This is a genomic window from Enterobacter asburiae, from assembly GCF_008080435.1.
Lineage (GTDB): Bacteria > Pseudomonadota > Gammaproteobacteria > Enterobacterales > Enterobacteriaceae > Enterobacter > Enterobacter asburiae_C.
Genome location: NZ_VRKN01000010.1, coordinates 1 through 57,226, shown reverse-complemented (window position 1 = coordinate 57,226; position 57,226 = coordinate 1). Strand labels below are relative to the sequence as shown.

At 56.7% G+C, this 57,226-nt stretch carries 51 protein-coding genes and 1 rRNA gene (1 of these 52 cut by a window edge); 15 read left to right on the top strand and 37 right to left on the bottom strand.

What is annotated here, in order from left to right:
- Positions 1-935, bottom strand: the 5' portion of a protein-coding gene (gene ggt / locus FU672_RS17810) for a gamma-glutamyltransferase (protein ID WP_148244292.1). Its footprint begins 808 nt before the window's first position; 935 of the gene's 1,743 nt are visible here — the first part of the coding sequence; the start codon lies at positions 933-935; its stop codon lies beyond the left edge, outside the window.
- A 126-nt stretch (positions 936-1,061) separates the two neighbouring features.
- Between ggt and FU672_RS17805 the strand changes: the two genes are divergently transcribed.
- Positions 1,062-1,439, top strand: a complete 378-nt coding sequence (locus tag FU672_RS17805) for a DUF2756 family protein (protein WP_061716143.1) — start codon at positions 1,062-1,064, stop codon at positions 1,437-1,439.
- Here FU672_RS17805 and ugpQ read toward each other — a convergent pair.
- The 10 genes from ugpQ to livK all read right to left on the bottom strand — a co-directional run bounded on the left by ugpQ (position 1,423) and on the right by livK (position 11,524).
- Positions 1,423-2,169: a glycerophosphodiester phosphodiesterase gene (gene ugpQ / locus FU672_RS17800; RefSeq protein WP_148244242.1), complete on the bottom strand. Its 747-nt coding sequence runs from the start codon at positions 2,167-2,169 to the stop codon at positions 1,423-1,425. The genes FU672_RS17805 and ugpQ overlap by 17 nt on opposite strands.
- Positions 2,166-3,236 carry a sn-glycerol-3-phosphate import ATP-binding protein UgpC gene (locus tag FU672_RS17795; RefSeq protein WP_148244241.1) on the bottom strand — a complete coding sequence of 357 codons (1,071 nt, stop codon included), beginning with the start codon at positions 3,234-3,236 and terminating at the stop codon, positions 2,166-2,168. The genes ugpQ and FU672_RS17795 overlap by 4 nt, the downstream gene beginning before the upstream one ends.
- 1 nt (position 3,237) lies before the next feature.
- Positions 3,238-4,083: a sn-glycerol-3-phosphate ABC transporter permease UgpE gene (gene ugpE, locus FU672_RS17790; protein WP_148244240.1), complete on the bottom strand. Its 846-nt coding sequence runs from the start codon at positions 4,081-4,083 to the stop codon at positions 3,238-3,240.
- Positions 4,080-4,967 carry a sn-glycerol-3-phosphate ABC transporter permease UgpA gene (gene ugpA / locus FU672_RS17785; RefSeq protein WP_148244239.1) on the bottom strand — a complete coding sequence of 296 codons (888 nt, stop codon included), beginning with the start codon at positions 4,965-4,967 and terminating at the stop codon, positions 4,080-4,082. The genes ugpE and ugpA overlap by 4 nt, the downstream gene beginning before the upstream one ends.
- A gap of 134 nt (positions 4,968-5,101) precedes the next feature.
- Positions 5,102-6,418: a sn-glycerol-3-phosphate ABC transporter substrate-binding protein UgpB gene (gene ugpB, locus FU672_RS17780; RefSeq protein ID WP_148244238.1), complete on the bottom strand. Its 1,317-nt coding sequence runs from the start codon at positions 6,416-6,418 to the stop codon at positions 5,102-5,104.
- Between the two features lie 273 nt (positions 6,419-6,691).
- The gene (livF, locus tag FU672_RS17775; protein WP_008500102.1) at positions 6,692-7,405 is read right to left on the bottom strand and encodes a high-affinity branched-chain amino acid ABC transporter ATP-binding protein LivF; all 714 of its coding nucleotides are present in this window, start codon (positions 7,403-7,405) and stop codon (positions 6,692-6,694) included.
- A gap of 1 nt (position 7,406) precedes the next feature.
- Positions 7,407-8,171, bottom strand: a complete 765-nt coding sequence (gene livG, locus FU672_RS17770) for a high-affinity branched-chain amino acid ABC transporter ATP-binding protein LivG (protein WP_023334148.1) — start codon at positions 8,169-8,171, stop codon at positions 7,407-7,409.
- Positions 8,168-9,445: a high-affinity branched-chain amino acid ABC transporter permease LivM gene (locus tag FU672_RS17765; RefSeq protein ID WP_148244237.1), complete on the bottom strand. Its 1,278-nt coding sequence runs from the start codon at positions 9,443-9,445 to the stop codon at positions 8,168-8,170. The genes livG and FU672_RS17765 overlap by 4 nt, the downstream gene beginning before the upstream one ends.
- A complete protein-coding gene (gene livH / locus FU672_RS17760) occupies positions 9,442-10,368 on the bottom strand; it encodes a high-affinity branched-chain amino acid ABC transporter permease LivH (RefSeq protein ID WP_013099131.1) in 927 nt (308 codons plus the stop codon). The genes FU672_RS17765 and livH overlap by 4 nt, the downstream gene beginning before the upstream one ends.
- A gap of 46 nt (positions 10,369-10,414) precedes the next feature.
- Entirely contained in the window at positions 10,415-11,524 is a 1,110-nt protein-coding gene (gene livK / locus FU672_RS17755) for a high-affinity branched-chain amino acid ABC transporter substrate-binding protein LivK (protein WP_029741814.1), read from the bottom strand.
- A 424-nt stretch (positions 11,525-11,948) separates the two neighbouring features.
- Here livK and panM point away from each other — a divergent pair, with 424 nt between their 5' ends.
- Positions 11,949-12,338 carry an aspartate 1-decarboxylase autocleavage activator PanM gene (gene panM / locus FU672_RS17745; RefSeq protein ID WP_024906695.1) on the top strand — a complete coding sequence of 130 codons (390 nt, stop codon included), beginning with the start codon at positions 11,949-11,951 and terminating at the stop codon, positions 12,336-12,338.
- Positions 12,339-12,440: 102 nt separating this feature from the next.
- Here panM and livJ read toward each other — a convergent pair whose 3' ends face one another.
- The 6 genes from livJ to ftsY form a co-directional block, all read right to left on the bottom strand.
- Positions 12,441-13,541: a branched chain amino acid ABC transporter substrate-binding protein LivJ gene (gene livJ / locus FU672_RS17740; RefSeq protein WP_072163886.1), complete on the bottom strand. Its 1,101-nt coding sequence runs from the start codon at positions 13,539-13,541 to the stop codon at positions 12,441-12,443.
- Between the two features lie 197 nt (positions 13,542-13,738).
- Entirely contained in the window at positions 13,739-15,004 is a 1,266-nt protein-coding gene (locus FU672_RS17735; RefSeq protein ID WP_148244236.1) for a 4-aminobutyrate--2-oxoglutarate transaminase, read from the bottom strand.
- Between the two features lie 136 nt (positions 15,005-15,140).
- Complete coding sequence (rpoH, locus tag FU672_RS17730) at positions 15,141-15,998, bottom strand: RNA polymerase sigma factor RpoH (protein WP_148244235.1); 858 nt, start codon at positions 15,996-15,998, stop codon at positions 15,141-15,143.
- A gap of 251 nt (positions 15,999-16,249) precedes the next feature.
- On the bottom strand, positions 16,250-17,305 hold the full coding sequence (ftsX, locus tag FU672_RS17725) for a permease-like cell division protein FtsX (protein ID WP_028017960.1): 1,056 nt from the start codon (positions 17,303-17,305) through the stop codon (positions 16,250-16,252).
- Positions 17,292-17,963, bottom strand: a complete 672-nt coding sequence (ftsE, locus tag FU672_RS17720) for a cell division ATP-binding protein FtsE (protein ID WP_023310016.1) — start codon at positions 17,961-17,963, stop codon at positions 17,292-17,294. Before ftsE ends, ftsX begins: the two co-directional genes overlap by 14 nt.
- Positions 17,964-17,965: 2 nt before the next feature.
- Complete coding sequence (ftsY, locus tag FU672_RS17715; RefSeq protein WP_148244234.1) at positions 17,966-19,426, bottom strand: signal recognition particle-docking protein FtsY; 1,461 nt, start codon at positions 19,424-19,426, stop codon at positions 17,966-17,968.
- Between the two features lie 127 nt (positions 19,427-19,553).
- On the opposite strand from ftsY, the gene rsmD reads away from it, so the two are divergent.
- Positions 19,554-20,156: a 16S rRNA (guanine(966)-N(2))-methyltransferase gene (gene rsmD, locus FU672_RS17710; RefSeq protein ID WP_148244233.1), complete on the top strand. Its 603-nt coding sequence runs from the start codon at positions 19,554-19,556 to the stop codon at positions 20,154-20,156.
- Entirely contained in the window at positions 20,140-20,421 is a 282-nt protein-coding gene (locus FU672_RS17705; RefSeq protein ID WP_148244232.1) for a DUF1145 family protein, read from the top strand. Before rsmD ends, FU672_RS17705 begins: the two co-directional genes overlap by 17 nt.
- An 82-nt stretch (positions 20,422-20,503) precedes the next feature.
- On the opposite strand, the gene FU672_RS17700 is transcribed toward FU672_RS17705, so the two are convergent.
- A complete protein-coding gene (locus FU672_RS17700) occupies positions 20,504-20,863 on the bottom strand; it encodes a DUF2500 domain-containing protein (protein WP_148244231.1) in 360 nt (119 codons plus the stop codon).
- Positions 20,864-20,992: 129 nt separating this feature from the next.
- Here FU672_RS17700 and FU672_RS17695 point away from each other — a divergent pair, with 129 nt between their 5' ends.
- Complete coding sequence (locus tag FU672_RS17695; protein WP_148244230.1) at positions 20,993-21,619, top strand: lysoplasmalogenase; 627 nt, start codon at positions 20,993-20,995, stop codon at positions 21,617-21,619.
- A 76-nt stretch (positions 21,620-21,695) separates the two neighbouring features.
- Positions 21,696-23,867, top strand: a complete 2,172-nt coding sequence (zntA, locus tag FU672_RS17690) for a Zn(II)/Cd(II)/Pb(II) translocating P-type ATPase ZntA (RefSeq protein WP_148244229.1) — start codon at positions 21,696-21,698, stop codon at positions 23,865-23,867.
- Between the two features lie 88 nt (positions 23,868-23,955).
- On the opposite strand, the gene ubiA is transcribed toward zntA, so the two are convergent.
- The 5 genes from ubiA to malK form a co-directional block, all read right to left on the bottom strand.
- Positions 23,956-24,825 carry a 4-hydroxybenzoate octaprenyltransferase gene (gene ubiA / locus FU672_RS17685; RefSeq protein ID WP_148244228.1) on the bottom strand — a complete coding sequence of 290 codons (870 nt, stop codon included), beginning with the start codon at positions 24,823-24,825 and terminating at the stop codon, positions 23,956-23,958.
- Between the two features lie 12 nt (positions 24,826-24,837).
- On the bottom strand, positions 24,838-25,335 hold the full coding sequence (ubiC, locus tag FU672_RS17680; protein WP_023334136.1) for a chorismate lyase: 498 nt from the start codon (positions 25,333-25,335) through the stop codon (positions 24,838-24,840).
- Positions 25,336-25,515: 180 nt separating this feature from the next.
- Positions 25,516-26,457, bottom strand: coding sequence for a maltose operon protein MalM (malM, locus tag FU672_RS17675; RefSeq protein ID WP_148244227.1), 942 nt, complete (start codon positions 26,455-26,457; stop codon positions 25,516-25,518).
- A 113-nt stretch (positions 26,458-26,570) separates the two neighbouring features.
- A complete protein-coding gene (locus tag FU672_RS17670; protein WP_148244226.1) occupies positions 26,571-27,893 on the bottom strand; it encodes a maltoporin in 1,323 nt (440 codons plus the stop codon).
- A 71-nt stretch (positions 27,894-27,964) separates the two neighbouring features.
- Entirely contained in the window at positions 27,965-29,074 is a 1,110-nt protein-coding gene (malK, locus tag FU672_RS17665; protein ID WP_148244225.1) for a maltose/maltodextrin ABC transporter ATP-binding protein MalK, read from the bottom strand.
- 370 nt (positions 29,075-29,444) lie between these two features.
- Here malK and malE point away from each other — a divergent pair, with 370 nt between their 5' ends.
- The 3 genes from malE (at position 29,445) to malG (ending at position 33,206) form a co-directional block, all read left to right on the top strand.
- On the top strand, positions 29,445-30,635 hold the full coding sequence (gene malE / locus FU672_RS17660) for a maltose/maltodextrin ABC transporter substrate-binding protein MalE (protein ID WP_032645104.1): 1,191 nt from the start codon (positions 29,445-29,447) through the stop codon (positions 30,633-30,635).
- 121 nt (positions 30,636-30,756) lie between these two features.
- The gene (malF, locus tag FU672_RS17655; protein ID WP_047345627.1) at positions 30,757-32,301 is read left to right on the top strand and encodes a maltose ABC transporter permease MalF; all 1,545 of its coding nucleotides are present in this window, start codon (positions 30,757-30,759) and stop codon (positions 32,299-32,301) included.
- 14 nt (positions 32,302-32,315) lie between these two features.
- The gene (malG, locus tag FU672_RS17650; protein WP_023310002.1) at positions 32,316-33,206 is read left to right on the top strand and encodes a maltose ABC transporter permease MalG; all 891 of its coding nucleotides are present in this window, start codon (positions 32,316-32,318) and stop codon (positions 33,204-33,206) included.
- A gap of 96 nt (positions 33,207-33,302) precedes the next feature.
- Here the strand turns inward: malG and psiE are convergent, their stop codons facing one another.
- From psiE to pgi, 6 genes are all read right to left on the bottom strand, one after another.
- Positions 33,303-33,713, bottom strand: coding sequence for a phosphate-starvation-inducible protein PsiE (gene psiE, locus FU672_RS17645; protein ID WP_000202963.1), 411 nt, complete (start codon positions 33,711-33,713; stop codon positions 33,303-33,305).
- Between the two features lie 162 nt (positions 33,714-33,875).
- Complete coding sequence (locus tag FU672_RS17640; RefSeq protein ID WP_148244224.1) at positions 33,876-35,972, bottom strand: YjbH domain-containing protein; 2,097 nt, start codon at positions 35,970-35,972, stop codon at positions 33,876-33,878.
- A complete protein-coding gene (locus FU672_RS17635) occupies positions 35,972-36,709 on the bottom strand; it encodes a capsule biosynthesis GfcC family protein (protein ID WP_148244223.1) in 738 nt (245 codons plus the stop codon). The genes FU672_RS17640 and FU672_RS17635 overlap by 1 nt, the downstream gene beginning before the upstream one ends.
- Complete coding sequence (locus FU672_RS17630) at positions 36,706-37,344, bottom strand: YjbF family lipoprotein (protein ID WP_148244222.1); 639 nt, start codon at positions 37,342-37,344, stop codon at positions 36,706-36,708. Before FU672_RS17630 ends, FU672_RS17635 begins: the two co-directional genes overlap by 4 nt.
- Positions 37,345-37,407: 63 nt before the next feature.
- Entirely contained in the window at positions 37,408-37,650 is a 243-nt protein-coding gene (yjbE, locus tag FU672_RS17625; RefSeq protein ID WP_008503423.1) for an exopolysaccharide production protein YjbE, read from the bottom strand.
- 367 nt (positions 37,651-38,017) lie between these two features.
- Positions 38,018-39,667, bottom strand: coding sequence for a glucose-6-phosphate isomerase (gene pgi, locus FU672_RS17620; protein WP_148244221.1), 1,650 nt, complete (start codon positions 39,665-39,667; stop codon positions 38,018-38,020).
- A gap of 374 nt (positions 39,668-40,041) precedes the next feature.
- Between pgi and lysC the strand changes: the two genes are divergently transcribed.
- The 3 genes from lysC to FU672_RS17605 all read left to right on the top strand — a co-directional run bounded on the left by lysC (position 40,042) and on the right by FU672_RS17605 (position 42,743).
- A complete protein-coding gene (gene lysC, locus FU672_RS17615; RefSeq protein WP_108418104.1) occupies positions 40,042-41,391 on the top strand; it encodes a lysine-sensitive aspartokinase 3 in 1,350 nt (449 codons plus the stop codon).
- 93 nt (positions 41,392-41,484) lie between these two features.
- Positions 41,485-42,429 (top strand): ketopantoate/pantoate/pantothenate transporter PanS, encoded by a 945-nt coding sequence (panS, locus tag FU672_RS17610; RefSeq protein WP_148244220.1) that lies wholly within the window; start codon positions 41,485-41,487, stop codon positions 42,427-42,429.
- A 41-nt stretch (positions 42,430-42,470) separates the two neighbouring features.
- Complete coding sequence (locus tag FU672_RS17605) at positions 42,471-42,743, top strand: YjbD family protein (RefSeq protein WP_023309994.1); 273 nt, start codon at positions 42,471-42,473, stop codon at positions 42,741-42,743.
- On the opposite strand, the gene rluF is transcribed toward FU672_RS17605, so the two are convergent.
- The gene (gene rluF, locus FU672_RS17600) at positions 42,744-43,616 is read right to left on the bottom strand and encodes a 23S rRNA pseudouridine(2604) synthase RluF (RefSeq protein WP_148244219.1); all 873 of its coding nucleotides are present in this window, start codon (positions 43,614-43,616) and stop codon (positions 42,744-42,746) included.
- A 196-nt stretch (positions 43,617-43,812) separates the two neighbouring features.
- Between rluF and FU672_RS17595 the strand changes: the two genes are divergently transcribed.
- Together FU672_RS17595 and FU672_RS17590 are read left to right on the top strand one after the other, a co-directional pair.
- Positions 43,813-44,115 (top strand): type II toxin-antitoxin system RelE/ParE family toxin, encoded by a 303-nt coding sequence (locus FU672_RS17595; RefSeq protein WP_148244218.1) that lies wholly within the window; start codon positions 43,813-43,815, stop codon positions 44,113-44,115.
- 6 nt (positions 44,116-44,121) lie between these two features.
- Complete coding sequence (locus FU672_RS17590; protein WP_033144375.1) at positions 44,122-44,409, top strand: addiction module antidote protein; 288 nt, start codon at positions 44,122-44,124, stop codon at positions 44,407-44,409.
- Here FU672_RS17590 and FU672_RS17585 read toward each other — a convergent pair.
- Positions 44,406-46,037, bottom strand: coding sequence for a Na/Pi cotransporter family protein (locus FU672_RS17585; protein WP_148244217.1), 1,632 nt, complete (start codon positions 46,035-46,037; stop codon positions 44,406-44,408). The genes FU672_RS17590 and FU672_RS17585 overlap by 4 nt on opposite strands.
- A gap of 116 nt (positions 46,038-46,153) precedes the next feature.
- Complete coding sequence (gene metH / locus FU672_RS17580) at positions 46,154-49,837, bottom strand: methionine synthase (RefSeq protein ID WP_148244216.1); 3,684 nt, start codon at positions 49,835-49,837, stop codon at positions 46,154-46,156.
- 193 nt (positions 49,838-50,030) lie between these two features.
- Between metH and iclR the strand changes: the two genes are divergently transcribed.
- Positions 50,031-50,858 carry a glyoxylate bypass operon transcriptional repressor IclR gene (gene iclR / locus FU672_RS17575; protein WP_072250767.1) on the top strand — a complete coding sequence of 276 codons (828 nt, stop codon included), beginning with the start codon at positions 50,031-50,033 and terminating at the stop codon, positions 50,856-50,858.
- 37 nt (positions 50,859-50,895) lie between these two features.
- On the opposite strand, the gene aceK is transcribed toward iclR, so the two are convergent.
- The 5 genes from aceK to rrf form a co-directional block, all read right to left on the bottom strand.
- Positions 50,896-52,632, bottom strand: coding sequence for a bifunctional isocitrate dehydrogenase kinase/phosphatase (aceK, locus tag FU672_RS17570; protein WP_148244215.1), 1,737 nt, complete (start codon positions 52,630-52,632; stop codon positions 50,896-50,898).
- Positions 52,633-52,680: 48 nt separating this feature from the next.
- Entirely contained in the window at positions 52,681-53,985 is a 1,305-nt protein-coding gene (aceA, locus tag FU672_RS17565) for an isocitrate lyase (RefSeq protein WP_023334117.1), read from the bottom strand.
- Positions 53,986-54,016: 31 nt separating this feature from the next.
- The gene (aceB, locus tag FU672_RS17560; protein WP_148244214.1) at positions 54,017-55,618 is read right to left on the bottom strand and encodes a malate synthase A; all 1,602 of its coding nucleotides are present in this window, start codon (positions 55,616-55,618) and stop codon (positions 54,017-54,019) included.
- Between the two features lie 270 nt (positions 55,619-55,888).
- A complete protein-coding gene (metA, locus tag FU672_RS17555) occupies positions 55,889-56,818 on the bottom strand; it encodes a homoserine O-acetyltransferase MetA (RefSeq protein WP_024906663.1) in 930 nt (309 codons plus the stop codon).
- Positions 56,819-56,993: 175 nt separating this feature from the next.
- A 5S ribosomal RNA gene (gene rrf, locus FU672_RS17550) occupies positions 56,994-57,109 on the bottom strand.
- Positions 57,110-57,226 lie beyond the last annotated feature (117 nt).

Below are 57,226 nucleotides of genomic sequence, written 5' to 3'. Positions count from 1 at the left end.
ATATCAAAGTTTTCAAGAATGTTGAGGATCTGCACGATGTGGATCCCGCCGGAGGACGGTGGCGGCATGGAAAAGACCTCGTACCCGCGATAGGTGCCGCTAATCGGCTCGCGCTCCACCGCCTTGTATTCCGCCAAATCCGCTTTGGTGATAAGCCCGCCGTTCTTTTGCATCTCTTCCGCAATCTGGTCGGCAATAACCCCTTTGTAGAAGGCGTCCGGACCGTGCTCCGCAATCAGCTCCAGGCTTTTGGCGAGGTTCTTCTGCACCAGCTTATCGCCCTTCTTCAGCGGCTCACCGTCTTTCCAGAAGATCGCTTTGCTGTTTTCATGATTCGGAATGACTTCGCTGCCGTAGGTCTTGAGATCGTCCGCCAGCGCATCGTTTACCACAAAGCCATCCCGCGCCAGCTTGATGGCAGGCTGCACCACTTTATTCAGCGGCAGGGTGCCGTATTTTTCCAGCGCCAGCGAGAAGCCCGCGACGGTGCCCGGCGTGCCGGAGGCGAGATGGGAGGTCAGGGATTTTTTGCTGTCAGGGTTACCCTGATCGTCGAGGAACATATCGCGGGACGCCTGAGCAGGCGCCATCTCGCGGAAGTCGATGGCCGTCGTTTTGCCATCTTTGGTGCGCAGCATCATAAAGCCACCACCACCCAGGTTACCCGCCTGCGGATGCGTCACCGCCAGCGCATAGCCGACGGCGACCGCTGCATCCACCGCGTTACCGCCCTGTTTGAGAATATCGACGCCCACTTTTGTTGCCAGCGCATCCACTGACGCCACCATGCCATGGGTTGCCCGCACGGGATGAAAAACATCTTCCTCCACGCCGTAAGAGACCGGAGGCGCCGCTGGCGGGTTCGCCGCCACGCTAAATGTACCGCCTGCCATCAGCGCGGCGATGGCGACCCAGCGCAAAAACGTTGGTTTCATCATTATTGTTCTCCAGGTGAAGGGATCCATATTCCCCGCTTAAGCCTGGTTCACAACTCCTAAAAAATCATCGTCATGGTGAAATCAGGGTAAACTTAAGAGAGACCTCAAAAGGAGGAAATGACAATGAAACGCTTGATGATTCTTACGGCGCTGATCCCGTTTGCCGCGCTCGCACAGCCACTCAACACCATGAACAACCCGAACCAGCAGGGTTATGTTATCCCGAGCCAGCAGCGTATGCAGACCGAGATGATGAGCCAGCAACAGCAGCAGAAAGGGATGCTTAATCAGCAGCTTAAAACGCAGACCCAAATGCAGCAGCAAAGCCTGCAAAATCAGATGAACGCCAACACCCAGCGCGTGCAGCAGGGGCAGGTCCGTGAGCAGCCGCTGCCGAATAAAAACGGCGGGATGTTAGGGGGGATGACATCGTCAGGCAGCGGACAGCAGCATATGCTGCCGCCGCAGTCGAATGGCAGTATGCTTAATCCGCAGAACTAAAATCCGGGCCGATCAGGTCGATCGCATCGGTACAGATGCTGTCCACGCCCCAGCGCAGCAGTTCGGCTGCACGCTGGGGTTTGTTAACGGTGTAGACCAGAATATGCAGACCCGCGTCTTTCAGCATCTTTACCCGCACCTCATCCAGCAGCTTGTGATTGAGATGGATAGAGACACACGCTAAGCGAGTCGTCAGCTCGCGCCAGTCCTCGCGCCACTCGTCAAGCAGCAGCCCGCGCGGCAGCTCAGGCACGGCTGCCTGTGCCGCTTCCAGAGCATCGATCTCAAACGAGGAGAGCAGCGGCGCGGTCATCCCTTCCCACAGCTCGCGCGCGGCCAGCGCAATCACTTTGCCCGTCAGCGGCCCGGTGCCGGTGGTCGGTTTGATTTCAATATTGGCCATCATGCCATGCTGGCGACAGCGATCGGCCACTTCCGCCAGCAGCGGCAGCGGTTCACCTTTGAATTCTCCGCTGTACCAGCTTCCGGCGTCCACTTTCAGCAGATCGCGCCACGGCAGTTCACCCGCCACGCCCCAGCCGTTGCTGGTACGTTCGAGGTTGTCGTCGTGCAGCAGGAAAATTTCGCCGTCTTTCGACAGCTTGGCGTCGAACTCGATCATCGTGTGACCGTAATACGCGCCGGTGTCGATAGCCGCCAGGGTGTTTTCCGGCGCCAGCTTACCGCCGCCCCGGTGGGCGACGACGTGGGGATAAGGCCAGTTGCTCATACTCGTTGTCCTGTTTCACCGTCAAATAAGTGCAGGTGATTTTCCGGCAGGTGCAGCCACAGCGTGCTGCCGGCTTTAGGGCGCTCCTGATGAGCCAGGCGCACCACCATTTTTTGCTCGCCCCAGCGCCCGTGCGCCAGGTTATCTGCACCCAACATCTCCAGCGTGTCCATCACCAGCGGCACGCCGCCGTCCGCCTGAGAGGTTAAACCGATATGCTCGGGGCGGATACCGAGCGTCATTTTACGCCCGGCGTAGCCACGATAGTACCAGTTGATCGGCAATGCCATCCCGCTTTCCAGTTCAAAATGCGTGCCCGCGCTGCTGATACGCCCTTCCAGCAGGTTCATTGCCGGGCTGCCGATAAAGCTCGCCACAAAGCGGCTGGCCGGTTTCTCGTACACTTCTACCGGAGTGCCAATCTGTTCGGCGATGCCCTTGTTCATCACCATCACACGCTGGGCGAGGGTCATGGCTTCGACCTGATCGTGCGTCACGTACAAGGAGGTGGTTTTCAGACGACGGTGCAGTTGCTGCAGCTCAAGGCGCATCTGCACGCGCAGCTTGGCGTCGAGGTTAGAGAGCGGCTCGTCGAACAGGAATACCGCCGGGTCGCGCACGATGGCGCGCCCCATCGCCACGCGCTGGCGCTGCCCACCGGACAGCTCGCGCGGGCGGCGCTTGAGCAGGCCGTCCAGCTCCAGAATGCGTGCCGCTTCTTTCACACGCTCCTCGATATGGCCTTTGCCCATGCCGCGAATTTTCAGCCCCCAGGCCATGTTCTCCTCCACGCTCATGTGCGGATAGAGAGCGTAGTTCTGGAACACCATCGCGATGCCGCGATCTTTTGGCTCCATCTCGGTAACACGCTGGCGGTCAATCCAGATATCCCCGGAGGTCACGCGCTCCAGCCCCGCCACCATGCGCAGCAGCGTGGATTTGCCGCAGCCGGACGGGCCGACCATCACGATGAACTCGCCGTCCGCCACGTCGAGCGTTAACGGCTGAATAACCTGGGTTTTACCATCCCAGCTTTTGGTGACTGCCTGTAATTTTAAACCTGCCATCTTATTTCTCGCTATCGACCAGGCCACGGACAAACGCACGCTGCATGGCTAAAACAATGACTACGGGTGGGATAAGGGTGAGCAGCATCGCCGCCATTACCTGGTTCCAGAGGGTAGTGCCTTCGCCAGTGGCGATCATGCCTTTGATGCCCGCCACGGCGGTGCCGAGATTGACGTCCTGAATAATCAGCAGCGGCCACAGATACTGGTTCCAGCCGTAGATAAAGGTGATCACAAACAGCGCCGCAAGGTTGGTTTTCGACAGCGGCAGCACGATGTCGCGGAAGAAGCGCATCGGCGACGCGCCGTCGATGCGCGCGGCTTCGATCAGCTCGTCCGGCAGGGTCATAAAGAACTGGCGGAACAGGAAGGTGGCGGTCGCCGAGGCCATCAGCGGCAGGGTTAACCCCGCATAGCTGTCGAGCATCTTCAGGTTGGCGATCACTTCTACCGTCGGGAAGATACGTACTTCCACCGGCAGCATCAGGGTGATGAAGATCATCCAGAAGAAGAGGTTGCGCAGCGGAAAGCGGAACCAGACGATGGCGAAAGCCGAGAGCATCGACACCGTGATTTTGCCGACCGTAATGCCAAACGCCATGATGAAGCTGTTGAGCATCATCAACCAGAACGGTGCGCTGTTAGCGCCCACGCCCTGGGTCCAGATGGTCTTCATGTTCTCGAAAAGGTGCCCGCCGGGGATCAGCGTCATCGGCGTGTCGAACACCGCTTTAGTGTCCAGCGTGGCGGCGACAAATGCCACGTACAGCGGGAAGAGGATGACGATGATCCCTAAAATCAGCATGGTATGGCTGAAAATCGTCAGCCCGGGACGGTTCTCAATCATTGGTAGCGCACCTTACTTTCGACATAGCGGAACTGCACCACCGTGAGGATGATGACGAGGAACATCAGCACGACAGACTGCGCGGCAGAGGCAGAAAGATCCAGACCGGCGAAGCCTTCGCGGTAGATCTTATAGATAAGCGTCGTTGTCGCCTGCACCGGGCCGCCTGCGGTCGCCGCATCGATCACCGGGAAGGTGTCGAAGAAGGCATAAACCAGGTTCACCACCAGCAGGAAGAAACTCACCGGGGCGATCAGCGGTAGCGAAAGCTTAAAGAAACGGCGGATCGGGCCTGCGCCATCAATCGCCGCCGCTTCCACCAGCGAGCGAGGAATGGACTGCAGCGCGGCAAAGAAGAACAGGAAGTTGTAGCTGATCTGCTTCCACACCGAGGCGAACACCACCAGGAACATCGCCTGGCCGCTGTTCTGGGCGTGGTTCCAGTCGTAACCCAGTTCTGCCAGGAAGTGGGTAATCAGCCCGCGGCCAGGGTTAAACAGGAAGATCCACAATACGGCCGCCACGGCGGGGGCCACGGCGTAAGGCAGCAGCATCAGCGTCTGATAAATACGGCTGCCGCGCACTACGTAATCCACCAGCGCGGCGAAGAACAACGACGCCACCAGACCGCTGACGGTCACCAGCGCGCTGAACTTCATCGTCGTCCAGAAGGAATCCAGGTAGTAGCTGTCATGGAACAGCGCGGTAAAGTTGTCCAGGCCAACAAACTGGCTTGACAGCCCGAACGGATCGACGCTTTGTACCGAGTACCACAGCGCTTCACCCGCAGGCCAGATAAAGAAGATAACGGTGATGACCAGCTGCGGCGCGACCAGAAGATAGGGCAGCCAGCGGGAACGGAACACCGGACGGGATGATGACATTGAGATTTGGTTCCTGAACAATGCCGGGTGGCGATTTCGGTTTTCTCCCTCTCCCTGTGGGAGAGGGTTGGGGTGAGGGCATCAGACCGCATTAATTCGTAGGCCCGGATCGCTACTCGTCACCGGGCATTTTTTTACGATTTCGTCGACTGCTCAAAGCGGCGCAGCAGCTGATTTCCGCGCTCTACCGCAGAGTCCAGCGCCTGCTGTGGCGTTTTCTTACCGGTCCACACGCTTTCCAGCTCTTCATCCACGATGGTGCGGATCTGCGGCATATTGCCCAGACGCAGGCCTTTGGTGAACGGCAACGGCGGCTTGTTCAGCATCTGGCGCGTCGCGATGTCCGCCCCTGGGTTCTTGCTGTAGAAGCCCTGCTCGCGGGTCAGGTCATACGCGGCTTTGGTGATCGGCAGGTAGCCGGTCTTCTGGTGCCATTCGGCGGCGTTTTCAGGCTTCGCCAGGAAGTCGAGGAACTCGGCCACCCCTTTGTAGGTGCCCTTGTCTTTACCCTGCATCACCCACAGGCTCGCCCCGCCGATAATGGCGTTCTGCGGCGCACCCTTCACGTCAGCGTCATACGGCATCATGCCCACGCCGTAGTTGAATTTGGCGTAGTGACGGATATCCGCCAGCGAGCCGGACGAGGCGGTGGTAATGGCGCAGTCGCCGTTGTAGAACTTCTCGGTGGATTCGTCTTTACGCCCGAAGTAGCTGAAATCGCCCTTCTTGTTGAGTTCTTCCAGCAGCGCGATGTGCTTCACCTGCTCCGGCTTGTTGAACTCCAGTACCGCATCGGTGCCGTCGAAGCCGTTGTTTTTGGTGGCAACCGGCAGACCGTGCCAGGCGCTGAAGTTTTCAATCTGGATCCAGCCCTGCCAGCCGCTGGCGTAGCCGCACTTCATGCCTGCGGCTTTCAGTTTCGCGGTGTACTCCGCCAGGTCCTGCCAGGTTTTTGGTGGTTGTTCCGGGTCTAAACCGGCTTTCTTGAAGGCGTCTTTGTTGTAGTACAGCACCGGCGTAGAGCTGTTAAACGGCTGAGACAGCAGATGGCCGGTTTTGGAATCCGTGTAGTAACCCGCTACGGTCGGCACGAACTGCGATTCGTCGAAGGTAATGCCCGCGTCTTTGAACACTTCATAGACCGGCTTGATGGCTTTGGAGGCCATCATGGTGGCGGTACCCACTTCATAAACCTGTAACAGCGCTGGCGCGTTACCGGTACGGAAGGCGGCGATGCCCGCGCTCAGGCTCTGTTCGTAGTTGCCTTTGTACACCGGCACAATTTTGTAATCCGGATGGGTGTCGTTGAAACGCTGCGCCAGGGAGTCAACTTCTTTACCCAACTCCCCTTCCATGGAATGCCAGAACGGAATAGTGGTGACAGCCATTGCGTTCGTCGCAAAAGCCAGACCCAGTGCCAGACCCAAAGCTGTGTGTCGTAACGATGTCATTGTCATCTCTCTTATTGTGCCGGATGCGCGATATCACGCGTTTTATGCTCGCGAGGTAACATGACATGCTCGAATGACAGAAAAATAACTGTTTGCTTACAGATAGGTGACAGCCAGGCGTCAGGGGGATGATGGTTGTGTGAAGGGGGGTTGGGTGTGTTGGATTGGGTGCGGTCTGGTGCCCTCACCCCGACCCTCTCCCACAGGGAGAGGGAGAAAAGCGATCGATTCCCTCTCCCTGCGGGAGAGGGTTAGGGTGAGGGGGAAACGCGATTAACCGCCTAAATACGCGCTCCGCACCGCCTCGTTCGCCAGCAGCGCGTCGCCGGTATCCTCCAGCACCACGCGGCCGTTCTCCAGCACGTAGCCACGGTCGGCCAGCTTCAGCGCCTGGTTGGCGTTCTGCTCGACGAGGAAGATGGTCATCCCCTCTTTACGCAACTGTTCGATGGTGTCGAAGATCTGCTGAATGATGATCGGCGCCAGACCGAGCGACGGTTCGTCCAGCAGCAGCAGACGCGGCTGGCTCATCAGCGCGCGGCCAATCGCCAGCATCTGCTGCTCACCGCCGGACATGGTACCCGCACGCTGGATGCGGCGCTCCCACAGACGCGGGAAGAGTTCATATACCCACTTGATGCGGGTCTGGTATTCATCGCGGTGGGCAAAGAAGCCGCCCATCGCCAGGTTCTCTTCCACCGTCATGCGGGAGAAGACGCGGCGCCCTTCCGGAACAATCGCCACCGCCTCGCGCATGATTCTGGCGGTCTGCCAGTCGGTAATGTCTTTGCCATCGAACACAATCCGCCCGCTGGTGGCGCGCGGGTCGCCGCACAAGGTGCCGAGCAGCGTGGTTTTGCCCGCGCCGTTAGCACCAATCAGGGTCACGATTTCACCCTGATTGATATGCAGGCTGACGTCGTGCAGCGCCTGGATCTTGCCGTAGTGCGCATTGACCTTGTCGAACGTTAACATCGCTTTTTCCATCTTATGCCTCACCAAGGTATGCGCGGATCACGTCCGGGTTGTTGCGGATCTCTTCCGGCGTGCCGTTTGCCAGCGGCGTGCCCTGGTTTACCACGTAGATACGGTCAGAAATGCCCATCACCAGCTTCATATCGTGTTCGATCAGCAGGATGGTGGTGTCGTGACTATCGCGCAGCTCGGCAATCAGCTCGTCCAGCTCTTTAGTCTCTTTCGGGTTGAGCCCTGCCGCCGGTTCGTCGAGCATCAGGATTTCCGGCTGCGTCACCATGCAGCGCACAATCTCCAGACGACGCTGATCGCCGTAGGCCAGGTTGCTCGCCTGACGGTTGGCGTGCTGCAGCAGGCCAATTCGGTCGAGCCAGGTAGCGGCGCGGTCAAGCGCTTCATCCTGCGCGCGGCGGAAGGCCGGGGTTTTCAGCAGGCCGGAGAACAGCCCGGTTTTCAACTGCTGATGCTGTGCCACCAGCAGATTCTCAATCACCGTCATCTCGCGGAACAGGCGCACGTGCTGGAAGGTACGCACCACGCCCATACGGGCAATCTGCTGGCCCGGCAGCCCTTCCAGGTGCTGGTCGCGCAGCATGATGGTGCCACCCGTCGGCTTGTAGAAGCCGGTCAGACAGTTAAAGACCGTGGTCTTTCCCGCGCCGTTCGGGCCAATCAGGGAGACAATCTCTTTCTTGTGCAGATCCAGATTCACGTTATTGACCGCCAGCAGGCCGCCAAAACGCATCATCAGACCGTTAACGGATAATAAAGGCTTCATGCCTGCTCTCCTTTCGCCTGAGTGCGTTTCAGCTTCAGCTGTGGACGGGTCATCGGCAGCAGACCCTGCGGACGCCAGATCATCATCAGCACCATCAAACCACCCAGCATCAGCATGCTGTATTCGTTAAAGTCGCGCATCAGTTCACGCGAGACCACCAGCAGGATGGCCGCGAGGATAACGGCGAACTGCGAGCCCATCCCGCCCAGCACCACAATCGCCAGCACAAAGGCGGATTCGGCAAAGGTGAACGATTCCGGGCTGACGAAGCCCTGACGCGCGGCAAACAGCGTTCCGGCGAAACCGGCAAACGCGGCGCTGATGGTGAACGCGGTCAGCTTGATGCGGGTCGGGTTCAGGCCCAGGGAGCGGCAGGCGATCTCATCTTCACGCAGCGCTTCCCACGCGCGGCCCAGCGGCATGCGTAGCAGACGGTTAATCACGAACAGGGTAATCACCACCAGCAGCAGCGCCACCAGATAGAGCCAAATCACGCGGTCGGACGGGTCATACTTCACGCCGAAGAAGTTACTGAAGGTGTCCCAGCCGCCTTCGCGGGCGGTACGGCTGAACTCCAGGCCGAAAAAGGTCGGTTTCGGGATCTGGCTAATGCCGTTCGGGCCGCCGGTCACTTCGGTGTTGTTCAGCAGCAGGATACGGACAATTTCGCCGAAGCCCAAGGTCACAATCGCCAGGTAGTCACCGCGCAGGCGCAGCACCGGGAAGCCAAGCAGGAAGCCCGCCGCGGCAGAGACCAGCCCCGCCAGCGGCAGGCAGGTCCAGAAGCCGAGACCGTAATAGTGGTTCAGCAGCGCGAAGGTATAGGCGCCGATGGCGTAGAAGCCGCCGTAACCCAACACGAGCAGTCCTGACAGACCCACCACCACGTTCAGACCGAGACCCAGAATTACGTAGATCATGGTCAGGGTGGCGATATCCACAGTGCCACGAGACACCACAAACGGCCACGCCACGGCAGCTACCAGCAGCGCCACGAGGAACAGCTTTTGCTTAACGGTTGAGCCGTCGATTGCCGGCAGCACGAATTTCGGCCCGGAGACGTTTTTCAGCGTCTTCTGGAACAGCGGACGCAGCAGCTGGAACAGGAATACCACGGCAGTGCCGATAAACACCCACTGCCAGCGGATGTCGGGGGCGGTATCCACCACCAGCTTCGTGCCGTCCAGACCTAACTGGACGCCCATAAAGACACCCGCCAGCACGAAGAACATGGCGGCAGAGAGCAGCGCCATTGCAAAATGCATCGGTTTCATACTTTCTCTACCTCCGGACGGCCCAGAATACCGGTAGGCATCACCAGCAGAACCAGAATCAGCAGGGCAAACGACACCACATCTTTATATTCGGTGCTCAGGTACGCCGAGGAGAGCGCTTCGGCTACGCCCAGGATCAGGCCGCCGATCATCGCGCCCGGAATACTGCCGATACCGCCCAGTACCGCCGCGGTGAAGGCTTTCATCCCGGCCATAAAGCCGATGTACGGGTTGATTACGCCGTAGAACTGGCCGAGCAGGACACCCGCCACCGCCGCCATCGCGGCGCCAATCACGAAGGTCAGGGCAATGACGCGGTCGGTGTTGATGCCGAGCAGGCTCGCCATCTTCAGGTCTTCTGCACACGCGCGGCAGGCGCGTCCCATACGCGAGTAGCGGATGAACAGCGTCAGGGCGAGCATTGCAATAAAGGTCACGACCCAGATCACCAGCTGCATGGTGGTGATAGAGGCCGAGAAGTTTTCGCTGGCCCCTACAATCCACTGGCCGTTAAACAGGCTTGGCAGCGCCACGTCGCGCGAACCTTCGGTCAGGCTGACGTAGTTTTGCAGGAAGATCGACATCCCGATCGCGGAAATCAGCGCAATCAGACGCTTGGAGCTGCGCACCGGCCGGTAGGCCACGCGTTCGATGCTCCAGCCGTAGGCGCTGGCAATCACAATCGCGCCAACAAAGCCGGCGGCGACCAGCAGCCAGCTGCTGTCGATGCCCATCATCATCAGCGCGGCGATAATCATAAAGGAGACGTAACTACCGATCATGTACACCTCGCCGTGGGCGAAGTTGATCATGCCGATAATGCCGTAAACCATCGTGTAGCCGATGGCGATCAGCGCGTAGGTGCTTCCCAGCGTGACGCCGTTAAACATCTGCTGCAGGAAATAGAGAAACTGCTCGGACATATGCAAACCTTTTTATACCCGCCCGTCAGTCCGGGCGGTGGGATAATTATTTTGCGGCCGAGGACGAACCGTCGGCGTGCCACTTAAAGACACCAAACTCAAATCCCTTCAGATCGCCTTTCTCATCCCAGTTCAGCGGCCCAATCACGGTGTTCGCCCCGTGTGCTTTTAAATCTTTCACCAGATCCAGCGGTTCTTTGCTGCCGGAGCGATCCAGCGCGGTGGCCAGAGACTGCACGGCCGCATAGGTGATCCAGACGTACGGACCACTCGGATCTTTCTTCTGCGCCTTGAGCGCATCCACGATAGCCTTGTTGGCCGGATCCTGGTCATAGCGTTTTGGCATCGTCACCAGCATGCCTTCGGCAGAATCCCCCGCGATGTTTGACAGGGAGGCATTGCCCACGCCCTCTGGCCCCATAAACTGGGTTTTCAGACCAGTCGCGCGCGCCTGGCGCAGCATCTGGCCCATCTCCGGGTAGTAGCCGCCGTAGTAAACGAAGTCGATATTCTCTTTTTGCAGACGGGCGATCAGCGCGGAGAAATCTTTCTCACCGGCGGTAATGCCGTCGAAGAAGACGATGTTAGCGCCGCCTTTTTTCAGGCCGTCCTGCACGGAGCGCGCCAGGCCTTCGCCGTACTGCTGTTTGTCATGAATAATGGCAATGCGCTGTGGCTTAACGGTGTCGAGGATGTATTTGGCGGCGGTGGGCCCCTGCGAGGAGTCCAGACCGGCGGTACGCATGATGTGCTGATAGCCGCGCTGGGTCAGCTCCGGGTTGGTGGCGCCAGGGGTGATCATCAGAATACCTTCGTCTTCGTAGATATCAGACGCAGGCTGGGTGGAGGATGAGCACAGGTGGCCGATCACATACTGGATACCGTCGTTGACGATTTTGTTGGCGACCGCGACGGCCTGTTTCGGATCGCAGGCGTCGTCATATTCCACGCCCACCAGCTTGTCGCCCTTGATGCCACCCTTAGCGTTGATGTCTTTGATGGCCTGGCGCGCGCCGTTGAACTCCATGTCACCCCACTGGGCAACCGGGCCGGACATCGCCCCCACTACCGCAACTTTAATGTCGTCTGCCATAGCGGCATGCGAGATCGACAGTGCGACCATCCCCGCGATTAACGTCTTCGCGTTCCTTTTCATCTCTGAATCCCCATTCGTGATGTCGTGTTTATATTTTGTTTTATTATGGTTAAAAAGCATTCTGTACTTTTAATGAACAACGCTATTTTTACCAGTGCCTTTAATGGTTTAGCGCAGGTTTTTGTCAAAAACCAGACTAAAATCTCTATTTTTCAGGCGATTAAGCAAAGATAATATTCTGAAATCAGGCAGAGATAAACAAATAAAAGTGCAGTTTGCAGCATAAAATAACGGTACAAAGCGCCGAATAAATCACTACCGCTCAGGTTAAAATTCTGCTTATTTTTCGATCCATGTGTTTTCAAACTGCCCATCGCGTTGCCAAAAAACTAATCACCTGGTTAATGAGAATAAAAAGAGGAAGCCGCTGAGTGAATAAATTGAGTACACTGCCCCTACTCAATCTGATTTGGACAAGTAGCTAATGAAACTGACTATCGTGCGTCTGGTGACCTTTAGCGACCAGGATCATATCGACCTGGGCAAGATCTGGCCGGAATATTCCCCTTCGTCACTTCGCGTTGATGAGACCCACCGCATTTATGCCGCGCGTTTTAACGAGCGCCTGCTGGCTGCGGTTCGCGTAACCCTGAGCGGTACGGAAGGGGCGCTGGACTCGCTGCGCGTACGTGACGTCACCCGTCGTCGCGGGGTGGGGCAGTATTTAATTGAAGAAGTGATCCGTGAAAACCCGAGCGTAACCTCATGGTGGATGGCTGACGTGGGCGTGGAAGACCGCGGCGTGATGGCGGCGTTTATGCAGGCGTTAGGGTTTACGGCGCAGGAGAGCGGGTGGGAGAAGCGTTTGGGGTGATGCCCTCACCCCGGCCCTCTCCCACAGGGAGAGGGAGAACACCGAGCGATCCCCTCTCCCTGTGGGAGAGGGTTAGGGTGAGGGCATCAGGCCGCACCAGTACTATTTTGCGTCAGTAGCAGTCCCGTTAGCATGCCAGTCAAACACGCCGAACTCGAAGCCTTTCAGATCGCCCTTCGCGTCCCAGGAGAGTGGCCCCATGACGGTCTCGACGGTATTCGCTTTCAGCCAGGTGGCAATTTCAGCCGGATCGGCTGACTGGTTCAGGCCCGCCTGCAGAGACTGCAGCGCCGCGTAGGTGGTCCAGACGAACGCGCCGCTTGGATCCTGTTTCTTCGCCTTGATGGCATCTACGATAGGTTTGTTCGCAGGGACCTGGTCGTAGTTCTTCGGTTTGGTCACCAGCAGGCCTTCGGCTGATTCACCCGCAATGTTAGACAGGGACACGTTCGCCACGCCTTCCGGGCCCATAAACTGGGTTTTCAGGCCCGCAGCGCGCGCCTGGCGCAGGATCTGACCCATTTCCGGATGGTAGCCACCGTAGTAAACGAAATCAATATTCTCTTTCTTCAGACGCGCTACCAGGGTGGAGAAGTCTTTCTCACCGGCAGTGATCCCGTCGAAGAACACCACGTCGGCATTCGCTTTCTTGAGGTTGTCCTGTACTGAACGCGCCAGACCTTCACCGTACTGCTGCTTGTCATGAACGATGGCAATGCGCTTCGGCTTCACTTTTTCAACGATGTATTTCGCCGCGGTTGGGCCCTGGTCAGAGTCCAGACCGGTGGTACGCAGGGTCAGCTTGTAACCACGCGCGGTCAGCTCTGGTGCAGTCGCCGCCGGGGTGATCATCAGAATACCTTCGTCTTCGTAGATGTCAGACGCTGGCTGAGTAGAGGAAGAGCACAGGTGGCCGATAACGTATTTGATCCCGTCGTTCACCACTTTGTTCGCGACCGCGACCGCTTGTTTCGGGTCACAGGCATCATCATATTTTACGATCTGCAGTTTTTCGCCTTTGATACCGCCCTTAGCATTAATGTCTGCAACCGCCTGCTCAGCGCCCGTAAATTCCTGGTCGCCGTACTGTGCTACCGGACCGGACATTGCGCCAACAACAGCCACCTTGATGTCTGCCTGTGCCATGGTGCTGAATGCCAACGCGATACATCCTGCCAGTAACGCTTTACCCTTCATGTTCATCCTGAGATTCCCCATTATTATGGTTATTACGATTGTTGTGATGTTGTTGTGCAGCGCTTTATGTCAGTTATAGGTGTGCTGTCCGCGCTTTTTCAGCATACTCTGCTAAAACATACCCGATTTTTATGATTTTGGAATAGCTAATTTGAAATGAATATATGATAGGCCCGGCAGGGATTTTCGCCGGGCATATGGCTTTAACGTGTCAGCGACGCGAAGATAATGTCCAGCGCTTTACGGAACTGCACTTCAGGGATAGTGAGCGGATAGAGGAAACGAATGACGTTGCCGTAGACGCCGCAGCTCAGAAGAAGCAGCCCTTCCTGCAACGCGCGCTCCTGCACCTGGCGGGTAAATTCCGGCGAAGGCTGACCCGTTTGCGGATCGTTAAACTCCACCGCCACCATCGAGCCTTGCGCGCGAATGTCAGCGATATACGGGCAGTGTTCCTTCGCTTTGTTCAGCACTTCCACCAGGTGATGGCCAAGATGCGCCGAGCGCGTGCAGAGATCCTCTTCATCAATCACGTCGAGCACGGCATGCGCCGCCGCAATCGCCAGCGGGTTCCCGGCGTAGGTACCGCCCAGCCCGCCCGGTGCAGGGGCGTCCATGACCTCTGCCCGGCCCGACACCGCTGAGAGCGGCATCCCGCCCGCCAGGCTTTTCGCCATGGTGATCAGATCGGGCTTCACGCAGTGGTGTTCCATCGAGAACAGCTTGCCGGTACGGGCGAAGCCGCTTTGCACCTCGTCGGCAATCAGCAAAATACCGTGGGTGTCGCACAGGGCGCGCAACGCCTGCATAAAATCAGCTGGCGCAATGTTGAAACCGCCCTCCCCCTGAACCGGTTCGAGAATAATCGCCGCGACCTGGTCGGGTGCGATATCCGCTTTAAAGAGACGTTCCAGGCTTTTCAACGCTTCCGACGTGCTGACGCCGTGCAGTTCATTCGGATACTGCGCGTGATACACCGAACCGGGGAACGGGCCAAAGCCGAGCTTGTACGGCGCAACTTTCCCGGTCAGGGCCATGGTCATAAAGGTACGGCCGTGGAACGCGCCGCCGAAGGTGATAAGGCCGGGACGTCTGGTGTATGCCCGGGCAATTTTGACCGCGTTTTCGACCGCTTCTGCCCCCGTGGAGAAGAACGCCGTTTTAGCCGGACCGTCAACAGGTACGCGCTGGTTGATGCGCTCGGCAAGCGCGACATAGCCCTCATACGGCACAATCTGGTACGCCGTATGGGTAAACGCGTGGAGTTGTTTTTCGATGGCGGAAATGACTTTTGGATGGCGATGGCCGGTATTCAGCACCGCGATCCCGGCGGCGAAGTCGATGTACTCGTTGCCTTCCACGTCCCACACCGTGGCGTTTTCAGCTTTATCGGCATAGAAGTTACACATCACGCCGATGCCGCGCGGCGTCGCCTGTAAACGCCGGTCGTTTAGTTCGTTATTTTTCACCCTGTCCCCCTGAGAAAGTTGCCTGCTTAGCGCATCAGTAAGTGTTTGCCAGGGGGAGGGAATTCGCCAGAGCGGGCGCTAAAAAAACAAAACCCCCGAATTTGCATTCGAGGGTTCTCGGCATACTTCGCGGAAATTACGCTTCGATAGCGGCGCGAAGTTTTTTCATGGCGTTCTTTTCAAGCTGACGGACACGTTCCGCAGAAACGCCGTAGCGGTCGGCCAGCTCCTGCAGCGTGGACTTGTTGTCTTCGTCCAGCCAGCGGGCGCGGATAATATCCTGGCTACGTTCGTCGAGGCCTTCCATCGCATGGGTAAGCTTGTTCGCGGCCTGATCTTCCCAGTTATCCTCTTCGATGCCATCAGCAAAGTTCGAGGTTTTATCCTGCAGATACAGAACCGGTGCCATCGGCTGGCTGTCAGAGGCGTCGTCGTCGGAGGACATATCAAAGGTCATGTCCTGCGCGGCCATACGGGATTCCATCTCACGCACGTCTTTGCTGGTCACGCCCAGCTCGCGCGCCACCATTTCCACTTCATCCTGATTGAACCAGCCCAGACGCTGCTTGGCTTTACGCAGGTTGAAGAACAGTTTGCGTTGCGCTTTTGTCGTGGCGACTTTCACGATACGCCAGTTGCGCAGCACGTATTCATGAATTTCTGCTTTGATCCAGTGTACGGCGAAGGAGACCAGTCGCACACCCACTTCCGGGTTGAAGCGACGTACAGCCTTCATCAGACCGATGTTACCTTCCTGAATCAAGTCCGCCTGCGGCAGGCCGTAGCCCGCATAATTACGAGCAACGTGAACAACAAAGCGCAGGTGAGACAGGATCAGCTTCTTCGCTGCTTCCAGATCGCCCTGGTAATGCAGCTTTTCAGCAAGCTCCTTTTCTTCCTCGGCCGTTAACATCGGCCAGGTGTTCGCAGCCCGGATGTAAGATTCCAGGTTACCAACAGGGGCTAAAGCTAAAGTTTGCATTTCTTTGGTCATTCATTCCTCTCAATGTTTCTTCTGGTCCAGGTCGTCCCCGTCAGGCAACAACCATGCCAAAGCGTTTGAGCAACGAGATTAGCATTCACTCTTTTATCAGACAGTGATTTTATCCACAAGTTCCAGGTGCAACGGTGAATAAATTACGCACAAAATGTGACATGGAAATGATAACAGGGGAAGCGACAACAGGGACGCTTTCCCTGCAGAGCGAACATCTCAGTGCAGGGAAAGATTATATCACGCTTTTATTAGTCGGGAGTAAAGTGACGTAAATGTTGAACGGTTGCCAGCCAGGCTGCCACCCACCCAATCATCGAGCAAACCAGTAGCAGTAACAGGCACTCATCGAACCCTAAGCCACTGATATCAAACTTCGTTCCGAAAACCTGCGCCACTTCAGTCACAGCAGATGAAAGCCGCATCACCAAAATTTCTGACAATATCAGTGAAAGAAATGCGCCGGAAAAACCGAGCAGTGCGCCACCGTAAAGGAACGGTCGGAGGATGAAACCATCCGTCGCACCAATCAGTTTCTGCACATTGATGGTATCGCGACGGGCAAAGATGCTCAGGCGTACGCTGTTACCAATGACGAGGAAGACCGCCGCCACCATCAGCACGCCAATCATCGCCGCGACGCGTCCTACCAGCCCGGTCAGGGCAGAGAGACGCGCAAACCAGCTGTCATCCATGCGCACTTCATCAATGCCCTTAATGCGCGTGATGCGATCGCGCAGGGTGTTAAGCGAATCGGTCCCCTGGAAATCCAGCTTCGGGATCACCACCGCCACGGCGGGCAGCGGGTTCTCTTCGAGCATATCCAGTGCACCGCCAAAGCCAGACCAGTTACGGAACTCGCCCAGCGCGTCTTCACGTGAGAGATAGTTGACCTTCTCCACGCCCTGCTCGGCCTGGATTTGCCCAACCACCTGCGCCGCGGCGTTATCGTCGAGCGCTTTATCCAGATAGACCGTGATCTGCGGGGACGGATAATACTGTGAGGCCGCCTGGTTGACGTTTTTATAGACCATATAGCAGACGCTTGGCAGCGTCAGGGAGATGGCGATCACCATCACCGTCAGGAACGTCGCCAGCGGTTTGCTTTTCAGGTCCTGCAGCGCGCCGTGGAAAGCGTAGCGCACCTGCTCGTTAAACACGTTGGTTTTTCGGGAGGCCGGTTTTGGCGCGGCCTTCTGGCGCTTCGGCGCATTACGATTGCCGTCACCACCGCCCTGCGACTTACGGAAACGGTCAAACCGGTTTCCGAACTGCCGAATCTGGTTTATTGCATCACGCTTGTTCACCGTGGCCTCCGTGCAAATGCCCGTCGCTTAGGGTCAGCATGCGGTACGAACGACGGGAAATGAGCCCGATGTCGTGCGTCGCCATCAATACCGTGACCCCTACGCGGTTGAATTCCTCAAACAGACGCAAAATCCCTTCGGAGAGGGCATCGTCCAGGTTACCGGTCGGTTCATCCGCCAGCAGCACCGCAGGCTTGTTCACCACCGCGCGGGCGATGCCCACACGCTGCTGTTCACCGCCGGAGAGCTGGATCGGGAAGTTCTTCGCTTTGTCCAGCAGCCCGACCTTATCCAGCGCCGCAGAGACGCGACGGCGGATATCGTCATAGCTGGCACCGGCAATAATCAGCGGAATGGCCACGTTATCGAAAACGGTGCGATCCATCAGCAGGTGGTGATCCTGGAAAATCATGCCGATCTGACGACGCAGGAACGGCACTTCGCGGTTTTTCAGGCGGCTGATCTCATGGCCGCCGAAAAAGATTTTCCCGGCGCTTGGCCGCTCGATCCCACAGATAAGCTTGAGCAGGGTACTTTTCCCCGCGCCGGAATGGCCGGTCAGGAATGCCATCTCGCCCGGCTGCAGGTGGAATGTCACCCCCTGCAGCGCTTGTCTCCCACCGAGATAGGCCTTGCTGACGTGTTCAAAGCGAATCATTGTTAGTCCTCTCGGGCAAATAATGCCTCAATAAAGTCGTCCGCCTTAAACGGACGCAAATCCTCAATACGCTCGCCCACACCGATGTAACGGATAGGAATACCAAACTGATCGGCCACGGAGAAGATCACCCCGCCTTTGGCGGTGCCGTCCAGTTTGGTCAGCGCAATCCCCGTCAGTCCTACCGCTTCATTGAACAGCTTCGCCTGACTGATGGCGTTCTGTCCGGTGCTGGCATCAATGGTCAGCATAATTTCATGCGGTGCGTCTTCGTCCAGCTTCTTCATGACGCGAACGATTTTCTTCAACTCTTCCATCAGGTGCGATTTGTTCTGCAAACGCCCTGCAGTATCGGCAATCAGCACGTCCACGTTGCGCGCCTTCGCCGCCTGGATGGCGTCGAAGATCACGGACGCGGAATCCGCGCCGGTATGCTGGGCAATCACCGGGATGTTATTGCGCTGGCCCCAAACCTGCAGCTGCTCAACCGCTGCCGCACGGAAGGTATCGCCCGCCGCCAGCATCACCGATTTACCCTGCTGCTCGAACTGGCGCGCCAGCTTGCCGATGGTGGTAGTTTTACCCACGCCGTTCACGCCAACCATCAGAATAACAAATGGCGTTTTGCCTTCAATATTAAGCGGTTCCTCAACTTTTGCGAGAATTTCACCCATCTCGTCTTTCAGCAGACCGTACAGCGCTTCGGCGTCGCGCAGCTGTTTGCGGCTCGCCCCTTCGGTCAGATTGGCGATGATCTTACGGGTGGTTTCCACGCCAACGTCCGCAATCAGCAATTGTTCTTCCAGCTCTTCAAACAGATCGTCGTCGATCTTCTTGCCGCGGAACAGACTGATAAATCCGGAACCTAAGTTTTCTTTGGTTTTGAGCAGACTGCGTTTCAGACGCGCGAAGAAACCTTCTTTGGTCGGTTTTTCCTGCTCCTGAACGATCTCTTCTTCCGGCTGTTCTTCCACCGGCACAACAATGACCGCTTCTTCAGCGGCTTGTGCCGCCAGCGCCTGAGCTTCCAGCTCTTCGTCAGTCAGCTCTGGCTCGAGTGCCGTCTCTTCTTCCACCGCCTCAACAATTTCAACGGTTTCCGCTTCGGCCTGCCACTCTTCGGCAGAAACCTCTTCGGCTTTCACCTCTTCCGGCAACGGCAGCTCTTCGTGTTCGATAACGGCCTGCGGCACTTCGGCAACGGCGTCGATGACAACCGGTTCTGGCTTCTCGCTCTCCTGAACCTGTTCCGTAACCTCAACCACTTCTTCTGCAAAGGATTCAATCTCTTCTTTGCTGTGCGCCGTTTCTTCCGCTTCGACTACCGCGGCGGTTTCTACAGGCGTTTCAGGCTGTGACTGCTCTTCAACGGCTTGTTGCTCTTCGGTTTTCTGTTCTGTTTCTTGCTCTTTTTCACCGAAGCCCAGCCAGGAAAAGAAGCCACGTTTTTTTTGTTTTGCCATCTGCGACTACACTCCTCGCGGCGCTATATACATGGAAGCTAAAAAAATGATGAAATAGTCTAACACTTTACTTAATTGACATCACCGCCCGCAATCGCAGGCCAATTGTTAACAGAGCTTTCCTGAGATGAAGAAACCCAACCGCGCCCCGGCCGGTCAAATTCGTATTATCGGCGGTCAGTGGCGAGGCCGGAAATTACCGGTGCCGGACAGCCCCGGTTTACGCCCTACTACCGACCGCGTGCGCGAGACGCTGTTTAACTGGCTGGCCCCGTCAATGGTAGACGCCCACTGCCTGGACTGTTTCGCCGGAAGCGGCGCGCTCGGGCTGGAAGCGCTGTCGCGCTATGCTGCCAGCGCCACGCTGCTGGAGATGGAGCGCGGTGTGGCGCAGACGCTGCAGCAAAATCTGGCGACGCTGAAGGCGGGCAACGCCAACGTCGTGAACACCAACACGCTGAGTTTTCTTGCGCAGAAAGGCACGCCGCATAACGTGGTGTTTGTCGACCCGCCGTTCCGCAAGGGGCTGCTGGAGGAGACGTTATCCCTGCTGGAGCAAAACGGCTGGCTGGCGGATGACGCGCTAATTTACGTTGAAAGCGAAGTGGAAAACGGTTTACCACCGGTTCCCACTCACTGGGATCTGCACCGTGAAAAAGTCGCAGGTCAGGTTGCTTATCGTCTGTATCACCGTCAGGCACAAGGAGGATCCGATGCCGGTACTGATTAACCTGGGACGTTTGCTGATGCTGGGCGTCTGGGCGTTCTTGATTCTGAATCTGGTGCACCCGTTCCCGCGCCCAATGAACATTTTCGTTAACGTGGCGCTGATTTTCACCTCGTTCATGCACGCCCTGCAGATGGTGATGCTGAAAAACGGCCTGCCGAAAGACGACCCGCAGATGACGGGCTGGCAGCAGCTGCGCGTCTTTATTTTCGGCGTGTTTGAACTGCTGGTGTGGATGAAGAAGTTTAAGGCGCAGGTGAAGAAGTAAGGTGCGTTTAGTCGCCCGGTGGCGCTTCGCTTACCGGGCCTACGAAACCCCGTAGGCCGGGCAAACGCAGTGCCGCCCGGCATTACCGCTCCGGTACAAACCCTTCAAATCTCGATCCTTTATAGCTCAGGGTTCCTTTCTCCCCCACCGTCAGCTGATGATACTGCTGCGCCTCCAGGCGGAAGGTCATCTCCAGCCCGCCGGTTTCCGGCTTAAAGCTCGCCTCATAGCGCATTGCTGTGCCCGCAGGCGTCACCTGCTGCTGGCGCGAGCGGCGGTCGTTCAGCGGTTTCTCACGCTTGTTCGTCACCACCACGCGCTTTTGCATCAGCGGCGCGGCATCGTTATCCGCCTTCTCGCGGCGCTGCTGCACGAAACGGAACGAGGCGGCAATGACGATAATCGCCACCACGATAATGAAAAACAGCGGCATCTTGCTCATTCGACAATCCCATCAGATTTTGCGGAATTCAGGATACCTTGCCTTCCCCGCCATTGCCAAACGCCCGCCCGCGTCACTACACTGGATCAGAAACTGATTATTCAGACTTAACAGATACAGGGAGTTAATATGCTTTGGTCATTTATCGCTGTCTGTTTTTCCGCATGGCTTTATGTCGATGCGTCGTACCGCGGTCCCACCTGGCAGCGCTGGTTGTTTAAACCGGTCACGCTGTTGCTCCTGTTGCTGCTGGCCTGGCAAGCGCCGATGTTTAACGCCGTCAGCTATCTGGTGCTCGCCGGGCTGTGTGCATCTCTGATTGGCGACGCCTTGACCCTGCTGCCGCGCCAGCGCCTGCTGTATGCCGTAGGGGCATTTTTCCTGTCGCATCTGCTGTATACCATCTACTTTGCCAGCCAGATGACGCTCTCCTTCTTCTGGCCGCTGCCGCTGGTCCTGCTGGTGATTGGCGCACTGCTGATTGCGGTGATCTGGTCACGTCTGGAAGAGATGCGTTTGCCGGTCTGTACCTTTATCGCCATGACCCTGGTGATGGTGTGGCTGGCGGGCGAGCTGTGGTTCTTCCGTCCGACCGCTCCGGCGATGTCCGCATTCTTCGGTGCGGCGCTGCTGTTCATCGGGAATATCGTCTGGCTGGGCAGCCACTATCGCCGCCGCTTCCGCGCGGATAACGCGATTGCCGCCGCCTGCTATTTTGCCGGGCACTTCCTGATCGTGCGTTCGCTGTATATTTAAATAAACCTTGACTCTGGAGTCGACTCCAGAGTGTATGCTGCGGTTAATGAGAAAATTATCATTACCGGAGACTGCCATGTCGACTCCAGAAATACCAAAAAAAGCCCCTCAATTCTCGGCTCTTAAGCTCAGTCCGGTTCCGTCGAAAGACGACTGCTGCTGCGAAGGCGTGTGTGAAACGCCAACTCAACCCCTTCCTGAAAGCGGTAACCGCTACAGCTGGGTCGTCAACGGTATGGACTGCGCGGCCTGCGCCCGCAAAGTGGAAAACGCGGTCAAACAAGTGTCGGGCGTCAGCCACGTTCAGGTGCTGTTCGCCACCGAAAAGCTGCTGGTTAGCGCCGATAATGACGTCAGCAAACAGGTTGAAGCCGCCGTCAGCAAGGCGGGCTATACCCTGCGTAGCGAAACGGCGCCCGTTGAAAAAGCCTCCTCCCTGAAAGAAAACCTGCCGCTCATTACCCTCATCATCATGATGGCCCTGAGTTGGGGGCTGGAACAGATTAACCATCCGTTCGGCAATCTGGCGTTTATCGCCACCACCCTGGTCGGGCTGTTCCCGATTGCCCGTCAGGCGCTGCGCCTGATGAAAAGCGGCAGCTGGTTTGCCATCGAAACGCTGATGAGCGTGGCGGCGATCGGCGCGCTGTTCATTGGCGCGACGGCAGAAGCGGCGATGGTGCTGCTGCTGTTCTTAATCGGCGAGCGTCTTGAGGGCTGGGCCGCGAGCCGGGCGCGTAAAGGGGTCAGCGCGCTGATGGCGCTGAAGCCGGAAACCGCCACTCGCGTGATAAACGGTACTCGTGAAACGGTCGCCATCAATACGCTGCGCCCGGGCGACGTGATTGAAGTGGCCGCTGGGGGGCGTCTGCCTGCCGACGGCGCGCTGCTTACCGCCACCGCAAGCTTTGATGAAAGCGCCCTGACCGGGGAATCCATTCCGGTAGAGTGCGCCGCGGGTGAAAAAGTGCCTGCTGGCGCCACCAGCGTCGACCGTCTGGTGCAACTCACCGTGCTTTCCGAGCCGGGCGACAGCGCCATCGACCGTATCCTGAAGCTGATTGAAGAGGCAGAAGAGCGCCGCGCGCCGGTCGAACGCTTTATCGATCGCTTCAGCCGGATTTATACCCCTGCCATCATGCTGGTTGCCCTGCTGGTCACCGTCGTCCCACCGCTGTTTTTCGGCGCGCCATGGGAGGGCTGGATTTATAAAGGGCTGACGCTGCTGCTGATTGGCTGTCCGTGCGCGCTGGTGATTTCCACCCCGGCGGCGATTACCTCAGGTCTGGCGGCTGCGGCACGTCGCGGGGCGCTGATTAAGGGCGGCGCGGCACTGGAACAACTGAGCCAGGTCCAGCATATCGCCTTCGATAAAACCGGTACGTTAACCGTCGGCAAGCCACAGGTGACCGGCGTGTATCCGCAGGAAAGCAGTGAAGATGAGCTGCTTACACTGGCCGCCGCCGTTGAACGGGGGTCCACTCACCCGCTGGCGCAGGCGATTGTGCGTGAAGCGCAGTCGCGCGGGCTGAACATCCCTCCGGCAACCGCCCAGCGGGCGCTGGTCGGGTCAGGGATTGAGGCCACCGTAGACGGTAAAAAGGTACTGATTGTCGCGGCTGGCAAGTCCTCTAACCCAGAGATTGAGGCGTTAGAACAGACCGGACAAACCGTCGTGACCGTCATGCAGGACGGTGTCGCGAAAGGGATGCTGGCGCTGCGCGATACCCTGCGCGATGACGCAAAAGAAGCCGTGGCGGCGCTGCATCAGCTAGGCGTACAGGGCGTTATTCTCACCGGTGATAACCCTCGCGCGGCAGCAGCGATTGCCGGTGAGCTGGGGCTGGAGTTTAAAGCCGGATTGTTGCCTGCGGATAAGGTCAGCGCGGTAACGGAGCTGAACGCTCACGCGCCGCTGGCGATGGTCGGTGACGGGATTAACGATGCGCCGGCGATGAAAGCATCCACCATCGGTATTGCGATGGGCAGCGGCACCGACGTGGCGCTGGAAACGGCCGATGCGGCATTGACCCATAACCGCCTGACCGGGCTGGCACAGACGATCGCCCTGGCGCGCGCGACGCGGGCCAATATCCGTCAAAACATCGGCATTGCGCTCGGTCTGAAAGGGATTTTCCTGGTGACGACCCTGCTCGGCATGACCGGCTTGTGGCTGGCGGTGCTGGCGGATACCGGGGCAACGGTGCTGGTGACGGCGAACGCGCTTCGGCTGCTGCGCCGCCGGTAAAAAAGCCGGGTGGCGGCTACGCCTTACCCGGCCTACAATTCGGCACGACACGTAGGCCCGGTAAGCGTCAGCGCCACCGGGCTATTTTTCAGGAGAAATAGCTCATCGCCAGCCCTAAAAACAGCACCAGACCGACGTAGTTATTATTCATAAACGCCTTGAAGCAGGCTTCGCGTTCGCGCTTCGCAATCAGCTTTTGCTGGTACGCAAACAGCAGTCCCGCCACCAGCACGGACCAGTAAAACTCCCAGTTCAGACCGTTCAGACGACCGATCGCGACCATCAGCGCCAGTACCGCGAACTGCAGGATACCGATAATCAGCTTGTCCTGACGACCAAAGAGGATGGCGGTTGATTTGATGCCAATTTTCAGGTCATCGTCGCGGTCTACCATCGCGTATTGCGTGTCATACGCCACGGCCCAGAGAATGTTCGCCAGGAACATCAGCCAGCAGCTGAGCGGTAAGGACTCACTAACTGCCGCAAACGCCATCGGAATCGACCAGCCAAACGCCGCGCCCAGCACCACCTGAGGCAGGTGGGTATAGCGCTTCATAAACGGATACACCCAGGCCAACGCCAGCGCCGCAACGGAAAGCAGAATGGTCATCGTGTTGAGGGTTAACACCAGCAGGAAAGAGAACAGCACCAGAACAATGAACAGCACGCGGGCTTCTTTCCCGGTGACCTGTCCGCTGGGTAACGGACGACCGGCAGTACGCTTAACATGGCCGTCGAATTTACGATCGGCATAGTCATTCACCACGCAGCCCGCCGCGCGCATCAGCCAGACGCCGGCAACGAATACGCCAAGGATCCACAGCGGCGGCACGCCCGGCGTTGCGAGCCACAGCGCCCATAGGGTCGGCCACAGCAACAGTAACGCGCCAATCGGTTTATCGGTACGCATTAAGCGGTGATACGCCAACAGCTTATTCTGCGTCAGGCTCCACTCCATTTTTTCTTCCTCTTAGTACAACGGTGATGCCGGTAAAAAAAGCTCCGTCAGAATTAACGGTTTACCACTCAGGCGAAGGCGGGAACGACGCCCCCAGAGTTCGGCATCACGACCAATCTCAATAAAATCCCGGGTAAGCTCAGACGAGGTGAAAAGGTAACGCCCCAGCGGCGTTTTCCCCAGACGTTGCAGCGCCAGTTCTGGCCCGGAAAGGGTGGACTCGGGCACCACCGTCCGCCCGGCAAGCCACGGCTCACCATCAGCACAGAGTAAAATTTCGCGCAGCCAGTAACGTGGCTCTTGCGGCAGCAGCGGCAGCTCGCTGGCGATCTCATCGCCAGAGACAAACCCTTCCTGAATCAAGGTCACCGTGACCGTTTTACCCTGTTGCTCAAAACGTTTCGTCATGGAATCTTCCAGCAACAACCAGTCCAGTTGCTGCGGATCAAGCGCAGGTATTTGGTCGAAATAGCGCAGCGCACGCAGTTGCGTTAGCGCAGGGTGTGACATGCCAGACTCTCCGATACATAACGTAATGGCATTGTATCGCAGAAACACGGATTGAGGGGGGCCAAACGTTATTTAACGATCACGATCGCAACATGGGCGCAACAGCCTGGCGGATACGAAAAAAAGTGCGCCCACTCAGGCGCACCAAACGACTAACAAATCAGCACTGTGGGGAAACGGTTACCCCTTGCCTTTTACACTGCTGATAAAGGTGGAACGGGCAGTGGTTGAACCTAAACGTTCGGCTTCATCAAGCAGTTTCAGCGCTTTATCGACATCGCCGCGCTTCACCGCCTGCTTAATGGCGTTGTTGAAGTACTCTTCGGTGTCGTTCAGAACCGGCTCGGCTTTCTTCGCCGGGGCAGGCGCTGCGGTCGCCACCGGTGCGGCTGGTGCGGCATAGGCAGGTGCAGCGGTATTCCCCACGGTTACCGGACCCGGGCCAGACGAACCAAACAGTGGGCCAACCAGTACGCTGGAAGCGCTGTTGGTGGAGACTTTCAGTTTGATCAGACCATCAGTAGTATGACGGGCAAGCGGGTCCGGAATATCCGGGACAGAGTTGCCGGTGCCTTTAGCGTAGGCTTTCGCCGGGTCAACCAGCTTTGTTGTCTGCTGCAAATCTTTCTCTGTTGTGAATACCAGCACGTAAATCTTTTGCTGTCCCAGGGCAGGCGTCAGGCGCATAACGCCTTGCAGACGGTCTGCACTCATCACGCCCGGTTCCTGATAGCTAAAGTAGCTGCTCGGGAAGAAAGCAGAAGGCGTCAGGTTTTGGTCCAGAATCAGCACATTCGGCGCAAAGACGCTTGTCTGCTTGTCAACTTCGCTGGTTAACGTCAGGGTCAGCTCACCAATGTTGGCCGGTACGCTGTAGGCGGCAACCGGCCCGGTGATCCCCGGCACGTTCAGCTGCTGGCCGCCCGTAGAAAGCTGTGTCGACTGCGTTTTGGATTGATCGACTGGCGTCCAGGTCAGCTGCTGGAACGCCGCCGCCGGGATAGCTGGCGCAGCGCTGGTATTTTGTGGTACGAAATTCACGTCTGCCAGGGAGACCGCCGGAACACAGGCCATCAGCCCCGCAGAGAGGCACAGCGCGACGAGACTTTTCTTCATTTTCATTGTTATTACCTCTGATAGCGTGAGCACTGCGGTGGCCAGGCAATAGCGCGCAGCACCCTAAGGATAGAGGGGCTTGCGCCCCTCTTTTAGGTCATTACGTCAGGTCTAACGAATTACCACCAGATTTCCATCTGGGCACCGAAGGTCCACTCATCAGAGTCGCCACGGCTGAAGGTACGTGCAGAAGTGTCGTTATACGCTACCCCAGGGGTGTAGCCTGCGGCCTGATCGCTGCCGCTATTTGCGTAGCCCCATTTCTCATCCCACTTCGCGTAAGTTGCGAAGACACGGATAGCCGGACGAGACCAGATGCTGTCGCCTGCCTGCCACTGTTGTGCCAGGGTAATTTTGTACTGGCTGTTTTTCTCGTCAGTTTTCTGAGATTTGACGTTGTCGTAGCCAACTTCCAGCAGGGTGCTCATGATCGGCGTCCATTTGAACATTGGACGAACACCCACGGTCCACCACTCGGTACCGTTGTTGTTGTCACGATCGATGTTCTGGTACATACCGACATACATCAGGTCCCAACGGTCTGCCAGGGTGATTGCACCGTGGTCCAGCACGCGCCACATGGAACCATCGTTATCAACGCTACCACCTTGTGGGATGCCTTTGCCGTTAGAGGTCATAGAGTCCGTACCGTACTGCAGCACGAACTTGTTGAAGCCCTTCATCATGCTCTGGGTGTGTTCAGCGGTGAACAGCCAGCCATCTTTAGAGGCGCCAGGTTGCAGGTAGTAATCATCTGGGATGTTGGTGTGACCGTAGTCAACACCCAGCTCCAGCGTACCGCCCGGGTTAGTTTCCAGACCGGCTAAACGGACATCGAAGACATCGTTTGGCACAATGTGGTCATAAACGCGGTCGCCATTCTCATCACGGTCAGCGAAGGTCGCAGAACCGCCGGACTCAGAAGAACGAGTTGCTGCCAGAGAGAGCTTACCGAAGCCCAGGTCGATGTTTTCGATACCCGCACCAGGACCTGAAATATCCCAGTAGTAGAAGTCGATCATGTGAACGTCATGACGCTGATAGAAGCGCTTACCGGCCCAGATGGTAGAACCTGGCAGCCATTCAATCAGGTTTTTACCCTGCACGTTTGCTTCACGGAAGGCCGGGCTGGTGGATTCCCAGTCGTTCTGCTGAGAGACGGAATACGCGACGTTGGTGTCGAAGTAGAAGCTCTTATCGCCCTCTTTCCACACTTCCTGGCCCAGTTTCAATTCCGCATAGGTTTCACATTCGTTACCGAGACGGTATTTAGTACCGCCAGTACCTGTCGTTGCAAAACATTGTTGTTCACCGCCACTCCCGGTCCAGCCAATGCCGGAACGAGCATAACCTTTAAAGTCCACGGCACCTGCCTGGGCAGACAGGATGCCTGCCGCAACGGCGATTGCCAGAGGGACTTGTTTGCGCAGAGTAATCATCATTCTATCTCCTGAGATCATTGCTTTTCTTTGAACACTTCACCTGTCGGTTTCGTGTCTTCTTTTGGGATTGCTTAAACGCCTGGCTCTTTATGCAGCCGACGACATGCAGTGCCATCCTCACGGAACAGATGGCAGCGCTCTGGCGGCAAGCCGATAGCGAATGTGGCACCCTCTTCTACCAACACCACGTCATTCTGGCGGTAGACCAGGTTCTGACGGATGGCGGGGATCTGGATATGAATCTGTGTTTCGTGACCAAGCTGTTCGACGACCTGAACGTCACCTTCCAGGGTCACATCGGCGATGTGGCTCGGGAGTAAATGTTCAGGACGAATACCGAGGGACATGTTTGCCCCGACCTGTACGTTGGCGCTGTCAACCGGCAGCCAGATCTGCTGGCGGTTTGGCAGCTCCACCTGTACCTGTTCAATGGCTGTCGCGGTCACTTTGACGGGCAGGAAGTTCATCTTTGGCGAGCCAATGAAGCCCGCAACGAAGCGGTCTGCCGGGTAGTGGTACAGCTCCAGCGGTTTACCTACCTGCGCCACACGGCCGGCATCCAGCACCACGATTTTGTCGGCGAGGGTCATCGCTTCCACCTGATCGTGGGTGACGTAAATCATCGTGCGGCCAAGACGCTTGTGCAGACGGGAGATTTCAATACGCATCTGGACGCGCAGGGCGGCATCCAGGTTAGAGAGAGGTTCATCGAGCAGGAACACGCGCGGTTCGGCGACCAGGGTACGGCCAATCGCCACACGCTGACGCTGACCACCGGAAAGCGCTTTTGGTTTACGCTCCAGCAGGTGAGCCAGCTGTAACACTTCCGCCACCTGCGTCACGCGCTGGTTAATGACCTCTTTCTTCGCCCCGGCCAGCTTCAGGCCAAAGGACATGTTCTCAGCAACGGAAAGGTGGGGATAAAGTGCATAAGACTGGAACACCATGCCTACGCCACGTTCGGCAGGCGGGATGTCGTTCATACGGGTATCACCAATAAATAAATCGCCACTGGTGATGGTTTCAAGACCGGCAATCATACGCAGCAGAGTAGATTTACCACAGCCTGATGGGCCAACAAACACCACGAATTCACCTTCGTTGATGTCCAGATTGATGTCTTTCGACACCACAACGTCACCCCAGGCTTTCGTTACATTACGCAGCTGTACGCTCGCCATGCCCTTCTCCCTTCGTTACAACCTGTCACCGACAGAAACATTCAAGATAAGTTCACTATGGGGTATCCATTACTTTCCCGAATCCTCCACCCCCCGCCTTTTTTATGGGGGAGGAGGCGGGAGGATGAGAGAGCAGGCTCTGCGACCGCTGTGGGAGGGCTGAGGCAAAATTCGTGAAGCCGCCTGCAAAATTCGGTGGGTTTTTATGTGCGCCAGCACTCATAACTTAAATTTATGCAACGGAGATCACACAAACGGGGGGTGGGGCGTAGGGGTTGGGAGGATGGAAAGAGGATGTCAAATAAGGAGACTGAGACACGTTGAACCACTGAAGTCATACCATGAGACATCACCAAAAAGGATGGCAGCTATGAATATCAAGACTGGCGCACGCGTTTTCGCATTGTCCGCCCTCGCAGCAATGATGATTTCCGCACCGGCGCTCGCCAAAATTGAAGAAGGCAAACTGGTTATCTGGATTAACGGCGACAAGGGCTATAACGGCCTGGCCGAAGTGGGCAAAAAATTCGAGAAAGACACCGGTATCAAAGTTACCGTAGAACACCCGGATAAACTGGAAGAGAAATTCCCGCAGGTTGCAGCAACCGGCGACGGCCCGGACATCATCTTCTGGGCGCATGACCGTTTCGGGGGTTACGCGCAGTCTGGCCTGCTGGCAGAAGTGACGCCAGACAAAGCTTTCCAGGACAAACTGTTCCCGTTCACCTGGGACGCCGTTCGCTATAACGGCAAGCTGATCGCTTACCCTATCGCGGTTGAAGCCCTGTCTCTGATTTACAACAAGGACCTGGTACCAAACCCACCGAAAACCTGGGAAGAGATCCCTAAACTGGATAAAGAGCTGAAGGCGAAAGGTAAATCCGCCCTGATGTTCAACCTGCAAGAGCCGTACTTCACCTGGCCGCTGATTGCTGCCGACGGCGGTTACGCGTTCAAGTTTGAAAACGGCAAGTATGACGTGAAAGACGTGGGCGTGGACAACGCGGGCGCGAAAGCAGGTCTGACCTTCCTTGTGGATCTGATCAAGAACAAACACATGAACGCGGATACCGACTACTCCATCGCAGAAGCGGCGTTCAACAAAGGCGAAACCGCGATGACCATCAATGGTCCGTGGGCCTGGACCAACATCGACAAGAGCAAAATCAACTACGGCGTCACGCTGCTGCCAACCTTCAAAGGCAAGCCGTCTAAACCGTTCGTTGGCGTGCTGAGCGCGGGCATCAACGCCGCCAGCCCGAACAAAGAGCTGGCGAAAGAGTTCCTGGAAAACTACCTGCTGACCGATCAGGGTCTGGATGAAGTGAACAAGGACAAACCGCTGGGTGCCGTCGCGCTGAAATCCTTCCAGGATCATCTTGCGAAAGACCCACGTATCGCGGCCACCATGGATAACGCCCAGAAAGGCGAAATTATGCCGAACATCCCACAGATGGCCGCGTTCTGGTACGCCACGCGTACTGCGGTCATCAACGCTGCAAGCGGTCGTCAGACTGTCGATGCCGCGCTGAAAGATGCTCAGGGTCGTATTACCAAGTAAGTCTGAAAAACGGCGGGTGGCGCATGCGCTTACCCGCCCTACGACTACGGCACGATCCGTAGGTCAGGTAAGCGCAGCGCCACCTGACGATAAGTTTCCACCGTTGTAGAGGAAGAACCCCATGGATGTCATTAAAAAGAAGCACTGGTGGCAAAGTGACGCGCTGAAGTGGTCAGCGATCGGTCTGCTGTGTCTGCTGGTGGGTTACCTTGTTGTTTTAATGTACGTACAAGGGGAATATCTGTTTGCCATCATGACGCTGATTTTAAGCTCTGCTGGCCTGTATATTTTCGCTAATCGTAAAGCCTATGCCTGGCGCTATGTCTACCCAGGTGTTGCCGGGATGGGGCTGTTTGTCCTGTTCCCGCTGATTTGTACCATCGCCATTGCGTTTACCAACTACAGCAGCACCAACCAGCTTGCGCAGGAACGCGCGCAGCAGGTCCTGCTGGATCGCTCATATCAGGCCGGCAAGACCTTTAACTTCGGCCTGTATCCTGCCGGGAACGAGTGGAAGTTAGCGCTTACTGACGAAGCAAGCAGCAAATACTATGTCTCCGACGCGTTCAAATTTGGCGGCGAGCAGAAGCTGGCCTTAAAAGAGGCACAAGCCCTGCCGGAAGGTGAACGTGCCAACCTGCGCGTCATTACCCAGAACCGTCAGGCGCTGACCCAGCTCACCGCCGTGCTGCCAGACGAAAGCAAAGTGACCATGAGCTCACTGCGCCAGTTTTCCGGCACGCAGCCACTCTATACCCTGGCGGATGACGGCACCCTGACCAACAACCAGAGCGGCGTAAAATATCGTCCGAATAACGATATTGGTTTCTATCAGTCCATTACTGCCGACGGCAAATGGGGTGATGACAAGCTCAGCCCGGGCTACACCGTCACCATCGGCTGGGACAACTTTACCCGCGTGTTTACCGACGAAGGCATTCAGAAACCGTTCTTCGCCATCTTCGTCTGGACGGTGGTCTTCTCGGTGCTGACGGTGATCCTGACCGTTGCCGTGGGTATGGTGCTGGCCTGTCTCGTCCAGTGGGAATCCCTGAAAGGCAAAGCGATTTACCGCGTGCTGCTGATTCTGCCGTATGCCGTACCGTCGTTTATCTCGATTCTGATTTTCAAAGGGCTGTTTAACCAGAGCTTCGGTGAAATCAACATGATGCTGAGCGCCCTGTTCGGTATCAAACCGGCCTGGTTCAGCGACCCGACCACCGCTCGCTCGATGATTATCATCGTGAACACCTGGCTCGGTTATCCGTACATGATGATCCTGTGCATGGGCCTGCTGAAGGCTATCCCGGACGATCTGTACGAAGCCTCGGCGATGGACGGCGCGGGCCCGTTCCAGAACTTCTTCAAAATTACGCTGCCGCTGCTCATTAAGCCGCTGACGCCGCTGATGATTGCCAGCTTCGCCTTTAACTTTAACAACTTCGTGCTGATTCAGCTGTTGACCAACGGCGGCCCGGACCGCCTTGGTACCACGACGCCAGCAGGCTATACCGACCTGCTCGTGAGCTACACCTACCGTATCGCCTTCGAAGGCGGCGGCGGTCAGGACTTCGGTCTGGCGGCGGCGATTGCCACCCTGATCTTCCTGCTGGTAGGCGCCCTGGCGATTGTGAACCTGAAAGCCACACGTATGAAATTTGACTAAGGAGGGCATCGATCATGGCAATGGTACAACCCAAATCTCAGAAACTACGCCTCCTGGCGACGCACTTAGGCCTGCTGATTTTTATCGCGGCGATCATGTTCCCGCTGCTGATGGTTATCGCCATCTCCCTGCGTTCGGGTAACTTCGCCACCGGGAGCCTGATCCCGGACGAAATCTCCTGGGAGCACTGGAAGCTCGCACTGGGCTTTAGCGTGGAACACGCGGATGGCCGCGTCACGCCGCCGCCGTTCCCGGTGCTGCTGTGGCTGTGGAACTCGGTGAAAATCGCAGGCATTACCGCCATTGGTATCGTGGCGCTCTCCACTACCTGCGCCTACGCCTTCGCCCGCATGCGCTTCCCGGGCAAAGCGACGCTGCTGAAAGGGATGCTGATTTTCCAGATGTTCCCGGCCGTGCTGTCACTGGTGGCTCTGTATGCCTTGTTTGACCGTCTGGGCCAGTACGTACCGTTTATCGGTCTGAACACCCACGGCGGCGTGATCTTCGCCTATCTTGGCGGTATCGCACTGCATGTATGGACCATTAAAGGCTATTTCGAAACCATCGACGGCTCGCTGGAAGAAGCGGCAGCGCTGGATGGTGCGACTCCGTGGCAGGCGTTCCGTCTGGTGCTGCTGCCGCTGTCTGTGCCTATCCTGGCGGTGGTCTTTATTCTGTCGTTTATCGCCGCCATCACCGAAGTGCCGGTTGCCTCACTGTTACTGCGTGATGTGAACAGCTACACCCTGGCCGTGGGTATGCAGCAATACCTCAACCCGCAAAACTACCTGTGGGGCGACTTTGCCGCAGCGGCGGTTCTTTCCGCCATCCCGATTACCGTGGTGTTCCTGCTGGCGCAGCGCTGGCTGGTTAACGGCCTGACGGCGGGCGGTGTGAAAGGTTAAGTTTCATCTGTTATGCCACTGCAACCCTCAACTTTAGACGTATTGTATTGACCCAACTTGTGACTGTTGTTAGGCGGCCTCCGGGCCGCCATTTTTTTATTCGCGTTTCAGCCGCTTCGAGTTGCACAGCCAGAGGGTGATCACCAGCAGCAGGATCGCCGCCGAGTAGATCAGCACGTCGAGAGGGGATTTATGATCGACGATGATCAACCGCACTATCGCAGTGATCCCAATGTAGACAAAATAACGCAGCGGGAAGTGAAAGCCGGACTGAAAGTACTTCACAATCAGGGCGATAAATTCAAAGTAAAGAAAGTAGACCACCAGTCCTTCCACCAGCGCATATTTGCTGGTTTGTTCAGGGGCGAACAGCACATCCGCCAGATGCACCGTCTCTTTACCCAAAAAGACGACCAGTATCAGGCCAAGGCTCAACAGACCGAGGTTCAGCACGGTCTGGAGGATAGTTGAGATAAACTCAACGCGCGGGCGAGTCAGGGATGTCATACAGCACCTCATTCTCCAGGGCGAGGTTCCTGTATAACGCAAAAATGTGACGGGGATCTATATTTTTTGTTTATGTTTGGCGCATTCGCCCGGTGGCGCTGCGCTTACCGGGCCTACAAAAACCGTAGGCCGGGCAAACGCAGTGCCGCCCGGCGTGAAGCATCAGCGGAAGTTAATGTTCTTATCGCTGGTCATGTCATACAGCTGGAACTTACGTCCAAGCTGCTGACCGCCGTCGCGCGTCAGCGGCGTCCAGCCGATGGCCGCACGGCTGCGGGTTGGGCCTGACGAGAACAGATCCAGCGGAATCGACACGTAGACCCCTTTGGTGAAGTCCCCTTCCCCATATTCGTCCGGCGAAACGTTGGTGATGGTGGCGTAGCCGCCCACCACGACGCCACTGTCGAAGTGTTTAGAGATATCCAGCGTACCGCCCTTATCGCCTGCCAGATACTGGCCGACGCTGGCTTTCACCAGCACGTCAGGTGCGAACGACGGTGTCCAGTAGGCGGTCAGATGGCCCGTTTTGACGCTGTAATCGGTGAACTTCATCATGTCCTGCGCGCTGCGCCAGTCACGCTGCTTGACGTAGTTAGCATCAATCCCGAACGCCCAGTTGCTGTCGACAGGACGATAAAGCACTTCTGCCCCCGCGCCGCCGTACATGGTTTCCAGATACCCACCGTACACCTGGCCGTAGAAGCCGTTGCCGAAATACTGGAAGTAGTTGGCCTGCAGGTTATTCACATAGACATCGTTCTGCACGTACTCACGCACGCGGGTACGCACGCGCGGCAGCGTCGAGTCTTTTGGCGGGTTGGTGTAGTTGAACTTGTCATAGTTGTTGGCGATGTTGCCGAACAGGCTGCCGGTGGTCAGCAGGTGGTCGGTGAGCCACAGATCCGCCGTTGCCATCACGCCCAGCTGATACATGTAGAAGTTTTCAGGCCCGCCGACGGACTGGTTCAGCACCGGATCGATATGGAAATCAAAGCGCGATTTATCGATATACCAGCCCTGCTCTGTGGTGTCTGGCACCACGGGCTCGATGCGTTTTTGCACCAGCTCGGTTTCATGCCCGAGCGGCTCGCCTTCCAGATGACGCTTAAGGCTGGCAACGTCCGTTTCGGTTGTGACCTGCGGCAGGTTGAGGCGGTTTTCCGTCACGCGGATCGTGCGGATCCCCTCCGGCAGATCGTTCATAACGATCCGGTTGGCGCGTTCAATCCCTTCCCGCGAGTCGCGGTATTTCACCTGCTCGCCGGTGACGTAAAGCGTATCGCCCTTGGTCTGAATCTTCGGATCGGCCAGGCCGGCGTTGTATTTCAGCAGCGTCAGCTGGTTTGCCACCACGGAGTGCTGCAGAATCGCATCCTGCGGCTCCGGCTGGTATGCAGGCCGCGCGTTATCATTGTAGTGCGGGCGCATGTCGTTGAAGTTGGTGCGCAGCGTGAAGCCGAACATCACCGTATTGCCACGCTCGTAGCTGAGGTTAACGTCGGCCCAGTCAGTGACGCGATAAATGGCGCCGACGTTAAACTTGCTCTTTTGCTCAATTTTCCCGGCGAAGTCCTGCGAGTAGTCATTCCCTTCATACTCCAGCTTCAGGCGTAATGGCTGCCAGGGCGTTTGATACTCCACACCGCCAAACAGCGACGCCGGACCGTGGAACATCTGGTCCCCGTTGATGGAGCCCGCTTTCTGGTAACTGTTATCGCGGTAGCAATATTTTTCGCTGTAGGAGCAAAACGGGTTTTTCACGTTACCGCTGGTGCCCAGATAACCCCATCCCAGGCCGAGCGAGAAGTCGAACGGCCCCCAGGCTTTACTGGCCACGATGTATTCCGCATCAAACAGACCGGTACCACCGATATCTTTGGCACCCACGGACACCTGCGGCATCCAGTAACTCTCTTCCCACAGGCGCAGCTTGACGTCGAAGGCTTTATCTTTGTAAGTCTGATCGCCGGAGAACGCCTCAACGCTGCTGTATTGTTTCGTACGCACGTCGGTATAGCGCAGCGTGGTTTCAAGCCACGGGAACAGCTGCACCGACGCCGAGTAGTAGCGATACTGGTCGTTATCACGGTAGTTAAGGCTAATTTCCCCTTCGCGCGCCATACGCGCGGTGGGCGTTTGCAGTAAACCGACGCCGCCGAAGTCTGACTGAGACGGGCCAATGGGTGCCGGATACGTTTCTGCATGGCAGGCGGCACTCACGCAGAGCGCCAGCATGCTGTAGAGATAAGTTCTTTTCATTATTCCGGTATCCGCTGAATCAGGGAGTGAAGGATATCGGCGTTAAGCCCGTCATACGCCTTCGTCCAGAAATGGTCGGCAAAACCGACAAAAATGATGCTGCCCGGCATAGGTTCGATATGCCGTTTATTCCAGTAAGCGACGGGGGCTTTTTGTATGTGTCCGTCAGGGTAAACCACCCAGGCGTAGCTGTTATCGGCACCGCTCAGCAGGCTCTGCTCGTCGAGGTAGCTCGCCACGTCACGACCGGGCGTAAAGGGCTTTTTACCCGGGCTGCTGATGAGCCCCATCACGGTCACCGTCGTCGGCTTCACCGGCAGCCAGAGCGTATACTCCCCTTCAAGTGTGGGGTTGCCCTTTTCCGTGACGCGCACTTCATCTGGATCAAGATTCACGTTCTGACGGCCCGTCACCTTCAGCGCCTGCAGCTGCTGGCGAACGCTGTTAATGGCCACCGCGTCGTCGCCATCTTCCTGCTCCGCTAACCCCGTCAGCCTGGCAAGGAGCGCCTTGTGCTGTTGTTCCGCTTCAACGGTCTTCTGCCGTTCAGCGATCACGGCTCCCGGCCACCAGCTGTTGGCGAGCCTTGGCTGTCCGACGAGATCGAGCAGATGCTCAGCGTGGGTTAAGGTTTTAGGTTTTTCACTGTCCGGCGTGTAGACCTTCACCGTCCCTGCGGACCATGCCAGCGGCGCGGCAAGACTGGCGAGAAGCATAACGTGGATGAGCATTTTCATGATTTCGCCGCCTTGATCAGGGTGGTTTTCACCGGGAAGAATCCGGCACCGAGATACTGCAGGGACTGGCGGATCTGCCCTTCCTCGTCGATCCAGAAACGGTTATGCCAGGTGGCCTGGTCGGTGGTGACTTCTTCATCCAGCACGCGAACATGGGTTTCGTCGCTGCCGACTTTCACGTTGTCCGTGCCGTCCCAGCGGAAGGTCGAGCGTGCCGTGGCGTAACGCACCTGCTTATGTTCGGTCCAGCCCATCGTGCGCGTCCAGTTTGCGCCGTCGGCGATCTGGTTCGGTTTGATCAGCGGATCGGCAGCGATATTATTCACTTCCAGCAGGTTGTCGCCGCCCAACAAGGTTTTCACGATACGGCCATGCTGCGTCACGATGGTGGCCTGATCCTGCGTCACCCATTTCTGCTGCCCGTTTTCGTCGAAAGCGAGCACCACAAACAGTTGCGGGCCATCGTTTAGCTGCATGTACTGGCTGGCATACGGCATGTTCTGCAGTTCGTCATCGGTCAGATGCACGCCCGGTGTGCCGAACAGGCTTTCCCACAGTGAGTTTCCCAGCCCTTTGGTGGTGGCCGAGCACGCCTGCAGCAGCAGGCAAATCAGGATGATTGCAGGTCGCTTCACGACTCTTCTCCGAAGGGGCGAAATAACCACACCGAAGTGTGGTTATGATTAAAACACCCGGTATTACTGGGTGCTGGTCGTCGTGGTGGTCGTGGTTCCGGTATTGGAGCCATCACCGCCACCGGTTGCCGCCAGCGCGACACCCACGGCTGAACTTACGGTGCTGGCGCTGGCTGCGGTAGAACTTCCCGCAGACGCAGACGTCGCAGCCGACCCTGCCGCTTCCCCGACCTGAACCGGAGCTGCATAGACAGATGTCGCCGCAAGCGCAGATATGGCAAAAATGCCATACAGTACTTTCTTCATAACAATTTCCCTTCAATGAATGAATGGAGATTTGCCCGAAAAGAATTTCAGGCGGAATCGAGTATACACAACTACTGCCGTGGGTTTGCCGTAAGGGGAAATAGGGATCGGGTTTTCGGACTAATGGATAAAATCGAAATGAAAGACAAATAACATAAATATATAACCATTTAAAATCAACAAGTTATAATATATCTATATTAACGACCTTCTACGTATTTTCTTAAAATAAACCGCAGCAATTAACGGGTTAAGCGTCTTTTTCGGATTAAACTCAGATTCGGAATTTGAGTTAACTAACAGACATCAGGAATTATCTGATAAAAAAATGCCGGCATTAAGCCGGCACGTTTTCATGACGTTTTAATTACGCACGCCATGCTTTATAACGGTTAATCAAACCATTTGTCGAGCTGTCATGGCTGGCAATCGCTTTATCGTCACCCAGCTCTGGCAGAATACGGTTTGCCAGCTGTTTGCCCAGCTCAACGCCCCACTGGTCAAAGGTGAAGATGTTCAGGATAGCGCCCTGCGTGAAGATCTTGTGCTCGTACAGGGCAATCAGCGCGCCCAGGCTGAACGGTGTGATTTCGCGCAGCAGGATGGAGTTAGTTGGACGGTTGCCTTCAAACACTTTGAACGGCACAACGTGGTCCAGGGTTGCCGGGTCTTTACCCTGGTCACGGTATTCCTGCTCAACCACCTCGCGGGATTTACCGAACGCCAGCGCTTCGGTCTGTGCAAAGAAGTTCGACAACAGCTTCGGATGGTGGTCAGACAGCGGGTTATGGGTGATAGCCGGGGCGATGAAATCGCACGGTACCATTTTGGTGCCCTGGTGGATCAGCTGGTAGAAGGCATGCTGACCGTTGGTGCCCGGCTCGCCCCAGATGATTGGGCCAGTCTGGTAATCCACCGAGTTGCCGTTACGGTCAACGTATTTACCGTTGGATTCCATGTTGCCCTGCTGGAAGTAGGCCGCAAAGCGGTGCATATATTGGTCGTATGGCAGGATCGCTTCGGTTTCAGCGCCGAAGAAGTTGTTGTACCAGATACCGATCAGCGCCAGCAGGACCGGCAGGTTTTTCTCAGGCGCGGTCGTGGAGAAGTGTTTATCCATTGCGTGCGCGCCGGAAAGCAGCTCAACGAAATTGTCAAAGCCGACGGACAGGATGATGGACAGACCAATCGCAGACCACAGGGAGTAGCGGCCGCCAACCCAGTCCCAGAACTCGAACATGTTCGCGGTATCAATGCCGAACTCGCTGACAGCTTTACCGTTGGTAGACAGCGCCGCGAAGTGTTTCGCCACGTGCTTGTTGTCGCCAGCGGTTTTCAGGAACCAGTCGCGCGCGCTGTGGGCGTTGGTCATGGTTTCCTGGGTGGTGAAGGTTTTTGATGCCACCAGGAACAGAGTGGTTTCCGGGTTTACGTTCTTCAGCACTTCGGCGATGTGGGTACCATCAACGTTAGAGACGAAGTGCATGTTGAGGTGGTTTTTGTATGGGCGCAGCGCTTCGGTCACCATGAACGGGCCGAGGTCTGAACCACCGATACCGATGTTCACCACGTCGGTAATCGCTTTGCCGGTGTAGCCTTTCCAGCTACCGGAGATGATCGCTTCAGAGAAGGCTTTCATCTTTTCCAGCACCGCGTTCACTTCCGGCATGACGTCTTTGCCGTCAACGATGATTGGCGTATTGCTACGATTACGCAGGGCCACGTGCAGCACGGCACGGTCTTCGGTACGGTTAATCTTCTCACCGGAGAACATGGATTTGATGGCGTCGGCCAGCTCAGTTTCTTTCGCCAGATCCTGCAGTTTTGCCAGAGTTTCTTCGGTAATGCGGTTTTTGGAGAAATCCACCAGCATCAGGTCGTCGAAGGTCGCGGAGAACTTAGTGAAACGATCGGCATCTTTCGCGAACAGATCCGCGATGGTGACGTCTTTCATTTCATCAAAATGTTTCTGTAGTGCCTGCCAGGCAGCGGTCTGCGTTGGGTTGATGTTTTTCATTAGCAATACTCTTCTGATTTGAGAATTGTGACTGCGGTCGATTGTAGCGCCTGCAAATAAAAATTGTGATGGTTTTTATGCCATTGCCCTGGCCTGCATCAAACACAGGTGAAAAGACCCGAAAAGTATAGCTGCTGAAGAGCCTTCCCGGGGCGGCGAAATGTCGGTCAAAATGCCCTAAAACGGAGCATAAAATCTGGCTCTGTTATAAGTCCTGTTTCTCAGGGGTACCCCCCCATAAAAAATCCGCATAATCCCAGCATTGACAGGACCTCCCCCGCATTTTATTTATAGGGCCGTATTTTGCGCCTGCACCTGTTTTCATTTCATTCTTGTGCCATGGTCGCTTATTCATTCCCTGACACGAGGTTGTTATGACGAGTTTTGTGGTCGCCAAGTTTGGCGGCACCAGTGTGGCAGATTACGCTGCCATGAACCGCAGCGCTGATGTGGTGCTGGCCGATCCGAATACCCGCCTGGTGGTGCTCTCTGCATCCGCTGGCGTGACGAACCTGCTGGTTTCTCTGTCTGAAGGACTCGAAGCGACAGAACGTTTCGTGAAGCTGGACGCGCTGCGCAAAATTCAGTTCGACATCCTTGAGTGTCTACAGAATCCGAATGTGATCCGCGAGGAAATAGAACGTCTGCTGGAAAATATCACCACCCTGGCAGAAGCGGCCTCTCTGGCAAACTCCTCCGCCCTGACGGATGAACTGGTCAGCCACGGAGAGCTGATGTCGACCCTGCTGTTTGTCGAGATTATGCGCGAGCGTAACATTCAGGCGCAGTGGTTTGACGTGCGTAAAGTGATGCGCACCAGCGATCGCTTTGGCCGTGCCGAACCGGACGTTGAGGCGCTGGCCGAGCTGACCAGCCAGCAGCTGGCACCGCGCCTGGAAGAAAGTATTGTGATCACCCAGGGCTTTATCGGCAGTGAAGCCAAAGGTCGCACGACGACGCTTGGCCGGGGCGGCAGCGACTACACCGCAGCCCTGCTGGGCGAAGCGCTGCATGCCACGCGCGTGGATATCTGGACGGACGTGCCGGGCATTTACACCACCGACCCGCGCGTAGTCTCTACGGCAAAACGTATTGATGTGATTGCGTTTGAAGAAGCGGCAGAGATGGCCACTTTCGGCGCAAAGGTGCTGCATCCGGCAACGCTGCTGCCTGCCGTGCGCAGCGATATTCCGGTCTTCGTCGGCTCCAGCAAAGAACCGAAGGCAGGCGGCACGATGGTGTGCAAGAGAACCGAAAGCCCGCCGCTGTTCCGGGCGCTGGCTCTGCGTCGCAAGCAGACGCTGGTCACGCTGCACAGTCATAACATGCTGCACTCCCGCGGCTTCCTGGCAGAAGTGTTCGGCATCCTTGCGCGCCACAATATCTCTGTCGATCTGATCACCACGTCAGAAGTGAGCATTGCGCTGACGCTGGATACGACCGGTTCAACATCCAAAGGCGACACCCTGCTGACCCAGTCGCTGCTGATTGAGCTGTCTGAACTGTGCCGCGTGGAAGTGGAAGAAGACCTGGCGCTGGTTGCCATCATCGGCAATAAACTGTCGCGCGCCTGCGGCGTGGGTAAAGAGGTGTTCGGCGTACTCGACCCGTTCAGCATCCGTATGATTTGCTACGGCGCGTCCAGCTATAACCTCTGCTTCCTGGTGCCTGCCGATCAGGCCGAGCAGGTCGTGCAGAAACTTCATCAGAATTTGTTTGAATAAAATTCGTTAGCACGATAAACAATACCTATAAGCCGGGCACAGACCCGGCTTTTTCATAACTAAACAACACGACAATACTGCAAGGAATTCACTATGTTATCCGTCATTACACGGTTGTTCCCGTTATGGGCGCTGCTGCTCTCCGTACTCGCGTATTACACCCCCGCCACGTTCACGGGCATTGGTCCGTGGGTCGCCACGCTGCTGATGCTGATCATGTTCGGTATGGGCGTGCATCTGAAAATCGACGACTTCAAACGCGTGTTGTCTCGCCCTGCGCCCGTCGCAGCAGGGATTTTCCTGCACTACCTGGTGATGCCGCTTGCGGCGTGGCTGCTGGCGATGGCCTTTAAGATGCCACCCGATCTCTCCGCCGGGATGGTGCTGGTGGGCAGCGTGGCCAGCGGGACGGCGTCCAACGTCATGATCTACCTGGCAAAAGGGGATGTGGCGCTCTCCGTCACGATCTCCTCCGTTTCCACGCTGGTGGGCGTGATTGCCACACCGCTGTTAACCCGTCTGTATGTGGACGCGCATATTCAGGTGGACGTGATGGGCATGCTGCTCAGCATTCTGCAGATTGTGGTGATCCCGATTGCGCTGGGTCTGATCATCCATCACCTGTTCCCGCGCGTGGTGAAGGCCGTTGAGCCGTACCTGCCTGCGTTTTCGATGGTATGTATTCTGGCCATTATCAGCGCCGTGGTGGCGGGTTCCGCATCGCACATTGCCTCCGTGGGCTTTGTGGTGATCATCGCAGTGGTGCTGCATAACACTATTGGCCTGCTGGGCGGCTACTGGGGCGGGAAACTGTTTGGTTTTGACGAATCTACCTGCCGCACGCTGGCAATCGAGGTGGGCATGCAGAACTCCGGCCTGGCCGCAGCGCTCGGTAAGATTTACTTCTCTCCGCTGGCGGCCCTACCTGGCGCGCTGTTCTCCGTCTGGCATAACCTCTCCGGTTCGCTGCTGGCGGGATACTGGTCCGGCAAACCGATCGATGGGCAAACGAAAAAAGATGCGGTGAAACAGGGCTAATTTGCTTTACACTGAAGCCTCCCCCTCAGGAGGCTTCAGCAATGGCTACACCACGTTTGACCCAGAAAGACATGACGGAAGCCGAGCAGCGCGAACTGAAAACGCTCCTCGACCGCGCCCGCATCGCACATGGCCGCACGCTGACGAATGCCGAAACCAATCAGGTAAAAAAGGAGTACATCGATAAACTGATGGCGCAACGTGACGCCGCAGCGAAAAAAGCCCGCAAACTGAAAAAAGAGCAGGCTTATAAACCCGATGCAGAGGCGACCTTTTCCTGGTCGGCCACTACCTCTACCCGTGGAAGGCGCTAATTAGCGCCCTTTCTTTTTGCGGCCAGGCTGGACAAAGCGTTTCCCGTTGGCCGGTTTACCGCGGTTTTTATCCTCGGACTGCGGAGCCTTTACCACCGGGCGCTTAATCGCCTGGGTTTTCGGTTTTGCTTTGGCCTTCGGCTTCGCTTCGGACGAGGAGTTCTCGATAAGCTTGAATAGCTCAATCAGCTCATCGCCGGTTAAGTCGCGCCACTCGCCCAGCGGGATACCGGACAGGCTGACGTTCATAATGCGCGTCCGTTCCAGCTTCGTCACGTCATAACCGAAGTGCTCGCACATACGGCGGATCTGGCGGTTTAAACCCTGCACCAGCGTAATACGGAACGCAAACGGCGCCTCTTTCTTGACCTTACACTTCTTCGTGACAGTGCCCAGAATCGGCACGCCGGCGCCCATACCGCGGATAAACTCGTCCGTGACCGGCTTATTCACCGTGACGATATACTCTTTCTCGTGGTCGTTACCGGCACGCAGGATTTTGTTGACGAGGTCACCGTGGTTGGTGAGGAAAATCAGCCCCTGAGAGTCTTTATCCAGACGGCCAATCGGGAAGATACGGCTGCTGTGGTTCACGAAATCAACGATGTTGTCACGCTCGCCATCTTCCGTGGTGCTGACAATGCCAACCGGTTTATTCAACGCGATAAACACCAGGTCTTCGGCATCACGCGGTTCGATGACCTGACCATTTACTTTTACCACATCGCCAGGGACCACCTGATCGCCGATGGTGGCGCGTTTGCCGTTAAGAAACACGTTACCTTGTTCAATGTAACGGTCAGCCTCGCGACGTGAGCAGATCCCGCTCTCGCTAATGTATTTGTTTAATCGGGTTGATTGAGTTGGCAGCATAGTTTCTCCTGTGAAGGCGAAATATACCTTAGGTTTGGGCTGGAAAAAAAGATTAGCCGACGGTAACTGAGACGGGTTTTTTAGTTTGCGAGACGCTTTCAGGATTTTGCGCCCTGCCATTTACCTGTGCGCTCGCTCCTTTTAGTTTTACTCTCCAGAAACAATTATTTGTAGTTTATAAATTACAGGGAGTAATATGAAGGAGATTGTTCAGACAGAATCCTTCCGACGCTGGGAGCAAAACTTAAAAGATCGGCGAGCGAAGACCATTATCGCTTCTCGCCTCTTTCGGTTAGCAAATGGCTTAGCGGGCGACGTTAAACCCGTGGGCGAAGGTATAAGTGAACTGAGGATCCACTTTGGTCCGGGCTACAGAATCTATTTTAAAGAACAAGGCAATTGCATCATCGTGCTGTTATGTGGTGGTGACAAAAGCAGCCAGGCCAGAGACATACTTGTGGCAAAAATGCTGAGCAATGTATCCCAATGGCAGGAGTGAATGAGCATGCATAAATTAACACCCTACGATCCAGCAAACGCGCTGGTGGATGACGAGGAAATTGCCGTATTTATGGCTGATGCATTAGAAACTGGCGACTCAGCGTATATTGCTAAAGCGCTGGGCGTCATCGCGCGCGCGAAAGGAATGTCGACCATTTCACAGCAAACTGGCCTATCACGAGAGCAACTGTATCGATCATTCAGTGATAAAGGAAACCCAACGCTTAAAACCACTCTGGCGGTCATGAAAGCATTGGGTCTGGGGCTAACAATCAAACACGCCGGAGATTAATATTCATCCCGCTCGTCATCTTCATCCGGCTGTTCCATCACGCTGTACGCCACCGCGCAGAACAACGAGTTGAGGCGTTTCATATCCCCCAGTAACCCCAGATGCAGTGAACTGGTCTCGATACTCTGCACGTTCTGCTGGTGCAGACGCTCAACGTGGGCGTGCGAGTAGCGGCGGTTGAGGATGCGGAAACGATGCTTATTGCGGCGCAGGCGGCGCGCGCTCGGCACGTCGCTGGAGAAGAACACCGACATCGCCAGCTTGAGGTTGCTGACCAGCTGTTCGTGCAGCGCTTCCAGCTCCTTCAGGCCTTCACCTGAAAACGCCCGACGCGCGGCCAGCGATTTGTCGGCGATCTCGCTGCCCATACGCTCAACAATATCTGAGGCCTGCTCAAGGTTAAGCGACATCTCAATGATTTCCGCCCAGCGGCGGGACTCCTCTTCCGCCAGCTCGTCCTGCGGCATACGCGCCAGATAAAGCTTGATGGCGGTATAGAGCACGTTGATATCGTCCGCTAATCTGCGCAGTTCTTTCTCTTCACGCGGCTCGCCGTGCATCACCTTCTGCAACCCTTCGAGCATGGTTTCCATTGCGTCGCCCATGCGCAGCGTCTCGCGCGCGGCATTCGCCAGCGCCAGCGCCGGGGTATCCAGCGCGGACGTATCCAGGTGCTTCGGTTTCAGACGCGCATCCAGCTCCGGCTCGTCCTGAATGAGTCGTTCGCAGAAGCGGGCCATCGGCCCAGCAAACGGCACCATCGCCAGACAGCGCACCAGGTTGTAGAACACATGGAAATAGATCACCAGCTCCGCCTTCGGCAGCGGGAGGTTGTCCATCAGGTTCGCCAGCGGGTGGATAAAGGGCAGGATAATCAGGCTACCCACCAGCTTAAACAGCAGGCTGCCAAGCGCCACGCGGCGGGCGGCGGCATTGGCGGCGCTGTTATTGAGCATCGCCAGCAGGCCCGAGCCGAGGTTAGCCCCGATCACCAGACACAGCGCCACCGGGAAGGAGATCGCCCCTGCGGCGGTAAGCGTGGCCGTCAGCAGGACCGCCGCCAGGCTGGAGTAGCTGACGATGGCAAACACCGCGCCAATAAGCGCGTCCAGCATGATGTCCCCGGTCAGAGAGGCGAAGATGACCTGAACACCGTTGGCCTCGGTGATAGGCGTGACTGCCTGCACAATCAGCTCCAGTGCGAGCAGGATCAACCCCAGGCCAATCCCTACGCGCCCGAGCTGCCCGGCGCGCGTCTGTTTGCGGCCGAGGAAGAAGATGACGCCGAGAAAAATCAGCAGCGGCGACAGCCAGGAGAGATCGAACGTCAGGATACGCGCCATCAGCGCGGTTCCCACGTCGGCACCCAGCACAATCACCAGCGCCGGGGCCAGCGCCACCAGATCCTGCGCCACAAAAGAGGTGACAAGCAGGGTTGTGGCGTTACTGCTCTGAACCAGTGCCGTTACGCCAATGCCCGCGCAGAAGGCGAGCGGCTTCTTCTCAACGCTGCTGCTGAGAACGGTACGTAAGCGTGCGCCAAACACGCGCATCACGCCGGTACGGACAATATGGGTGCCCCATACGAGCAAGGCGACCGCGGAGAGCAGGTGTAACAACGTCAACACGGAAGGGGGTCCTCCTTATCGTTATTCGTTTTCCCTGGGTTCAGTATAAGGGTTTAAACGTAAGAAAGAGACAGGGCGCCCTATGAGCGCCCTGTTTGTTGTAAGGAAAAGTGTTTTTAATCCGCGTCGTAGCCCAGATTTGGCGCCAACCAACGTTCCACTTCTGACACGCTCATCCCTTTACGCAGGGCATAGTCTTCGATCTGATCGCGCTGGAGCTGCGCCACCGCAAAGTACTTGCTGTCCGGATGGCTGAAGTACCACCCGGAGACGGACGCCCCCGGCCACATAGCGAACGACTCGGTGAGCTTCATACCTGTATGCGCTTCTACGTCCAGCAGTTTCCAGATGGTGCCTTTTTCGGTGTGTTCCGGACAGGCCGGGTATCCCGGCGCCGGGCGAATGCCCTGGTAATTTTCGCGGATCAGCTCCTCGTTGCTGAGGTTCTCATTGGCCGCATAGCCCCAGAACACCTTGCGCACGCGCTCGTGAAGGTACTCGGCGAAGGCTTCCGCCAGGCGGTCGGCTATCGCTTTCACCATGATTTTATTGTAATCATCGTGCTGCGCTTCGAACGCGTCCGCCAGCGCATCTTCTTCCAGACCACCGGTTACCGCAAAGGCGCCGATATAGTCCGCTTTACCACTTAACTTAGGCGCGACGAAATCGGCCAGGCAGTAGTTGGCGAAGCCCACTTTCTCCGTTTGTTGGCGCAGGTGGCGACTGACCGCCAGCACGTGGGTGCGGGTTTCATCGCGGTAGATTTCTACATCGTCACCCACGCGGTTCGCCGGGAACAGGCCCACCACGCCGCGCGGGTTAAGGGTTTTCTCTGCGCTCAGCGTGTCGAGCATGTCGTTGGCATCTTTAAACAGGCGCTTCGCCTCCTCGCCAACCACCTCATCTTCCAGGATGCGCGGATATTTACCCGCCAGCGACCAGGTCATAAAGAACGGCGTCCAGTCGATATAGTTGCGCAGCGTCTCGATGCTGGCGGTCACGTCCTGCACACCGAGACGATGTGCCACCGGCGGCGTATAGCTGGACCAGTCGAAGGCCAGATCGTTATCGCGCGCCGCCTGAAGTGAAACAGGCGGGGTGCGCGGTTTCTTGCGGCCATGCTGGATGCGGACGGTTTCGTACTCTTTGCGGGTGCGCGCCACAAAATCGTCGCGCTGGGTGTCGGAGAGCAGCGCGGAAACCACGCCTACCGTGCGTGAGGCGTTCTGCACGTAGACCGTCGGGCCGCTGTAGTTCTGCTCGATTTTCACCGCCGTGTGCGCTTTCGAGGTGGTCGCCCCGCCAATCAGCAGCGGAATGGTAAAGCCCTGTCGCTCCATCTCTTTTGCCACGTTGACCATTTCGTCCAGCGACGGCGTAATCAGCCCGGAGAGGCCAATCAGGTCGGCGTTCACTTCGCGCGCGGTCTTGAGGATTTTATCCGCCGGGACCATCACGCCCAGGTCGATAATTTCGTAGTTATTACACTGCAGCACCACGCCGACGATATTCTTGCCGATGTCGTGCACGTCGCCCTTCACGGTAGCGATAACCATTTTGCCGTTACTGGAGCCTTTCTCTTTGCTGGCTTCGATGTAGGGCTCCAGATAGGCCACCGCCTGCTTCATCACGCGGGCGGATTTCACCACCTGCGGCAGGAACATCTTGCCCTCACCGAACAGATCGCCGACCACGTTCATGCCGTCCATCAGCGGACCTTCGATCACCTCAATCGGGCGGGCGGCCTGCTGACGCGCCTCTTCGGTATCGAGCTCAATAAATTCGGTAATGCCTTTGACCAGCGAGTATTCCAGACGCTTTTTCACGTCCCAGGAACGCCACTCGGCCTGCTGAACGTTTGCCGCCTCATCCGATTTGCTGCCGCGGTATTTCTCCGCCAGGTCCAGCATGCGCTCGGTGGCGTCGTCGCGGCGGTTAAGGATCACGTCCTCGACGGCATCGCGCAGCTCGGCAGGGAGGTCGTCGTAAATTGCCAGCTGCCCGGCGTTAACGATCCCCATGTCCATTCCGTTGCGGATGGCGTAGTAGAGGAACACTGCGTGGATCGCTTCACGCACCGGGTCGTTGCCGCGGAACGAGAACGACACGTTCGACACGCCGCCGGAGATCAGCGCATGCGGCAGTTCGCGCTTGATGTCTTCACACGCCCCGATAAAGTCCTGGGCGTAGTTGTTGTGCTCTTCAATCCCGGTCGCGACGGCGAAAATGTTCGGATCGAAGATGATGTCTTCCGGCGGGAAGCCCACCTCTTCGGTTAAAATTTTGTACGCCCGGCGGCAAATTTCAATTTTGCGTTCGCGGGTATCCGCCTGGCCGACTTCATCAAAGGCCATCACCACCACGGCGGCACCGTAGCGGCGGACCATCTTCGCGTGGTGGATAAAGATATCGACACCCTCTTTCATTGAGATAGAGTTGACGATGCCTTTACCCTGAATGCACTTCAGCCCTTTTTCGATAACTTCCCACTTGGAGGAGTCGATCATGATCGGCACGCGGGCAATGTCCGGCTCACCGGCAATCAGGTTGAGAAAACGCACCATCGCCGCTTCGGCGTCGAGCATCCCCTCATCCATGTTGATATCGATAATCTGCGCGCCGCTTTCCACCTGCTGGCGGGCAACGTCCAGCGCTTCGCTGTATTTCTCTTCTTTGATCAGACGTTTGAACTTTGCAGAACCGGTGACGTTAGTACGTTCACCTACGTTCACAAACAGGCTATCGTCGCCGATGGTCAACGGCTCAAGGCCGGAAAGGCGACAGGCAACCGGAAGCTCGGGCAGCTTGCGCGGCGGCAGCCCGGCCACGGCGTTGCTCATGGCAGCGATATGCTCCGGCGTCGTGCCGCAGCAGCCGCCGACGATGTTCAGGAAGCCAGACTCTGCCCACTCGCGGATTTGCGCCGCCATGGTGGCGGCATCGAGATCGTATTCACCAAAGGCATTCGGCAGACCGGCATTCGGGTGCGCCGTGACATAGCATTCCGCGATACGGGAAAGCTCCTGCACGTACTGGCGCAGTTCATCTGGCCCCAGCGCGCAGTTGAGGCCAAAGGAGAGCGCTTCGGCGTGACGCAGAGAGTTATAGAACGCTTCGGTTGTCTGGCCGGACAGGGTGCGGCCCGAGGCGTCGGTGATGGTGCCGGAAATCATGATCGGCAGGTCAACGCCCAGCGCCTCGAACTCCTCTTTCACCGCGTAAATCGCGGCTTTGGCGTTAAGGGTGTCGAATACCGTTTCAATCAGGATCAGATCGGAACCGCCTTCCACCAGCGCTTTGGTCGATTCACGGTAGGCCGCCACCAGCTGGTCAAAGGAGATGTTACGAAACGCCGGGTCGTTCACGTCGGGTGAAATCGACGCGGTGCGGTTCGTCGGGCCAAGCACCCCGGCAACGTAGCGCGGTTTATCCGGCGTGCGGGCCGTCCATTCGTCCGCGCAGGCGCGGGCCAGCTTCGCGGCCTCAAAGTTGATCTCCGCCGACAGGGATTCCATCTGGTAATCCGCCATGGCGATGGTTGTCGAGTTGAAGGTGTTGGTTTCAACGATATCCGCACCCGCTTCGAAGTAGGCGTTGTGGATATCCTTAATAACGGACGGCTTGCTGAGCACCAGCAGGTCGTTGTTCCCTTTCAGATCGCACGGCCAGTCGGCAAAGCGCTCGCCGCGGAAATCGTCTTCACTCAGACGATAGCCCTGGATCATGGTGCCCATGCCGCCGTCCAGCACCAGAATTCGTTCATTTAACTGCGCACGCAGTTGCTCTACTTTGCTGCTCACACTTGCTCCCGACAACGCTCAACAAGGCCAAAAGGCTGCGTTCCATACTGGCACAATCTCGCAGGGTGGAAAAGGCGCACAGCGGTAACATGAGACATGTTCACCATCACTCCTCCGATCAGTCAGGATAACGGTTGCAAATTCACCAAATAAAACGAAAATGATTTCCACGATACAGAAAAAGGAGATCGTCATGGTCGCGACCGTTCCCGCTAAACGCGGCAGAAAACCTGCTGCCACCACCGCCGCACAACAGGGCGGACAGGTTCAATCGCTCACCCGCGGTTTGAAGCTGCTGGAGTGGATAGCCGAGTCGCACAGCAGCGTGGCCCTGACGGAACTGGCCCAGCAGGCTGGCCTGCCGAACTCCACGACGCACCGCCTGCTGACCACCATGCAGCAGTTGGGCTTTGTGCGCCAGGTGGGCGAGCTGGGGCACTGGGCGGTGGGCGCGCATGCGTTTATCGTTGGCAGCAGCTTCCTGCAGAGCCGCAACCTGCTGGCGATTGTGCACCCGATTCTGCGCAAGCTGATGGAAGATTCCGGCGAGACCGTAAACCTGGCGGTGTTGGACCAGAGCGACCACCAGGCGATTATCATCGACCAGGTGCAGTGCACGCAGCTGATGCGCATGTCCGCACCGATTGGCGGCAAGCTGCCGATGCACGCGTCCGGGGCGGGGAAAGCGTTTCTCTCCCAGCTGAGCGAGGAGCAGGTGACGGGGCTACTGCACCGTAAAGGTCTGCATGCCTATACCCACGCCACGCTGGTGTCGCCGGTGCATCTGAAAGAAGATCTGGCCCTGACCCGCAAGCGCGGCTATTCGTTTGATGATGAAGAACATGCCCTGGGCCTGCGCTGCCTCGCGGCCTGCATTTTTGACGAGCACCGCGAGCCGTTTGCCGCGATCTCCATCTCCGGTCCGATTTCACGCATGACCGATGACCGCGTGACCGAGCTGGGTGCGCTGGTGATTAAGGCGGCGAAAGAGGTGACGCTGGCGTACGGTGGGATTCGTTAAGATCGCTTTGCCGGGTGGCGGCTTCGCCTTACCCGGCCTACATGATGCCCTCTGAAAACCGGATGCTAAACCGCTGCTTGCGGCGGTAGGCGTACACATCTTCGACATGCCCATTTTTGATCCGTGTTTGCAGTCCACGCCAGTAGCTGGCACGGAACAGATCCTCATGCATCTCTTCGAATAGCGGCCCGATGCGCGGGTCGGCGCACAGCCAGTGGCGAAACTCCTCCGGAAACACATCGCCCGGCGAGACGCTGTACCACGGCTCACCGGAGAGCTCATCTTCCGGGTAGCGGGGCTGTGGGATATCGCGGAAGTTCACTTCGGTCATGTAGCAAATTTCATCGTAATCGTAGAACACCACCCGCCCGTGCCGGGTGACGCCGAAGTTTTTAAACAGCATGTCACCCGGGAAAATATTGGCGGCGGCAAGCTGGCGAATCGCGTTGCCGTATTCTTCAATGGCGTCTCGTAAAGCCTGACCGTCGGACTGCTCCAGCCAGATATTCAGCGGCACCATACGGCGTTCAATGTAGAGATGGCTAATCACGATTTTGTCGCCAAGATCGGTGATTTTCGCCGGGGCTTCCTGCATTAACAGTGCCATGAGCGCCGGGTCGATCTGCTGTTTATCCAGCACAAAGTTTTCGAATTCTTGAGTATCCGCCATGCGCCCGACGCGATCGTGCTCTTTAACCAGCTGATAGCAGGCGCGGACATGCTCGGCGGTCATCTCTTTCTGCGGCGCGAACCGGTCTTTAATCACCTTAAATACCCGGTCGAAGCCCGGCAGCGTAAACACCAGCATGACCATACCGCGAATGCCTGGCGCTTCGATAAACTGCTCGTCGGCCATGGTGACATAGCGCAGGTACTCCCGGTAGCTTTCCGTTTTGGCGTGCTTCTGGCAGCCAATCGCCATATACAGCTCGGCGGTGGTTTTGCCCGGCAGGATCTCGCGCAGCCACTCCACCAGCGCGGCAGGCAGCGGGGCGTAGACCATAAAATAGGAGCGGGCGAAGCCAAACACGATGCTGGCCTCGGCGCTGGTGGTCAGGCAGGTATCGACAAACAGTTCCCCGTCGTCGGTACGGTGGATCGGTAACAGAAACGGCACAATGGCGGTCGGCGTAAGCAGTTTGCCCACCAGCCAGGCGGCTTTATTACGGTAAAAAAGCTCGTTGGCAACCTGCAAATGGCTGTGGCTGAGCACCTCCGCGCCGAAGGTTTCGTTGAGATGCGCGTGGATATAACCGATATCCCGGGTTTTATTCTCCCAGGGCAGGCGCAGCGGCAGATCCGTTAGCACGCGGTGCAGGAGCTTTTCCCATCCGCGATCGGGAAAGAAATCTTTCGCCAGCGGACGTGGAATGGTTCGAAAGCGTCGCTCGGGCTGGGAGCTGAAGATAAATAACCGCTCAGGAGATAATGAGCGGTGGTCAAATAACCGGCAATAGACGGAGTTGAAAAAGCTCTCCGCAATCTCGAAGCGCGGGTAGTCGGGTAATAAATGGGTGTAGTGTTCTTTCACGCGCAGTAAAAATTCCGCGTCCGGGCTTTTACCGTCGGTAATACAGCGCAGTTGCTCCACCACCAGACCCACGTGGTGGTCGTAGAGATGGATACGCTGCTTCATGGCCTGCTGAACCGCATGCCAGTCTGCATGTTCGAAGCGCTGCTGCGCGCCGGATGTCACTTCAAGAAAACGACCATACTGGGCATCGAAGCCCTGCAAAATAGTTTGGGCAATCAGTAATTCCAGGCCACGCGACATATATTCCCCTTACCCAACCCTCTCCCCAGAGGGGAGAGGGGGAAAAGATTAGAACTGTGCTTCTTCCGTTGAACCCGTTAAGGCGGTGACGGAGGAGGTCCCGCCCTGAATAATTGTGGTCACGTTATCGAAGTAGCCGGTTCCCACCTCCTGCTGGTGAGACACGAAGGTGTAACCGTCTTTGCCCGCCGCAAACTCCGGCTGCTGCACCTTCTCAACATAGTGCTTCATACCTTCGCCCTGCGCGTAAGCGTGCGCCAGGTCGAACATGTTGAACCACATGCTGTGGATACCCGCCAGGGTGATGAACTGGTATTTGTAGCCCATGTCGGACAGCTGCTGCTGGAAGCTGGCGATCGTTTTGTCATCCAGCTTTTTCTGCCAGTTGAAGGACGGCGAGCAGTTGTAGGCCAGCAGTTTGCCCGGGTATTTCGCGTGGATTGCGTCGGCAAAACGTTTTGCCAGCGCCAGATCCGGCGTGGAGGTTTCACACCAGACCAGATCCGCGTAAGGCGCGTACGCCAGGCCGCGGCTGATCGCCTGTTCAATGCCGGCGTGGGTACGGTAGAAACCTTCGCTGGTACGCTCGCCGGTGATGAACTCGCTGTCGTACGGGTCGCAGTCAGAGGTGATCAGGTCCGCCGCGTCCGCATCGGTACGGGCAATCACCAGCGTTGGCACGCCAAGCACGTCAGCAGCCAGACGAGCGGCAACCAGCTTCTGAACAGCTTCCTGCGTTGGAACCAGCACCTTACCGCCCATGTGTCCGCATTTCTTCACTGACGCCAGCTGGTCTTCGAAGTGAACGGCCGCTGCACCGGCCTCAATCATCGATTTCATCAGCTCGAAGGCGTTCAGCACGCCGCCGAAGCCCGCTTCCGCATCCGCGACGATCGGCAGGAAGTAGTCAATGAAGCGCGGATCGTTGGGTTCGATACCGGCAGCCCACTGGATCTGATCCGCACGGCGGAAGGTGTTGTTGATCCGATCCACGACCGACGGCACGGAGTTGGCCGGATAGAGTGACTGATCCGGGTACATGCTGGAGGCCAGGTTGGCGTCCGCCGCGACCTGCCAGCCGGAGAGGTAAATAGCCTCAATACCGGCCTTCGCCTGCTGCAGTGCCTGACCGCCGGTCAACGCGCCGAGGCTGTTGATATAGCCCTTTTTAGAGCCACCGTGCAGCAGCTTCCACATTTTCGCCGCGCCATTTTGGGCCAGCGTGCATTCCGGGTTGACCGAGCCGCGTAATTTCACCACTTCCTCCGCGCTGTAAGGACGGCGGATACCTTCCCAGCGCGGTTGTGTCCACTCTTTCTTTAACTCTTCGATTTGTTGGGTACGGGTTTTCATGTGCAGATGCTCCATATTGTTATGTGGTGAGTTACGCCAGGAAGCGGTAGCCCGGCAGGGTCAGGAAGTCGATTAAGTCATCTGATGTGGTGATTTGCTCCATCAGGCGCGCAGCGTCGTCAAAACGTCCGCTGCTGAAGCGGTGTTCGCCCAGCTCGTCCTGGATCACCCGCATCTCTTCGGCCAGCATCTGGCGGAACAGAGATTTGGTCACCGGCTTGCCGTTGCTGAGCGTTTTTTGATGGTGGATCCACTGCCAGATGGAGGTACGTGAGATCTCCGCCGTCGCGGCATCTTCCATCAGGCCATAGATCGGCACGCAGCCGTTACCGGAGATCCACGCTTCGATGTATTGCACGGCGACGCGAATATTGGCACGCATGCCCTCTTCCGTACGCTCGCCCGCACACGGTGCCAGCAGCTGTTCTTCAGCCGTTGGGGCATCGTCTTCACGCGTGACAAACAGCTGGTTTTTGTTGTCGCCGAGTACGCGGTTGAAGACATCCATCGCCGTATCGGCCAGGCCGGGATGGGCAATCCACGTGCCATCGTGACCGTTACGGGCTTCAAGCTCTTTGTCGGCTTTCACCTTGTTGAGTACCTGATTGTTGCGCTCTGCGTCTTTGCTCGGAATAAATGCCGCCATGCCACCCATCGCAAAGGCACCGCGCTTGTGGCAGGTTTTGATCAGCAGACGCGAGTAGGCGCTCAGGAACGGTTTATCCATGGTCACAACCTGGCGATCCGGCAGTACGCGATCGGGATAGTTTTTCAGGGTTTTGATGTAGCTGAAAATATAGTCCCAGCGTCCGCAGTTCAGGCCGACAATGTGGTCACGCAGGGCGTGCAGAATTTCATTCATCTGGAACACGGCTGGCAGCGTTTCAATCAGCAGCGTGGCCTTGATGGTGCCGCGCGGCAGGTTGAAACGATCTTCCGCGTAGTTGAACACCTCGCTCCACCAGGCCGCTTCCTGCCAGGCCTGCGTTTTTGGCAGATAGAAATAGGGACCGCTGCCTTTTGCCAGCAGGTTCTTGTAGTTGTGGAAGAAATAGAGTGCGAAATCAAACAGGCTGCCCGGAATGGCTTCCCCACGCCAGGTGACATGTTTTTCAGGCAGGTGCAGGCCGCGTACGCGACAGATCAGCACCGCCGGGTTCGGTTTGAGCTGGTAAATTTTGCCGGCTTCATTGGTATAGCTGATGGTACCGTTCACGGCGTCGCGCAGATTGATCTGCCCGTCGATAACTTTGTTCCAGTCTGGCGCCAGTGAGTCTTCAAAATCGGCCATGAAAACTTTAACGTTGGCGTTCATGGCGTTGATTACCATTTTGCGCTCTACCGGACCGGTGATCTCAACGCGACGATCCTGTAAATCTTCAGGGATACCGCGGATTTTCCACTCACCACGACGAATGGAAGCGGTTTCCGAAATGAATCCAGGCAACTTGCCATCGTCAATTTCCTGCTGCTGATGAATGCGTGCCGCCAGCAACTTATTACGCTGCGGCGTAAAGCGTGTCACCAGTTCAGTCAGAAATTCTACCGCTTCCGCCGTCAAAACCTGCTGTTCTTGCTCGCCATACGGCTGGGTAAAGGCCAGTTCATCGACCGTCGTTGCCTGTTGAGTCATTACTCTGCTCCTCATCAAAGATCCAAAATCACGCTCCCGATGCGAACGAAAGATCGTTGGGTAGTTTTCGCTCAGCAGAATTAAGACTATCTATATTTTTTCTAAAATCAAAAACAATTTCCATTTTAATTTATAATTGCAATTAATTAATTGATTTAATTGAGATTAAAGTTGGATCGAACGATGAGTGATATTTCGGAAATAAAAAAAGCACCCGAAGGTGCCTGATTTGAATAGCTGAAACGCTTTAGGATCGTTTAGTGCAGAAGATTACTCCAACGTCGGATTCATGTGACGCAGATCGTATGGCGTTATCTGGTAGACGTAATAGTTGAGCCAGTTAGTGAAAAGCAAATTCCCGTGGCTGCGCCAGGTTGCTCTCGGTTTGTTTTGCGGATCGTCTTTCGGGAAATAGTTGTACGGTACATCCGGATTAAGCCCCGCTTCGACATCACGGAAATACTCTGACGCGAGGGTATGCGGATCGTACTCAGGATGCCCGGTCACAAAAGCAATGCGCTTATCCTTGCTGGCAAACAGGTAAGCATCTCCATCTTCCGTTTCGGCCAGGATCTCCAGATCGGTGTAATCACGAATCAGCTGGGCCGGGAAATCGGCGTAGCGAGAATGTGGGGCCAGGAAAGAGTCATCGAAACCGCGCGTCAGCAACGCATGTGGATGAAGAATGTGGTGTTCGTATACGCCGGAGAGCTTTTCAGTGCGGGTTTGCTTGGGGATGCCATAAAGAATATTCAGTGCGGCTTGTACCGCCCAACAGACAAACAATGTCGACGTGACGTGATCTTTTGCCCACTCCAGAACCTGTTTGATCTGCGGCCAGTAGGCGACATCGTTAAATTCAACCAGACCGAGCGGCGCGCCGGTCACAATCAGTCCATCGAAGTTTTCACCCTGAATGTCATCGAAGTTGCAGTAGAAGTTGTTCAGATGCTCAGAAGGCGTATTACGTGACTCACGAGCATCGATTCGCAGCAGCTGAATATCGACCTGCAGCGGGGAGTTCGACAGAAGACGCAGGAACTGGTTTTCTGTTTCGATCTTTTTTGGCATCAGATTGAGAATAAGCACCTTCAGCGGGCGAATTTCCTGACCTGTCGCACGCGAAGCCGTCATGACGAAGACGTTTTCTTCACGCAAGAAATTGACGGCTGGTAGCTCGTCCTGCACCCGAATCGGCATAACTTTATATCCTCACAGCATACGTATAAACGTTTAGACATCCAGATAGCTAACGATACCCAGAAACGTTATGAATGTCGAGTCTGCAAGCGGAAGGTGAGAAAGTTTCAAGGAGAGGGTGAAAAACAAAAGCAAAAAACCCCGCACCTTTCGGTACGGGGTTCTTCTGATTGATGCCTGGCAGTTCCCTACTCTCACATGGGGAGACCCCACACTACCATCGGCGCTACGGCGTTTCACTTCTGAGTTCGGCATGGGGTCAGGTGGGACCACCGCGCTAAAGCCGCCAGGCAAATTCTGTTAAATCTGTATCAGGCTGAAATTTGAATGTGTCGTCTCTTCGCCAAAACATCTTCGGCGTTGTAAGGTTAAGCCTCACGGTTCATTAGTATCGGTTAGCTCAACGCA

What these genes read in the sequence shown, in the direction of transcription:
- FU672_RS17670 (WP_148244226.1), bottom strand. Translation starts at nt 27,893, where the DNA reads ATGATGATTACTCTGCGCAAACAAGTCCCTCTGGCAATCGCCGTTGCG.
- livF (WP_008500102.1), bottom strand. Translation starts at nt 7,405, where the DNA reads ATGGAAAAAGCGATGTTAACGTTCGACAAGGTCAATGCGCACTACGGC.
- ubiA (WP_148244228.1), bottom strand. Translation starts at nt 24,825, where the DNA reads ATGGAGTGGAGCCTGACGCAGAATAAGCTGTTGGCGTATCACCGCTTA.
- malF (WP_047345627.1), top strand. Translation starts at nt 30,757, where the DNA reads ATGGATGTCATTAAAAAGAAGCACTGGTGGCAAAGTGACGCGCTGAAG.
- malK (WP_148244225.1), bottom strand. Translation starts at nt 29,074, where the DNA reads ATGGCGAGCGTACAGCTGCGTAATGTAACGAAAGCCTGGGGTGACGTT.
- FU672_RS17765 (WP_148244237.1), bottom strand. Translation starts at nt 9,445, where the DNA reads ATGAAACCGATGCATTTTGCAATGGCGCTGCTCTCTGCCGCCATGTTC.
- malG (WP_023310002.1), top strand. Translation starts at nt 32,316, where the DNA reads ATGGCAATGGTACAACCCAAATCTCAGAAACTACGCCTCCTGGCGACG.
- psiE (WP_000202963.1), bottom strand. Translation starts at nt 33,713, where the DNA reads ATGACATCCCTGACTCGCCCGCGCGTTGAGTTTATCTCAACTATCCTC.
- aceA (WP_023334117.1), bottom strand. Translation starts at nt 53,985, where the DNA reads ATGAAAACCCGTACCCAACAAATCGAAGAGTTAAAGAAAGAGTGGACA.
- malE (WP_032645104.1), top strand. Translation starts at nt 29,445, where the DNA reads ATGAATATCAAGACTGGCGCACGCGTTTTCGCATTGTCCGCCCTCGCA.
- FU672_RS17640 (WP_148244224.1), bottom strand. Translation starts at nt 35,972, where the DNA reads ATGAAAAGAACTTATCTCTACAGCATGCTGGCGCTCTGCGTGAGTGCC.
- FU672_RS17695 (WP_148244230.1), top strand. Translation starts at nt 20,993, where the DNA reads ATGCTTTGGTCATTTATCGCTGTCTGTTTTTCCGCATGGCTTTATGTC.
- aceK (WP_148244215.1), bottom strand. Translation starts at nt 52,632, where the DNA reads ATGTCGCGTGGCCTGGAATTACTGATTGCCCAAACTATTTTGCAGGGC.
- pgi (WP_148244221.1), bottom strand. Translation starts at nt 39,667, where the DNA reads ATGAAAAACATCAACCCAACGCAGACCGCTGCCTGGCAGGCACTACAG.
- FU672_RS17635 (WP_148244223.1), bottom strand. Translation starts at nt 36,709, where the DNA reads ATGAAAATGCTCATCCACGTTATGCTTCTCGCCAGTCTTGCCGCGCCG.
- ugpA (WP_148244239.1), bottom strand. Translation starts at nt 4,967, where the DNA reads ATGTCATCATCCCGTCCGGTGTTCCGTTCCCGCTGGCTGCCCTATCTT.
- ftsE (WP_023310016.1), bottom strand. Translation starts at nt 17,963, where the DNA reads ATGATTCGCTTTGAACACGTCAGCAAGGCCTATCTCGGTGGGAGACAA.
- panS (WP_148244220.1), top strand. Translation starts at nt 41,485, where the DNA reads ATGTTATCCGTCATTACACGGTTGTTCCCGTTATGGGCGCTGCTGCTC.
- livK (WP_029741814.1), bottom strand. Translation starts at nt 11,524, where the DNA reads ATGAAAAGGAACGCGAAGACGTTAATCGCGGGGATGGTCGCACTGTCG.
- rluF (WP_148244219.1), bottom strand. Translation starts at nt 43,616, where the DNA reads ATGCTGCCAACTCAATCAACCCGATTAAACAAATACATTAGCGAGAGC.
- ubiC (WP_023334136.1), bottom strand. Translation starts at nt 25,335, where the DNA reads ATGTCACACCCTGCGCTAACGCAACTGCGTGCGCTGCGCTATTTCGAC.
- iclR (WP_072250767.1), top strand. Translation starts at nt 50,031, where the DNA reads ATGGTCGCGACCGTTCCCGCTAAACGCGGCAGAAAACCTGCTGCCACC.
- rpoH (WP_148244235.1), bottom strand. Translation starts at nt 15,998, where the DNA reads ATGACCAAAGAAATGCAAACTTTAGCTTTAGCCCCTGTTGGTAACCTG.
- livJ (WP_072163886.1), bottom strand. Translation starts at nt 13,541, where the DNA reads ATGAACATGAAGGGTAAAGCGTTACTGGCAGGATGTATCGCGTTGGCA.
- aceB (WP_148244214.1), bottom strand. Translation starts at nt 55,618, where the DNA reads ATGACTCAACAGGCAACGACGGTCGATGAACTGGCCTTTACCCAGCCG.
- rsmD (WP_148244233.1), top strand. Translation starts at nt 19,554, where the DNA reads ATGAAGAAACCCAACCGCGCCCCGGCCGGTCAAATTCGTATTATCGGC.
- FU672_RS17705 (WP_148244232.1), top strand. Translation starts at nt 20,140, where the DNA reads ATGCCGGTACTGATTAACCTGGGACGTTTGCTGATGCTGGGCGTCTGG.
- panM (WP_024906695.1), top strand. Translation starts at nt 11,949, where the DNA reads ATGAAACTGACTATCGTGCGTCTGGTGACCTTTAGCGACCAGGATCAT.
- livG (WP_023334148.1), bottom strand. Translation starts at nt 8,171, where the DNA reads ATGAAGCCTTTATTATCCGTTAACGGTCTGATGATGCGTTTTGGCGGC.
- FU672_RS17595 (WP_148244218.1), top strand. Translation starts at nt 43,813, where the DNA reads ATGAAGGAGATTGTTCAGACAGAATCCTTCCGACGCTGGGAGCAAAAC.
- malM (WP_148244227.1), bottom strand. Translation starts at nt 26,457, where the DNA reads ATGAAAATGAAGAAAAGTCTCGTCGCGCTGTGCCTCTCTGCGGGGCTG.
- FU672_RS17795 (WP_148244241.1), bottom strand. Translation starts at nt 3,236, where the DNA reads ATGGCAGGTTTAAAATTACAGGCAGTCACCAAAAGCTGGGATGGTAAA.
- metA (WP_024906663.1), bottom strand. Translation starts at nt 56,818, where the DNA reads ATGCCGATTCGGGTGCAGGACGAGCTACCAGCCGTCAATTTCTTGCGT.
- yjbE (WP_008503423.1), bottom strand. Translation starts at nt 37,650, where the DNA reads ATGAAGAAAGTACTGTATGGCATTTTTGCCATATCTGCGCTTGCGGCG.
- FU672_RS17700 (WP_148244231.1), bottom strand. Translation starts at nt 20,863, where the DNA reads ATGAGCAAGATGCCGCTGTTTTTCATTATCGTGGTGGCGATTATCGTC.
- livH (WP_013099131.1), bottom strand. Translation starts at nt 10,368, where the DNA reads ATGTCCGAGCAGTTTCTCTATTTCCTGCAGCAGATGTTTAACGGCGTC.
- lysC (WP_108418104.1), top strand. Translation starts at nt 40,042, where the DNA reads ATGACGAGTTTTGTGGTCGCCAAGTTTGGCGGCACCAGTGTGGCAGAT.
- FU672_RS17605 (WP_023309994.1), top strand. Translation starts at nt 42,471, where the DNA reads ATGGCTACACCACGTTTGACCCAGAAAGACATGACGGAAGCCGAGCAG.
- ugpQ (WP_148244242.1), bottom strand. Translation starts at nt 2,169, where the DNA reads ATGAGCAACTGGCCTTATCCCCACGTCGTCGCCCACCGGGGCGGCGGT.
- ftsY (WP_148244234.1), bottom strand. Translation starts at nt 19,426, where the DNA reads ATGGCAAAACAAAAAAAACGTGGCTTCTTTTCCTGGCTGGGCTTCGGT.
- FU672_RS17805 (WP_061716143.1), top strand. Translation starts at nt 1,062, where the DNA reads ATGAAACGCTTGATGATTCTTACGGCGCTGATCCCGTTTGCCGCGCTC.
- ugpE (WP_148244240.1), bottom strand. Translation starts at nt 4,083, where the DNA reads ATGATTGAGAACCGTCCCGGGCTGACGATTTTCAGCCATACCATGCTG.
- zntA (WP_148244229.1), top strand. Translation starts at nt 21,696, where the DNA reads ATGTCGACTCCAGAAATACCAAAAAAAGCCCCTCAATTCTCGGCTCTT.
- ugpB (WP_148244238.1), bottom strand. Translation starts at nt 6,418, where the DNA reads ATGACATCGTTACGACACACAGCTTTGGGTCTGGCACTGGGTCTGGCT.
- FU672_RS17590 (WP_033144375.1), top strand. Translation starts at nt 44,122, where the DNA reads ATGCATAAATTAACACCCTACGATCCAGCAAACGCGCTGGTGGATGAC.